The organism is Oceanobacillus damuensis (genome assembly GCF_001618145.1).
Classification (GTDB): domain Bacteria; phylum Bacillota; class Bacilli; order Bacillales; family Amphibacillaceae; genus Oceanobacillus; species Oceanobacillus damuensis.
The window spans coordinates 1-40,554 of the sequence record NZ_LQNF01000034.1 but is presented as its reverse complement, the minus strand read 5'-3'; the positions used below and the strand labels follow the sequence as shown (position 1 = coordinate 40,554).

Here is a 40,554-nt window from a genome sequence, read left to right as displayed (position 1 = left end):
TAATCCTTGTTGTATTAGTAGTTTCTACGATATGGACAAAAACATAACTATTCATAAATGCACACGGGCAAAAGAAAAAGTGGTGTTTGTGGGTTCTGAGCAAGCAATCCAGATGGCTATTAAAAATGACACTGTTGCACAGCGAAATAGTAAGCTGGCAGAACGTATACAAGGTTATCTCAAAAGGAAGGAGAAAAAGTCGATGTGATAATAGTATGAAACAGTCATCAGAGCTTCACAATGTCAATTTAAGTTCCGTATCGCAGGAGGAAAAGAAAGCCAATGATCAAGGCTATGGATTATATAAGCTAAGAGATAAGAACAAAGCAAGGTTCTGCCAGGCTATCCAGGAAAATTTAAGTGCTATCATCAAGGCAAGACATTTGACCAACAGTGAAATCGGGGTGTTATTATCTTTAATGCCTTTGGTGCAATTGCATTCAAACGCAATTATTGATCATAATAACAATCATTTTTTGAGCATATCAGAAATAGCCCGTTATTTAGGTAGGGAAAGGTCTGCAACAAGTAAAATTATTACCCAATTGTTAAACAAAGGAATGCTTTTTGAATTTGCAGACGTACAGGAAATCAAACAATATAGACGAAATGTTACCCAACGTCCGTTATTCATGAATCCAGAATTAATCTATGCGGGCGATCGTAACCGAATAAATGCAACGTTAGCAAGACTGGTAATGGAATTTGATAAGCTGGAGCGGCAAAAGGTTTATTTGGAGTGGAAGTTATGGTTGAAAAACGGTCATGAATTCGGGAAATTATATCGGCGAAGAACCTATCTTGATTATAAGAATGGAAATAAGAAGGGGTAAGTATGTACAGGGGGTGTGTCAAAAAAACCACACATGTGTGGCATTTTAACCACACCTTAAAGGTACTATAGACGTTTATATAACAACGGATTAAGCCGATTTTAGTGAGTGTTCCCTTCTCACTCTCTTAATATACGATTGTCTTCAATAATGTGAGCGAGGTACTAGATTAGAGTTTCCTATTCACCAAGGCTAACATTTATTCCATTGAATAGTGATGATAAACAAGTGTGGAGACTATTGGGCTGGTCTAAAAATAACCACATGGTGAGGTGAGTTAATAGTGAAAAATTATATCGCTTGTAATATATGCAAAAAACAGGTTGATGACGGTGGGGTTAAGAACAGTCAATTTTTTTGCCATGATTGTTTAGATTGGATTACTCAGCTGGAGGAAGAAATTAATAAAGCATTCTACAATAGCCTGAAAATAGAGAGCCACTCCTAATGGAATGGACAACACACATGTTATCTGGCACAGTTGCCGGATATATGATAACAGGTGGAGATTTGCGGGGAGCCTTCATAGGAGGGCTGGCAGGTGTAATTCCCGATATGGACGAACATAAGTCAAAGTTTGGCAGACTACTCTATCCAATCTCCTATCCACTAAATAAATTGGTTGGACATCGAAGTCTGACACATTCCCTGCTATTTGTATTTATGGTAGGGATGATTTTTTGGCCTTTTTCGGACTTCTGGTTCTGTGCTTCATTGATGGCAGGAATTATCGCACACATTGTAGGTGACATGCTGACTGGAAAGGTGAAGCTATTTTATCCAGCCCAAAAGGTAGTCGGTTTTAGCGTCAGCCCCCTAATGTTTACATTAATTGATAGAACGGCTGCTGTCTTATTGATTGGATACATTTGCCGGGAATTATTGAAAACATTCGTTTGATGCCAATTTTGAGCAAAAGTATCGATATTGTTAGAAATCTACATTAAAGGAAAACCATGAAAGGAGATATGAAATGGAAAATGTAGCGGTAGACCTAGGTTATGGATATGTAAAAGCAATTGCCTCATCAGGTAAAAGAGTTGTTTTTCCTTCCCTTGTTGGAAAAGGATATGCACGGAGTCTTACCAGTGTATTGGGTGATATTCCAAGGGATATGAAGAATATTCATCTAACCATTCAAGAGGATGATTATTTCGTGGGAGAACTGGCAACCGAGTCACGATCTGTTTCCCGCATATTTGAAAGAGAACGGTTCAGTCATGTATATACCAAGATATTATTAAACACCGCCATTCAGTTGGTGTCAGATTCAGAGATTATTCATCTGTCAACCGGATTGCCACTGGACTTCTATCAGTCTCAGGCAAAGGAATTTCGGCAGTCCGTTCAGGGGATGCAGCCCGTAGTCCATTGGCTTACAGGTCCTTTTGAAAAAAAGGAGAGGCGGATAAATATCCGTCAGGCGTTGGTATTTCCTCAAGGGGCATCGGCAATCTTTTCTGCTTTGATCAATCATGAAGGGAGATATACGTATCCCCATTTGATGAAGGAAAGCAGTTTGATAGCGCTTATTGACATTGGGTTCCGGACAACGGATTTTGTAGTTGTGGAAATACAGGAGAATGGCTCTTTCATCCCAATGGCCAAACTATCAGGAACTGTCGATGAGGGGGTTATCAATCTCCATCGGGATATTAGACAAGCATATAAAGTGCAAACTGGTGGGGCAGATTTAAATGAATTTTTCATCAGTCGGATACTAACAAACGAGAATTTAAGATATAAGGGGAAAAGCCTGGATTTTAGCGGTGTTATTTATAAGAGCAAACAGTCCATTGCAGCCAATATTGCAGACCGTCTGAAAGCTGTCTGGGCTGAAGAGAGTGACTTGTTTGATGGATTATTTCTAGCCGGTGGAGGTGGTGAGCTATTTGAGCCATTCATCCAGCCACACTTTGATAATCGGATGGAAAGAATTAACGAATGCCAATTTGCCAATGCTATCGGTTATTTGCGGTTAAGGAAAGCCATATTCGATCAGCAACAGAAGAAAAAGCTGGGATAATTTATGGGAGAGACCTGGAAGAGACGATATAGTTTTCGTTTAACGGAAGATGATATAGAAATCAATGATTTTATGGAACAAATACCTGCACGTAAAAGAAGTGAAACCATTCGGAAGATGCTTACAATCGCATATCGCCATATGCAAGCGGAAATGGCAGAACAGAGGGACCTTCAAAAAGTAATGGCTGAATTGACAGAAATGAAAGAAATGCAACAACAGGTAATGGAAATGTTGGAAAGGGGAGTTTCTCCAACAAGCAATAAATTCCCACAAGAACAGGAGGGTGCTGTAAGTAAGGATGCTGTATTCGATACAGCCCAATCATTTCTTTCTTCGTTTGGCATCGATATGAATGCCTAGAGAAAAAGGGGCGTAAGTGCATGGAAAGTTTAAATACATTATCCGATGAACTGCTGATGGAGGCTTATCAAAAGGCGCAGGAACTGAGACTAGATGAAGATTTTATAAATCTCTTAGAGAGAGAGCTGGAAAAGCGATCAGGCAATCTAGATAAGAAATAACGGTATTGACGAATATCCGGTAAGGAGGTGAAGCCAATGGATAAAATGTCAATCGAACAGACTTATGACAGTTATTTGGAGATGATTAGGATAAACCGTGAAAGGAAAGTGCTCCAACATAAACAGGATAATCACACAGGGAAGTTTCACAGTTTTTTTCGACATGGACTAACCTATCGGCAATTCAAGAAAGCATCATTGATTATTTTAACTGCATGGTTTGTTTTTGGGCTATTTCTTGCACTTCTGACTACCGGCTGGATGGCAGTTCTTTTCTTTCCGGTCTCTATTATCGTGTCAATCGTATTTGCGTTACCAAAAGCATTGTTGCTTATCGTGTTATTGGGTATTTTTAGCGGTTGTTGCAAATTCTACAACCGATATTTATCGAAGCTGAAAAGACTCAGACAGAAGCATTCTAAAATTCAACAGAAGTTGAGTCAGCAATCCATTGTTCCGAGAGAACTTCAACAAAAGGATACATTGGAAAGAATGGTGTCTGTTTACAATCGGTCAGAAGATACTCAAGCGGATGAAGTCATTCGGTGGTTCCAAAGGAGGGAGAAAAATAAACAAATTTATCCTGAAAAATTAAAACGAGCAAATTTTTGAAGATACTCTGCTGAATGTAGTGGGGGTATTTTTATTTTGAGGAAAAGGGTGATTTTTAAGTCATTCTCTGTCAGTAACTATCTAGTTAAAGGAAAGGAGTTTTAATGTGATTCGGTTTTTATTGGGAATTGTTTTAGGGATATTTTTATTCCTTATTGTTGGAAGTGTTGTGTTGGAAGAGTTTCCTAGTATTCAGCCACTTTGGGAGGAATTTAAACAACATATCGTAAACCTTTATGATATGTCACTCGTTCGATATGGAGCAATCACAACATTTCTTATCATCATTGCTATTTTTGTTGTCTTCGGATCAAGTAAGCGAATTTAACGATAGGAAGGAGCCTTGTGTTGTGACAAAACCTACGAAGAAAGGTAAAGGAAATGTGAGGAATGGGATTACATGGCTACAAAAGTTAAAGCATTTTATTACTAGTAATGAAAAACCAAAAAAAGAAAAAGTGATCAAACCAAAGACGCATGTTTTCCGAAAGTTAGGTGCAATTGTTTTTTGGTTGTTGTTTCTGTTCATGTTTTTAGTCGTTATGGTGTCCATCACATCAAAACCACCCTCCCCCAAAGCGAAAGTGGCTGAGAAAGAGATTACAGTGAATCCTGCAACCAAACCAGAGGCGGTACAATTCGCTCAAAATTTTATCAGGGATTACTATACATGGTCCAATGACAGTGAAGGATGGGAGGAAAGATCCGATCGTTTATATTTCTTCATAGCGAAAGGATTAGATGAACAGGCAGGACTGATAAAAGAGAGTGTTGCTTGGGATGCCGTATATAAAAATAGTGCCATTAAGCAGATAGAAGAAATAGATAGCAATTCAGCTCATATGACGTTTAAGGTTTGGGCGGAGATGTCGCGTGAAGTGGAAAATGAAGTAGAAGTCGAAAAAGAGGATGAGGAAGGAAAGAAGAAAAAAGTTAACGAATTGAAGTCGGAAACGGAAACAAAGGCATTGGTCAAATTTTTGGTGGTTCCCGTTACGTTTAATGGGAATACGTATGGCGTCTATGAATTGCCTTCTATTACGTATATCGACGAAGCGACAGATGTACAGATGCAACAAGTTTCCAATTACACCTCCGAAAAAGACGGTAATGAAATTAGGCAGATTAGTAACTTCTTGAATACATTTTTTGCTAGTTACGCAGAAGATGATAAAGAAAGGCTTAGTTACATTCTTACGGATAAGGAAAACCCAAACGGAATGAATGGTGCAATGAATTTTGTAGAGGTAAAGGAAGTAGATGTCTATGAAGGGGATTCAGAAGATGAGAATCATGTTATTTCGAAGGTTACTTTTGAGGATCCCGAGTTAAAGACACAAATAAATTCGCTTTATCATTTAACCGTCACAAAAGAGAAGGAACACTATGTGGTATCAGAGATAAACACTAAAAAAAATGATTAAAGGGAGGTTTTTAAGTGAGTATAGGTCCATTATGGGAGTGGTTTTCAGTCGAAGTGAAGTATGTACTGTTCTTTGCGATGGCAATTTTACTAATCGTCTGCATTGTTAAGAGAGCCTGGATTTTGCTAGCAGTTTCTATTATTGGGTTAGCGTTCATCGCTATATTCGTTATTAACCCGGAGACGATCTTGACTCTAGCTGAATGGATGAGTAATAAACTTAATATAGGTGGATAAAATTTAGGGCAGTCCTTACTTTTTGGAAGGTCTGTCCACTACTTTAATGAGGTGAAACCATGGATAAAGAAAAACGACGTATACCATTGTATTTTATCAATAATTTTTTAAAATTCGACCGGAAGATTTATCAGATTTTCGGCTTGAAATTAGGCAGACCCATACCTTTAAAAGGAGTTTTATATGCAATAAGCCTTGGATTAATCGAAGTTATCTGGTATTTCACACCTGTCTTTGGTGAGTTTATCAAATGGGTTCCGGTTGGTATATTGATGGTAATACCGATTACACTTGCTTGGCTGTTGACTGATATTGGAACGGAAGGTCGTTTACCAGTTGCTTTCTTTCGTTCGCTCGCATTGTACCATATGCGCAAGTTAAAAAGTGTAACATATGTACGTGGAAAAGAGATACAAAAAGAGACATCACTCCAATTTCATGGTCATTTTACGTATGGCATGAAAAAGGAAGCATTAAAGGAAAAAAGATACGGATATAAAGGATTTGTAACGTTTAAATAACTATTTAATAGGAAGGGAGAACTGACACGTTGCCTAGAATACTGGAGTTCCCGATTAAGCATGTGGAAAATAATTTGATTTTTGCCCATGATCAAACGGTGTGGGCTTATTATCGCATTGATGGTTTCAGCTATGACTTTCTTGATTTTGAAGATAAAATGAAGCCATTTCAACGCCAACTATCATTTCTGTCTAACAACGGACATGATTTACATTTCATTATTGATCCAACACCAACGAATGTAAGTGATATCATGAACCAGACCATCAACGAAATGAACCAACTGGACTATGCGTTGAAAGAGAACGGAATTGATTTCATGCGCCAGGTGGAAGCTCAATTAAATAATCAACGCTCTAAAAATGAAGCGGGGGAATATATACACTATATTGGAGTACAACTGAATCCGACTAAGAATAAATATCAATCTTCCAACGTTGGTAATAATGCAATTCTTGCATTCAAACGATTCTTGGAAGGGTTAAATTCACCTATTTATCGTGCGGTAGGATTGGATCCCTATGATATTCCATTAGAGATTATAGAGGCTTATCAAGAACAGGCACATGGTCTGGTGAACAACATCATCGATGGATTCTCTTCCATGGTGAAACCTGCCACGTCTAAAGAGCTGATTTATCTAATTGAAAAGACATATTCTGTCTCACCTTCCTATAATGATGTGCCCTTTAGAGATAACTTTTCTTCAGGGGAATTGGTGAAAGGAAAAGAATATAATAGTGATCAAATTCACGCTGCGATTCGTCCGAAACAAAAAGCATTTATTGACCTGCAGAATGCTAATATTGAGGAAATTGGACCAAAAACCTTGCTGTTAAATAAGGTAATTGATAATGAGATAGAAGGACTATATACACAATATTTGATATCCAGTAACATGGAAGATATAAACGCTCATCCTGGATTTGAATGGCTCTATCATATTCAATGCCGTATGCCTTTTCCTGTTGGTATTTCCATTCGGGCCAACCACCAATCCAACCAGTTGGTACGCAAACGGTTATCAAATGCCCGTCTGGAATTCAAGGATCAGAGGCAAGAAGCACAAAAAGGGGAAGAAAACATTGATCTGAGTGTTGAAGAATCTGAGCAAGGGGCAATACAGATAGAAAACTATTTTAAACAGACAGCCCAGCCGGCATACAATTGTTCATTCGTCTTTAAGGTGAGTTCCAAAGATAAGTCAACTTTAAAAAACCGAGTGGATAAATTGATTAGTGAATTATCTAGATTCGGTATTACAGTTCTATCACCATATGGAGAACAATTAAAATTATTAATGGAAACTATTCCAGGTTCAAAAAGGTTTAATTTGGACTATCCAATGCATGTTTCTCCTAGCATACTTGCAGGCATGATGTTCGGAGCCACCACCAATATTGGAGATAACAGAGGATTCTATATCGGCTATACGAAACAATTTCAAAAGCCAGTATTTATTCAGCCTGATTTAGCAGCTAAGGCATACGAAAGCATGAATAATGTTTTTGACTCCATTTCTGTGCTTGTTGCAGGAATGACAGGAAAAGGTAAATCGTTTCTTATGAACTTGTTCGTATATCTTGCCGCATTGACAGGTTCACAAGGTCTAATCATCGACCCAAAAGGAGACCGTCGAGGGTGGAAAGAAGGATTGCCTCATATACCAAAAGAACATATCTCTGTATGGGATATTGGTTCACACGAAGAGGATGCTGGTTCACTTGATCCCTTCCGTACAAGTGCAAGTTTGGAAGAGGCAAAGGATGTTTGTATGGATATCCTATCTCACTTAACCAATATTGATATTCATGATGATGCGTATGCTGTATTAAGTGAAGCAATCGAAGAAGTTTCCAAACAAGAGGACCCATGTATTGGGGGTGTCATCAACTATTTAGAAGTGCAATGTACAAACAAATCAAACAGTATAACAAATCAACGTTTTAAATCTGCAGAACAATTAAAAGGCACTTTAGAGACCTTACGAAGAAACCAACTTGCGCGACTGCTGTTTGGTGAGGTTGGCCAAAATTATAAAGTGCTGGAATCAGATAAATCAATTCAAGTGCTGATGGTTCAATACTTGAACTTACCTGGCAGTACGGCGAAAAACATTCGTCCGCAGCATAAAATTTCAGAAGCCATTATGATATCTCTGACAGCGTTTACCAAGCAATATATGTTCAAGAGTGACCGTATGAGACATAAATTTATTTTACAAGATGAAGCTAGTGTAATCGAAAGAAGTTCTATTGGATCTGAACTTATGGACTTTATCGTACGAATGGGACGATACTATAATACAACATTGATTAAAGGCTCACAAAACGCTTCTGACTATGGACAAGATGTAGCAAACATGGGAATGAAATTCAGTTTTGGGTTACGTAAAACGGAAGAAGCATTAGAGATGCTAAATTATTTTAATCTTCCGGAAACACATGAGAATATAGAAATTTTAAAGAATCTCGGTCGTGGTGACGCGTTGTTCCAAGATATCTTTGGAAGATCGGCAGTCATTCATATTAATCCTGTGTTCCGAGAGTTATTGAATGCATTTGACTCCTCTACCTCTACAGAAGAAGAACGTCAAAGGGAGCTGGTGCGAACTTCGTAAATTAATGAAAGGAGTTACTATCGTGAAATTAAACAAAGCTTGGCTGTTAGGTTTTACCTTTATTGCATGTGTATTGATTGTCGGATGTAGTTCTACTGATGAAGGAAATGCCAATACAGGTGATAATTCGGCTAACGAAAAGCAAAGTGAAATGGAAAAGGTATTTGAAGAAACTGATAAAATTGCATTGGAATTCTATAAGGCCGGATTTGAATTGAATATCCCAAAGGTTTATGAAATGCTCTCACCAAATGGGAAAGACACTATTGGTGAATTTGTAATGGGAATGGAAGGTAATGAATTAGATGTACCTGCTGATCAACTAGTTGAAGATGAAAACTTTAAAAACTATAAAAAACAGAATCCTGATAAATTTAAGGAGTTTGAAAAACTTAATGATGAATACGAGTTACGGAGGTATGATAACGTCTATGATGAAGAAAAGAAAGAGATTATCTATAGAGTTGAGCCTTGGTATGAATATGAAACCTTTGATAATTCAAATGATTACAATTATATTAGTTTGAAACAAAATAATGATGGGGAATGGGTCGTGAAAACATTTCTAGAAACAATTATTCCTGATAGGATATCAGATAAAAATTCAGGGACTATTATCCATCCTTATAAAGAAAGTGAAGAACCAATAGAGGATGAATACGGATTTGATGATTAATAAATATAAGTAAATATGAAAGGAGGTACAAGGCCTAAGACAATCCCTAATATAAAGGGATTATTTTTTTATTGCCTAAAATTATGAAACTAAACTTTAAAGTTTTTGCTGCTTTATTTTTATCTGCGTTTTCAGTATGTATTATTTTGATACATCCAAGTCTTATTTATGCCGAGGAAGCCTCTCAACAGCAGCTAGGCGAGTTTAAAGATGAGGAAACATCATACTATTACCTAGATGCTGTTCCAGATGATTTTGGTGAAGACAAAAGTTTATGGGAAAACACTAAGAATAAATTTTGGTTTTTAGATATGAAAGATAATTTTGGTAAAAAAATGAATGAACTGTTTAATTTTTTGATTAATACTGCATTTGAATTAAATTTGCTTATGACCCGTATGATGATCTCTACTTTAGATATTGCTTATGACTTTGAGTTTGTAGATAGTATCATTAACAAATTGAGTGAAATTATGGCTCCGATTTCTGGTATTACAGCAAATGGTAAAATATCAGAATCAGGGCTTTTTGGGAACTTTGCTAAATTTGTAGCCATACTAGCGGTGATTTACGCAGTTTATATGCTTTTATGGAAACGCTCTATGTTTAGTTCACTTTCTACGATTCTTCAAACTATTTTTGCACTCACTATTGCAGTACTGCTGTTTACCAATTATTCCTCATTCCTAACAGGATTGAATCAGGTAACCACTGAAGCAAGCCAGCTAATTATTTCGGGAAACCAAAGTCAAGTTGAAACCAGTAATCCAACTGAAACCAGCCCAATTGCTACGAATTCTCCTACTGGTTTAAACGAGGAAAATCTTAAACAAAAAATGAGAGATAATTTATGGTCAATGTTTGTAGACCGACCGTATCTTTATATGATGTATGGAGTAACAAGTTTGGAAGAAATAAATAAAAATGGTAATGAACAGCAAGCAATTCAACGAGTAAAAAACATTCTGAAGAAAAAACCTAAGACAGAATCACGCTATGAAGAAATTATAATCGAAAAAGATGTAAATAAAAATCAATTTGTTACGTATAGCAATGTAAGTAAGAGGCTATCATTCACACCAATGTACCTGTCAATTAACGGTATTACTTCAATTCCAATTTATATTTTAGCCCTGACGCTCATTTTGTTTCAATTCTGGTTTATGATTATAGCTCTCTTTGCTCCATTTGCTTTACTTGTTGGGGCAGTTCCCGGACAGTTCAACATTATAAAACGTTATTTTATTGAACTTGGTTTACCAATGGTGTTAAAGATCTTAGTTTCCTTTGCAGCATTGGTAATTTTTGCTTTGTCCGAGTTGCTCTATCAAACAGACTTTGCGATAAACAACAATAATGGGAACGCCTTTTTTAGCTATATTACAGTGGCGATTATCCATTTTGTGTTGTTTATGCTTATATTCCTTTTGCGTAAACGTATTAGCAACATTTTCTCGGCAGGATCCAAAGGGATTCACGAGCTAAGAGATGGGATGGGCACAGTTACCAATCCACTAAAAAAAGGAGTGCAAGGTGTAAGCACAGCATCAGGTGCAGCTATTGGTGCAATGGCAACAGGGGGTGTAGGAGCCATGTCAGGTGCTAACATCGGAAGTTCTGTAGGGAAAGTGGCTACAGGAGAAGGAAGTATTGGCGAGGTAGCTAGGAATGGCATACAAGCTCAAAGGTCACTTCAATTAGCATCACTGAAAAAGCAAAATGGAAATTCAGCATTTCCCAATCAAGTTAATCAATTAACGGATGATGGAGCAAATAACCTTAGTAACTTTATGAATGAAGAAATGACAGAGAAATATACAAAAGAAAAAACGGATGATGTCATTGACGTTTTTGATAAAGAAGGTATTACAAATGTGTCCTTAAATGAATTGAAAACTGTCCATGCCAATCTTGTAAAGGATATGGAAAAAGAGGGGACGTTAAAAGACGATTATTCCATTGCAATGGCAAAAGGAGTAAAAGAATTACAACGTAACAATGAACTAAGCAATCAAGCTGAAAATCTTGGTAAAGTAGAAAGATTACGTTCGATCCCAACTGCAAATGAATGGGTCGAAGATACACCAAACATGTATGCTAACCAAACAGCTCATTATCAAAAACCAGCCGGTAAAACAAGCTTGGCTCCAATTCCAGAGGCCAATAATTGGATAGATGATACCCCTCATATGTATTCAACTGTACCTATTGAAGAAACAAGAGAACCTTCAGAAAGAGAAAGCGACAATAATAATCTATACAAAAGAACTACCGAGAAGAATATGCCAAAAATGTACGATAATGACTATGCTGATTTAATTTCAATGGAAGAAAATATGCCCTTACCACCTGATCAATTTGACAATCAACCGAATGATTACGGTAGTTTAAAGAAAAGAGGTGAGTAAAGTTTGAGTCTTCGAGTTAAAAAAATAATCGTTTACACATCAATGGGGGTTGGTGCAATCCTCATTGTTTTTAGTGTTTTTATCGGTTCAAAGGAAAGGTATAACAATCAAAATAAGTTAGAGGATTCGGTAGAGCAGAATGAAAATGATAAAACCATGGAAAATGTTACTCAATACCAAAAGGTGAAACAAATACGGAGCACCGATAAAAATGAAATTGCAATAAAAGACGAAACAGGTGGTAAGGTGAATAAACCCATGGATGGAGATTATGAAGGCTTTGAAGAGATTGTTCCGCAAAAGGTAGATGAATCTCAATTCCCTCCCACATATCAACATATGTATGGAAAAGAGAGCGTTGCAAAATCAAAAGAAATCGCCAAAGAATTTGTGAAGATATTTTACAACTTCAATGGGAAATATCCTTTGGAATATGTGGAAGCGAGCAAGAAATATATGACGGTGGATTTCTACAATCGGTGGCAGCAACAGCCTGAACAAGGAACAATAAGTAAGATGTATCGAAAAATTATACACACGGAAATATTTGAGCCTTTTGATACACCGGAAACGACAGATGAGATTATTTGGATAGCAAAAATTGAAGGAGAAATATTAGATTACCATAAGAAAAAATCAGAAAGGATAACTGAAATTTATACACTCTTACTGAGAAAGGAAGATAAAGAATGGAGGGTGGCAGATCTTTTAATCAATGCACCTTTTTAAAGGTCAGGAGCAGAAAGGGAGGAGTATAAGGTGTTTTGAAGAAACTCTTTATCGTAGGAATACCGCTAGTCTTGTTGTTAATTATCATTATGATAATGGTGATTTTATTTTTTTCTATAGGATATCTCTTCTTTGATTTTGGATTAGATGAATTTAACGAAGAAGAACCCGAGTGGGGAGTTGGCCGCTGTACCCAAACTGGTGAGGTTGATATGGAGTTATGGAAGGAAATAATCGAACTACATGGGGGATATTTACAAAAAAGTGGTGATAAATTTCTGGAGGTTGCCGAAAAAGCCGGAATAGATCCTGTCCTGATGCTCGCTATTTCCATACATGAAACTGCAAGGGGAACTTCAGATGCATTGGTTTTCAGAAACAATCCTGGCGGTTTAATGAATCCGGATGGAAGTGGGTTAATGCGTTTTGACACACTGGACAAAGGAATTGAATCCATGGGAAAGACCTTGCATAACCGAATTATAAAGGACGGATTAATTACCATTGAAGATTTGGGAAGCGTTTATGCCCCCTTAGATGCTGCGAATGATCCTAATGGATTAAATCAATATTGGGTACCAAACGTAAACGATTATATTAATCAACTGGGTGGTCTTACGATGAATTGTGAAAACACAAATGAAATAGAGATAAGAGGAGAAACAGCATGGTTGGTACCCTATACTAAAACGATAACTTCAACATTTGGACAGCGTTGGGGAAAACTGCATGCGGGAATTGATATAGCTTCTCCAGGAATTTATGGTCAATCAATCGTCGCATTTCGGGAGGGTACAGTGATAGTAAGTGAATTGAGTGGAACGGTTGACGGTGGCTTGGAGAATGGTAGTGGCTATGGATATTTGGTGGTAATTGATCATGGCGATGGGATGAAAACAAGGTATGCACATCTAGCAAAAAAAGGGATTCCAACAGGAAGTAAGGTGAAAGCGGGTGAGCGTATAGGCCTTGTTGGCTCTACTGGACATTCCTCAGGTCCACATCTTCATTTTGAAATTTTACTGGATGATAAACCCGTTGATCCTTTAGGCTATCTGGAAGAATTCGATTTACTTTTACCGTCTGAATAATTGTCCGACGCAATGATAAGTAGCTAGTTCCTATGGTGAAAGGAATTTGCAATCTGAACGTCGGACGTTTTGTCTAAAAAATAATTAACTTCGAAAAAGAAAAATAGTTGTCCGACGTTGAAAATGATAAACAAGGATATACCAAGGAGTTACCAAGGCAAATCACGTCAGACAGAAAGGGGAAAAGAAAATTGTTGCAAACCCATTATTGGGAAATTCTAAAAAGTTTAGAAAGATTAAAGGAAGATACTATGCAGCGGATGCTTGAAATGGATTCACAAACAGCGGATGAAGGAATGAAATTCGAGAATTCACTTGCCAAAACCACTCCGTTATCCATAAATGGATATCCCGTGTTTCAGTTTTCTTATGACGGCATGTTGCCTCTTTACAAGGAAAACGACAGGGAATATCTACGGATCATTCGTGACTATTATTACCGAGTTACACTTGGGTCTTATGATTTTAGCTTGATCGAAACGCCCTTTAAGCATGCAGCGTTAGTAATACTTCATTACTTTACAGACAACAGAATCCGTGATCTCGACAATCGGAATCGCAAAGTGATTATAGATGCTATTCGGCATACAGCTTTGATTGCGGATGATAGTTGGAAAGAGCTTTCTATTGTAGAGGAAGGGCATCGAGATAAAGAAAATCATATCCAGGTGTATTTGCTTGAAAGGGACCATCTGATTAATTTTCTATCACATCTTAAAGGAAACCATTTTAATATGAAGCAAATGCAGAAGGCTGAACTAAGGGAGGTGATGCTGGAGCAACTGAAGAAAGAAAAAGGTAAAGAAAATGAACAGGAAAAAGGAGAGGAGGAGATGAATAAGATTTCAGATCTTTGGCGGTGACAATAAACATCATTGGACAGTGAATCAAATAAGCAACAGATATCCAATATTACATCATTTCAAAAAAACTAATATTGGATAGTCCAACATTAATGAATATTGGATATTTAAAAAAAGAGTGAAAATCATTGATATAGGCATTTTTACTCTACGAAATTGCACATCAGATGATAACTCAAAATGCGGGTAGTTTTGTTGAGGCAGTTCATAGTCACGCGGAGAAATGACGAAACGAAACAGCCCCACATGCACAGCAAAAAGGCAGGTGAAATCATGTCAACATCGAGCAATAAATCAGTCGTAAAAGAGCTCCAGTCACGGGATATTGACATCCTGAGAGGTCTCTATGAATATCGGGCATTAAGTACCGAGCAGATCATGCGTTATTTCCGTATCAGTAAATGGTACACCTATAAAAAGCTAACCGCCCTAAGGAATAGCGGTTACATTATCACCACCCCGATTAAAGGGTACAATCCCCATCAAAGTAGGCAGGGAAATTACCACCGCATCAGCGAGACGGGTATAGCCTGCTTGAGAAAGCAGGGCTATCCTGCAGAGCGTAGAGCTTATGACTTACGCGTTCGTATTCGTCATTTGCCATTTCTGCTTATGACGAATGACATATTGATGGCACTTTCGCAATTCAACTGGACCGTGGAAGACAGCAGGGCAGCAAAAAAGCGACATAACCTAAATCGTGGCGTGAATATACAGGGAATCTTAAAAAATGCATGTGATCAAGATTATGTGCTCTACTCCTTTTTGGAAAATACCAGTGTGAAGAATTTGGAAAAGATAGCTTCCGAGATTACTATGCACAAGTTTACGGACTATCTATTCATTTGCAGGGGAGGTGGTAGTTTCCAGGCAATCATCAACAGGTTCATTGACAGTGATGCCATGTTGAAATGCCAAAGTCTGAAGGTGTTTCCTAGGGGGCTTGGCAAAGATTATTTACGAGCCTTTGAAGGAAGTGCACAACAGTTCAATGCTTATCTGCAACAAGTGCATAACAGCACACTGTCCTTTAGAACGTCTTTTAAGAGACGAAAAAACTTTAAGGGCTTAGATCAGGTTGTCCACCATAATGGAGAAGAAAAGTACCTTGTAAACTTATTGGATACGGACCTGGTAAAAATCTATAACATGAAAAGATATCGGAAGGAAGATTACGAGATGGATGGACGTAAGGTGTTGGTGATTACCGAACCCCACTTGAAATCGATCCACCACAAGCTGTTGGAATCTGTCCACCATATCGACTATATGGAAATCACACAGGATGAAATTAAAGCAGCACTTCACAAGGATTGGAAAGGGAGGAGCAAATCATGACAGTTAAAAACGAAAGAGACGGTCTCACATATCCGGTCTTGGCAGAGCTCAAGGATATAACAAGGCTTACCAATGCAGAAGGGTCCCTGAATCTTGAGCTGGAAACCTTCAGCCCCAAAGTCCAACGGAAAATACTCAAAACGATGCGTGAATTGATGTCAGATGAAATGGTTTTTGTATTATCCGTAGAAAACATGACAAGAAGAATACGATAGGAAACACTTTTTCAATATAGCTAAAAGGAGACGTTCATCATGGAAAATGAAAATCGTATAATGATCGATTGGCAAAATCCAGATGGAATGGAGATTCAGTGTCATCCGTCCAAGACACAGCAAGATGTACTGAGGAAACTGAATGAGGCAATTGCCATCATGAATAAGGCGCCACAGCAAAAGAAAGTCTATCAAAAATCCGATTACTACACTAATTCCATCAATCAGGAGAAGGAATCGACCAAGGTTGTCTACAAAACTTCTAAAGAGGAAATAAATATAGGAGAATATATAGAATCCACGGAGTACCGTCTAAACGGTGCTATTTTTATGCACTTTTAGTGAGAGGGGAGGAAGATATGCTCACTTTTTTAACATTATCTGCATTTGTTATTGCTCTCGCAGGGGTTGTCTTCATGCTTAGGGGAGTCGTCATACCAGACCCAATTCTTACATTGGTGGCGAGTACTGCGATATTGGTAAGCTACTTCACTTTGAAGAAAGTAACGGACACCAGGAGCAACAAGTTGGATCGACTCATGGCTTTGACAATGACGTTATTTGGCATCATGGCAACCGCAAGCTTCATATATGACCATTGGCAGTGGGAGTCTCTTGTCACGGATAGCTTCATGCTGAAACTCTCCCTTATAATTTTCGGGATGATCGGCATCTATATGAATCTAGTGTACATGCGGGCAGAAACTGCTTACCGGAAGAAACGGGGAAATCAGCGCATTAAAGAAAAACCAGCCGAGGGGTATACGGAATATAAAAAGGAATTTAAAAAGTCCAGACTTAAGAAAAACGAAGACATTGTCACGGTACTGGGAAATTCGATGGAACATGAAGATGTTCCGATCATTTGGAAGGGAAAAGATTTTTATACGCACATGCTGGTTGTCGGAGCCACACGCTCCGGAAAAACAGCATCCATCCTGGAGCCGATGATCTATCAGTTACTGCTTCAAAAAAAGCAAGGGAAGAAACTTGGCCTATCGGTTATTGAACCCAAAGGGGCGTTCGCAAGGAAAGTGAAGGCATTCTGTGACGAGATGGATATTCCTTATATCTATATAGATCCGGAACGCATCGATGAAAGCAATTGCTTCAATCCAATGGAAGGGGAAATCAACGACGTGGCAGAGGCGACTGTCGTGGTACTGAAAGGATTATTTGGAAAACAGGATGCCTTCTTTGCCACGGTACAGGAACTGTCGGCCCGGAATGTGACCAAACTTTTAAAAGAACTTCATGGGAATGATATGGACATCATTGATGTCATGAACACGTTGCGTGACACATCCGTACTCAAGAAAAAAGTGGAAGACCTAAAAGCACGGGACGGGGTGACCGATCTCGTTCATTTCTTTGAAGCGGAACTGCTCGGAAGCATGGCAGATAAATACCGCCAGTTTGTCATTGGGCTTCGTGCGCAACTGGAGAACATTACAAGTAACGATATGCTCCGTCAAATCATGACGGGAAGGAGTGATATAGATATTGATGAGCATTTTGCAGAAGGCGGTGTGCTTATCGTCAATACTTCCCTTGGGAAATTGAAGTCTGCCGGGGATGCATTCGGACAATTTATTATCATGCACTTGCAGAACGGAACATTCCGACGTGAAGGTACCGAAAAATCACGTGTTCCACATTTTATGGTGGTGGACGAATACTCACGCTATATCAATCCGGATGTGGAAATTTTTTTATCTCTTGCTGCCGAATATAAGGTTGCAGGAATCTTGGCGACCCAATCCCTCGGGCAGCTGGAAATCGAATCGGGGAAGATTGGCGCAAAAGCAATGAAGAAAACAATCATGACCAACTGCAGAAACAAATTATGTTTTGGTGGGGTGTCTTCCGATGATGCACAGGAATTCGCGGATGAGTTTGGCAAGGACAAAATCATTGTGCGGCAATCCACCTACAAACATCGACTATGGATGCCGGTTCTTTTTCCGGAAAGCTACCGGGATACGGAATCAGAGGAATACCGCTTTGATCCAACCGATATCATGGATAGCTTGCCGAAGTATAATTACATTCACAAAATGATGTATGACGGGCAGATGCAAAAGCCATCGCTTGCAATGGGAGATATTGTTCCGGAAAATTGGCAAGAGCGACGGGAATGGGAAGATAAACGTGTAACAACTAAACTAAAAAAATCTGGTGCAACACTGATAAAGCAAACGAAATGTATTTTAAATAAGAAAATATATAACGCCCAGCAAGATAAACCAAGTGAACTAACAAAAGACGTTTTAAATACTACATCATCTCAACAAAAACATTCCAAAAGTAAACAAGCCATTGAACATGATTCATTCAGCCCGCGAGAGCCACACGACGAGAGCCAACCGAAAAGGATAGGGAAAACAAGCACAAATCAAATCAATCAAACAAAGGAAGAACATGTTAAAACAGAAGAAGTACCTGTAACAACCTCTGGAAAATCACATGATAATTTTTGGTGACAAAGCTCTTTAGAAAAGGGCTTTTTATAATGGCGTTTTTAATGAAAATCTTAAAAATAAAGGAGCGATTTTAATGGCAGAAGAAATGAACAGTGTCTTGATTGAAGGATTCGATCCCACAAAAATGTTGAATCAGGGGATGGAAAAAGCGAATGAAGATTGGAAACAAGTTTATGGTGCCTACCAGAACCAAAAGATTCTCCAGGCACCAATTACCGGAATCGAAAACTTTGGTGCAGGTGAAAATGAAAAAACGTGTGCCATTGTATCGGTCGGTTCAATTCGTGGATTGATCCCCATGGAATTTACGGGTGCAGATAATCTTCGGCAGCTAAGAGGAATGACAGGAAAAACAGTAGCTTTTAAAGTACTCAATTATGACCGGGAAACAGAAATATTTACCGGTTCCCGTCTCGAAGCCTTGGAGCAAATGGCGGAGATCACGTTGCGTAAAGTGGAAGAAGAAGATATTATTCCAGCTGTTATCCACCATGTGGGTCAACATGTATTGCGTGCTGATATCGGTGGAATAGAAGTGGTTATTCCAATTGAAGACGTTCGCTATGGTTGGATTGATAATCTACAGGATGAATATAATGTTGGCGATGTTTTGAAAGTAAAAATACTATCTATCGACAAAGAAAAGAAGAAGGTGAAAGTGAGTTCCAAAGCCACCCAGGAAAATCCATGGCCGAATTGCACAAAACGATACCAAAAAGGTGGCGAATATGTCGGTGTTGTTTCCGGTGTAAGGGAGTACGGTGTATTCATTAATCTGGAACCAGGCGTGGATTCCCTGGCTACTCACTTGAAGTTTCAAAACGTCAAAAAAGGCGACCGGGTATTAATCAGGGTGCAGAATATCAATGTGAAAGAAGAACAGGTGCGTACCCGTATTACCCGGATCTTGTAGGAGGTAGGTGTATGAACAGCCCATTCTCTCTTTCTCATGATTGGAAGCTGCACTGGAAACGAATACCTTCGAATATAAACCCACTGGGATATATTAACGGGGAATCACCAAAAGAAAGAAAGGTACTTCATGCATTGGCAGCAGTCGGTATTATCGGGGGAAAGCAACTCTCCCGATTATTTTCCTTGGACAAAAAGCGATTACGCAAAATGGTAAGGGAACAGAAAATTATACGTCATGAATTGAAAACTGGAAACAGAATAATCACCATTTATTCGTTAGGGACAGTGGGGGCAAAGATAGCTGATGCACATGGATATGAAGTAAATTATTGGGTCGAATACTCAGTGGAGGATGTATTAAAGCGACTTCTATTTTTCGAACTATATCGCCATTTCGAATCCTCACTGATACAGCCAGCACCTGAACCGTTTATTGCCGCAATCAGTTATCAAGAAAGGCCCCTATTTGTCTATGTAGGTCGTGGTGATATGAGTGATTTAATGATGTTCTTGAAATGGCAACATAAAAGCTTTTCAGAGCGGATTATTGTCATCTCGGAAACTATCAAATATCTTGATTCTCTAAAACCTTATCTCAATAATAAAAAGGTACGAATGACTACCGATGAAGAGTTACTTTGTGAAAAACGCAGTATTGAAGATATGTTTTACTATTTAAATGATACTGGAGATTTTGTAAAGGAGGCCTAGATAGATTCTCTTATCAATATAGAAAATGGCATATCAATTCTTGAGAAGGATTGATATGCTGTTTCCCTCTTTATTTTAATCATAAGTTATCGAACAATCGGATGTTTTTGTTTAAATAAGTAAAGGAAAGCAAAAGGCGTTAGTATAAACCAAAAGGGTTCCATTATGAGGTGCATTTACAAAAAATACAACTCAAATGAGATTAAAATTGACAGATAAAAAGGCAAACACTAAATTAGACGACTTTTGTTATTACTAATGACAACGATATCGTTAAATTTTTTAAATATTATTAATATATGGTAAGATAACTTTGTGAAATATTGTTCTTAAACTAAATGGCAGAAGAGTACAAGAAGAAAGGGAAATTGTTATTTATAATAATTAATGAATATTGTGAAAAAATGGTATAATTAAAAAGTCTAAAAACTAAGTGACATAATTTTTAGGGAATAGTTTTTAAAGGAGGCGTTCATTATGACAAACAATAGAATTTCTATTATTAATGACTATAAGGGGTTAACGACTAATTAAAAATTGTTTAGCGTTTCCCCGAATTTTGAAAGGGGAAAATTATGAGTACTGAAAATGTAAAAATCGTAGAATTAAATGCAGAAAACTGGTACGACTGTTGTGAATTAGAGGTATCAACAGAACAAAAAGAATACATGGAGCCTAATGCTATATCAATAGCTCAGTCAAAGTTTGAGCCTACATTAAAGCCATATGCTATTTATGCTGAAGATAAAATAGTTGGCTTTTTGATGTACAATTCTGTTCAAGAAGAACTTGATGGTTATTGGGTATATAGAATAATGGTGGATAAGGAATTCCAAGGCAAGGGTATAGGTAAAGCTGCAACTAAGTTAATGATTTCAGAAATGGCTAAATTACCTAATGCGAAAAAAATTGTTGTAGGTTATCATCCTGAAAATTTGGGAGCACATAATCTATACTCGAGTTTGGGATTTATTGATAAAGGTGATAGGTTCGGTAAGGAAATGGCAGTTATAAAAAATGTAACCGAGTGATAGGTCGATAGAATAATTTAATAAGAAAGGACCATTATTTGGTTCTTTTGCTTTAAGGAGCGTGATGTTTTATGAAAAATATCTTAACAAAAAACACCTCATACACTATCAATAGGAGGAGTTCGTTTTAATAGTTAAGGACCCTCCGAAATATAAGGAGGAAATTTTTTGTATCAACTTAAGAAATTAGGGTTCGAATCATTTTTTAGTAATCAAATAAGAAACATCGATTATTCAATTGGAAGAGTAGCAACAAGCACGAACGGAATTCTCAAGGTACTTTCACCTGAAGGAGAATTTTATTGTCATTTGTCAGGAAAGGTGTACCACCATTCTTCAACTTCAAGAGATTTTCCGTGTGTTGGAGATTGGGTTTTGTTTACCCCTTTAATTGAAGAATACAAGGGTGTAATTAACCAGGTCTTGAAAAGAAAAAGTTTAATATCCCGTCACGCTGCTGGAGCTGTTAATGAAGAACAGTTAATGGCAGCTAACGTTGATTTCGTTTTTTTAGTAAATGCATTAAACAACTTGAATATCAGATTGATGGAGCGATACTTAGTACAGGTTTATGAAAGTGGAGCATCCCCTATTATTATTTTGACAAAAAAAGATTTAAGTGAAGACGTTGAAGCTAAAATAAAATCTGTTAAAGACATTGCTTTTGGTTCACCTGTTATAGCCATTGATACACATAATGATGAGATTGAATTTATTAGAGCTTATTTTAAAGAGGGAATTACAATTTCTTTATTAGGTTCATCTGGAGTAGGAAAATCTACGATAATTAATAGGTTATTAGGGAAAGATGTGCAAAAAACTCAAAGTGTGAGAGTAACCGATTCTAAAGGTAGACATACAACTACTCATCGAGAGTTATTTCTGTTACCAGATGGAGGAATCATTATTGATACTCCAGGAATGCGTGAACTTCAACTTTGGTCAGGAGAAGAATCTACAAGTGAAGTTTTTCAAGATATTTTGGATTTAGGCAATGAATGTAAATTCCGTGATTGTAAGCACGATAAAGAGCCAGGATGTGCTATTAAAGGAGCTCTCGATAGCGGATTAATTTCTAATGCACGATATAAAAGCTTTATAAAAATACAAAATGAACTCAAATTTTTAGACTTAAAAAGTAAGTATGGTACACATATCGGAACTCGAATTCATATGAAAAATCTCCGCAAAAAAAAATAGAAACTTGAGTATTGAAATTGAGTTAAAAACCGTCGATATTTTTACAAATAGGGGCTATTGTTAAAGAATATAGCCCCTATGTTATTAAACTAAATGGTGCAAGAGTTGAAGATAAATAAGTTGATCACATCACATCTTTCTTATTGTGCTAACATAAGCAGGTTTGTGGAAGAGGTATTAGCTCATCTTTTGACGAAAATATAAAGAGATTAGTAAAAATGGCTTAACTTGTAAGTGTTAAGGAGGAAAAATATTGAAACAAACTTTACTGATAATTGATGCTCAACAAGACTTGATGGAAGGCAATAATGAAGAACAAGGGGTTTTTGAGAAACAAAAAATCGTTAATAACATTAATACCGTAATTGAAAAAGCAATAAACGAAAGTATCTCCATAGTTTTTATGAGAGATTTAGATGTTTCGAATGGAGAAGGAACTGGATTCCAGATACATAAGGATATTAAAGTGCCATCCACTGCTTTCATATTTGATAAATCTGCTACAAATTCATTTTATGGGACTCCTTTACAAAAACATTTAAGTAGAAACAATGTAGAGCATCTTGTAATAATGGGATGCAAAACGGAACATTGTATTGATACAGCTGTTAGAACGGCAACAATCAATCATTTTGATGTAACATTAGTCGGGGATGGTCATTCTACTTCTGATTCCAAAAAATTAACTGCACAACAAATAATTCTTCATCACAACGAAACCCTTCACGGTCATTATAATGTAGACAATTTTTCAATCGTTAGGAATTCTAATGAAGATTTGTTTATACCTGAACACAATAAATATCGATAATAACCATATTCAACTATATGGTGCTTTAACACAACAATGAGATCGTCAATATGGCGGTCTTTTTACTAAAGAGAGCAAAATACTTCAATAAGGGTAACAATTATCTTAGTAAGTAATTATGCGAGGGGGGCTACCTAGTGAAGAGAACAGAAAAGAAGAGAAGTGAAGGACTTACATTAGTAAGTGTAATTGCAGGTGGGTTAGTGGGGTGGGTAATTAATGTTGGATTGAGTTTTTTGACTGATACTGAAATGACTCACCTTTATGGAATATCAATATTTTTAGGTGTTATTGTCGGTTTATTATGGGATATAGCAGATAAGTTAAATAAAGATTAAGTATAAATATTATAGGTGGTTATAATTTTGAACATTAATTTTTTTGTAATTGTGAATAATTATACTTAAAGTAACGGGTGCATTAGTTGAATATGAGATCGAACGGCAGCTATTTTTCCTTTTTTGTACTAAAGGGGCAGTATTGTTGAACAACCGTTTTATCAGTGATATGTAGACTGATAAATTATTAATAAGATAACAAGGAGGTGACTCCATTGAAAAATGGTCGTGACACTGGTTTGAATTATTGGAAGTTAAATTATAGAGGAAAGTTTATTAGAACCCTATGGATGATACCCATTGGTATAATAGCCATAATATTGCTATACATAGCAGATGCACCTATTCAGATAACCATTATTCTGAGTGTGCTAATTTTTGTTTCTACGATTGTACAATTGATTTATACCTATGTGAAATTGAAAAATGAATCTAATTCGGAATAACCTTCCTGTTCTAACTGGTGCGTTAATTCAAGAAGAATTAATGCTATTTTATATAGAAGATATTTCACTAAAGGAACAGTTTAGTTGAAGAAGGTTTTGTAATATAAAGCAAAATTTATAACCTATTTTGGAGGAGTGTATGAATATTATAAAAGCTGTTGTGTTTGACTTAGATGGAACTTTGTTAAACCGGGATGCATCAGTAAAAGTTTTTATTGAAAAGCAATACCGGCGACTAAATAAATGGATAAATCATATTCCAAAGGATAAATACATAACAAGATTTGTTGAACTTGATAATAGGGGTTATGTTTGGAAGGATAAAGTGTACCAGCAATTAGTGGATGATTTTGACATTACAGGTTTGACGTGGGATGAATTACTCCAAGACTATATCAGTCAATTTAAAGATAGTTGTGTTCCTTTCCCTAACCTCATTAGTACGTTAGAACAATTAAAGAATAATAATATTGTTCTTGGAATGATTACTAATGGGAAAGGGCAGTTCCAAATGGATAATATTAGGGCTTTAGGTATAGAAAAATACTTTAAAACAATTCTTATATCTGAATGGGAAGGAACGAAAAAGCCTGAACCACAGATATTCCTAAAAGCCTTAAATAAACTTGATGTTTTACCATCTGAAAGTATATTTGTTGGTGATCATCCAGAAAAAGATATTAAGGCTGCTCAAAATGTTGGTATGAAAGGTGTATGGAAAAGAGATTATCAATGGGGTAACGTGAAAGCAGATTTTATAGTAGAAGATTTGAAGGAAGTACCTTTAATTGTAGATAAATTAAGCCATCTTAATATAAAATCTTATTAAGCTAACGGGTGCATTGTTTAATAAGGGCATTCTTCCTGAGGTAAGACGCAACTATAAAGGGGGATAAAAAATTGAAATGTAATCAATGTCAAAATGAAATGATAGTAGATTGTGATGTTAATGTTGAAGGTGGAATGTATGGAATTAAAATAAGTAAAAAAAGAAAAGGACTTTTCAAAAGAGTATCTGCAAAACCTAAAGCAGCTGTTTGTTCAAACTGTGGTTATGTATCTTTCTATATTGACGAATATAAAGAGTTTGGTGAGTAGTGTAGTTACTTATTGTACTATCTGGTGCATTTCTCTAAGAAGGAGCTTTCATCCATATTATCAAAATAAAGGTGTAGAGGAGAAAGAAATACTTGAGGAGTGAGTTCGATTGCGTAGTAAAAGCAACAAATCTAATAACGAAAAGTTAATAGCTTACCGCAATTCTTTTATTACTGTTTTTTTTGCTTATGGATTTTTTGTGGTTTTTAATGATATGTTTCTAAAACTAGAATTTGATTATAAGTATATTTTTTCGGTGACATTTGTTTTAATGATAGCTGTTTTTTACATATCAATATTCATTAGTAAAATTAGAAAGAAGTAATAACTTTTGTTGTATAGCTTATTCAACTATTTGGTGCTTTAGTTGAATAAGAAAATTAACGTGGATCTCCTTAAGAGAGGTCTTTGTTGTGCAAAAAAAGTTACGGTACTTTCTCTAAAATGACAAGGTTACTGACTGCCGAATTGACATCATTTTTGACATAGCAATTGACACTGGTTTTGCTATTGTCATATGAAAAAGAATGCAAGAGTTGAATAAACAATTCATGAATAGTGGTTAAAGAAGAAGCATATGTTCTTGACACCAATTAAGAGATTTGCTATTCTGAAAACGTAATATTTTGTTTTCTAGTCATCTTTTGGTGAAAGTCGTTATACCTTCAAATTTAATGAAGGAGACTCGGCGCAAAGGTCTTTTTTTATTAAGAAAAGACTATTGTTCAAACCTTTACAAAAATTTGTTATAGAGGAAGCGAACGGGTGTGATTATCACCAAAAATGACCTGTTTAATATGTCAATTATATTCCAGTTAATTAAAAGCCAATGAATTCCATGGAGGAGTTTATTGGCTTTTTTGTATTCAAAATTTTGGCTCTAAAATATATGTTGGGGTAGAGGTTAAATTCAGACAATAAAAAACACGCAACCTCCTGATTTTGTTACACTTTGTTTAGACCAATAAACAAAAACAAAAAGGAGATGCGTGCAATTGAATTTTAACATAACTCTGCCAGGATTTGAAGATGTCGTCATCACAGAAGCAGAAGACCAGGGCGGTACCTACGCCCTTTCCATCGAGATGGAGCGGAAAGCCCACTCCTGTCCGGCATGCGGAGAGCTTACCAGCAAGGTTCACGATTATCGTATTCAGAAGATCCGGCATCAGCACATCTTTGGTAGACGAGCAGAGCTTTTCTATCGAAAGAGGCGATATCGCTGTACCGGCTGCGGCAAGCGGTTTTATGAGTCCAATACACTGGTGAACCGTTATCAGAGGCAATCCATTGAATTCAATCAGGCGATAGCTTTGGAACTGATTCATGGAAAGAGCTTCCGTGATGTTGCCTCCCGGTTCGATACTTCTCCAACGACAGTGATTCGTCGCTTTGATCGCATCACTTCCTCGATGGTGAAAGAAACGCAACAGCTGCCGAAGGTCATTGCGATCGATGAATATAAGGGGGATGCCGGGAATGAAAAGTATCAGACCATTATTGCGGATCCGGTGGAGCGCAGGCCGCTGGAGATTCTTCCGGACCGAAAAAAGGATACTCTGGTAGACTATCTGAGAGAACACGGAGACAAGGTGGAAATCGTGGTCATGGATATGAGCCATTCGTTCAAGGCAGCCGTGGATGAAGCACTTGGACGCCCTATCATTGTGGCAGACCGCTTCCATTTCACTCGATATATCTATTGGGCGCTGGAGCGTGTTCGAATTCGGGTGCAGAGGGACTTCCATGACTATGATCGAAAGAAGTGCAAGCGCATGCGACACGTCTTCTATAAACGGCAGGAGAAACTGTCAGAGAAGCAACGATGGTATCTGAATCGTTACTTGGATTTGTCGAATGATCTCAAACGGGCATATGAGCTAAAAGAGGCGTACTGTAAATGGTTTGAACTGGCAAAAGTTAATGGACCGGATGACCTCACTGACACGAAAGAGCATCTCCATCAGTTTTATGACCTCGTCCACGCTTCCGGGTTGAGAGAGTTCGAAAGGGCAACGGAAACCTTCCGCAACTGGCAGAAGGAAATCATGAATAGCTTTGCCTTTGGCCTACATAACGGCTATATTGAGGGGATTAACAACCAGACGAAAGTAATCAAACGTAATGCGTTCGGATTCAAACGCTTTGACCGTTTTCGTGCAAAGGTATTATTACATCATCAGTATAAACAAATTGGTTTAAGGGTCGCCTAACAAAACAGGAGTGAGCTAGACGCTCACCCCAACATTTGACTTAGAACCAAAATTTTAAGGGGTGATGAAATGACATAACAAAACAGTATTGTCACAAAAGGTATACGTGTATAAAATTCCGATTGCTTCTTTGGCTCATCCTAAAGAGAAATCGGTTTTTTTGTGTCAAAAACTTTAAAAGGAGAGGATTTTAAATGGAAAAAAGTATCCAATTCTCAAATGAGGAAAAGTCGCTGATCTGGAACAGGTTTATCGAACCAGCCAACGGAACGAAAGAAGAAGCACAGCATTTTGTGGAAGTGTGTGAAACGTTCGGTTTAAACCCATTATTAGGAGACATCGTATTCCAACGTTATGAAACGAAGCGTGGTGCGAAAACCCAGTTTATCACCACAAGGGACGGACTGTTGCGGGTTGCAACTAGTCAACCAGGTTATGTGGGACCACCAAACGCGAATGTCGTCAAAGAAGGCGATGAGTTTGAATTCCTTCCAAGTGAAGGAGATGTCAAACACAAATTTGGCACCAAGCGTGGCAAAATCATTGGTGCTTATGCGATTATGAAGCATAAAAAACACAATGCGGTAGCCGTATTTGTTGACTTTGCTGAGTATTATAACGCCAACAGTGGCAAGTTAAATTCCAAATATGGCAATGCCAATGTATGGGATACTCTCCCCAGTGCCATGATTGTTAAAATTGCCGAAACATTCGTGTTGCGCCGCCAATTTCCATTAGGTGGATTATATACGCAGGAAGAAATTGGACTGGATGAATCCATTAAAAATGTGGAAGCAGGACCAATAAATGACCCTGTTCAACAACAGCAAGATGCAAACGAAGGCCAATCCACCAAGCAACCTGTTATAGAAGAACAAGCAACAGATGAAACGCTATCTCCGTTTCAAGAGATGGTTGTTAAAGGATTCGAAATTAAAACCAGCTCTAAAAATGTTCCGTATGGTTTACTGACGGTTCAGGATAAAAAGGATGCAAAAACAGTCAAGATTCTGGTAAAGCAGGAGAATCTCATTGATTCACTGAAACAGATTCCAGAAGGGAAAACATTGAATCTGGCATTCTATGAAGAAAATAACTTCTATTTTCTAAAAGAGTTTCAGTTACCGGAATCCCAAACAGATAAGCAGGATTCTAACCAAAAGGAAAGACAGCAAGAAAATTTAAAAGAAGAACCACAGCCAAACTTGATAGACCAAGTTCATGAAGTCGAAATTCAAAAAGTGGAATTTGGACAAAAGGCCTCCGGGAAGTTTGCCAAGATTGCCGGAACGATTAAAGGAGAACCGGTCCTTATTATCGCTCGTGGAGAGGAAGCAATGAAGAAGGCAGAAGGTTTCAGTCAGGGAGCGAACGTTACCCTTGCCTTGAATAAAGAAAACGGATTTCTGTTTCTTGTCGATGTAGTGAAAACCAATAAACAGGCAGGGTGATGAAGATGTTGCCTAGTATTTTGGATGTTGCACAATTATATGATTTGCAATTCAATCCGAGATCGTTTGGAAAAAGGGAAACGTTGTGTAAATGTCCATTCTGTAAAGCGGATTCACATCCCGGGAAACGAAAGAAATATTATCTGTCACTGAACACAGAAGATAACGTCTATAAATGCTGGTATTGTAAAGAGTCTGGTGGAGTGATAGACTTCGAGGTTAAATTAAGTGGAAAAGCTTTCAGTGAAGTTAAACAAAAGTACTTTAAAAAGCGAAAGAAAGCAGTTCACCTGGCTTACGAACTGGACCCATACCAGCTGGAAATTATCGGCTGGAAGGAATACAAAAGGAAATCATTTAAAGGTTTTCGGGAGAAAAGAGAAGAAGTCCTTCGGGATTGGAAACATTTTGTTCGGAAGGAATTAACCCTTAATTATGCGCTTTTTATGTGTATCGCCCATCTGGAAGGCCAACCAAACAGACAGAGGGAATTACTTGTATGGTTCATTAAAATATGCTGGGACTCACCTGTACCTAACATGTATGAAAGAATTCAAGATGAATTTCTAAAACCTAAGAGTGATAGTAGTGAATGGGCTATGGAAGGAACAGAAATAGGGCGCATTGCTTGGAAGGCATGTATCAAAACAATGGACTTTGAACTGGAGAATTTGCTCATTCATGTGATTTATGCAGATTATTTTAACAGAGAAAATAAAAAGGCACATTCCCGAAAGGAACGTGCGACACAAAGATTTTTGCTTGATTCAGTATAGCAAGTTGAAAATATAAAATCAATAGCAAAGGAGAGCATTAAATATGAATAACGTACAATTGATCGGGAGAATGACAAAGGACGTCGAGATGAAGTACACACAGAATGGAGTCGCGGTGGCTAGTTTCACTCTTGCGGTGAATCGCCCATTTACAAATAAGGAGAATGTGCGTGAGGCAGATTTCATTCGGGTTCAGGTATGGAGAAAGCCGGCAGAAAACACTGCCTAATACTGCAGAAAGGGGTCGCAAGTTGGTGTGTCAGGACGAATTCAAACCCGATCATTCCAAGGGCAGGATGGCAAACAAGTGTTCATTACCGAAGTGGTCGCTGATAATGTGGAATTCCTTGATACGAAGACAACCGGTCAAGGAAACAAGCAACAAGGCAACCATCAGCAATCCTCCACCAGAAAGCAGCAACAGCAGAATCCATATGGCGGTCAAACTCAACCGATGGATATTGATGATAATGATTTGCCATTTTAGATTAGGATCTAATCATGAGGGTTTAAAAGGGAGATTGGATGAGTCAGTCCATCTTCCTTTTCTATTTCAATCTAAAAGAAGGTGGGACAATGATCTTTTCATTTTCAAGATTAAATCTGTATGAACAGTGTCCATACAGATTCTACAATAAATATGTGCTTGGAAAAGAAGAGCCGATAACACAACCGTTGGCACTAGGGAAAGCGGTGCATAAGGCAATCGAAGATAAAATTAAAGGCATAGCCCATGATGAAGCTCTTTTGAATGGGTATTTGGAAGCTGGTTTTCATGAAGGTATAAGTCAAAAAGAAATTTCAGATTTGGTGAAACGGGCACCAATCCAGCCAAATATGGGAGAAACTGAAATCTATTTTAAATTACCTTTATCAGACGAAAAAGATTCCCCAGTTATACAAGGATTTATTGATTTGTACCAGCCAGACGGTTCCATCATCGATTGGAAGACCAATCGATTACCTTACGACGTTCTGGAGAGTAAACAGATCGCTCTTTATTCATGGGCAATTAGTCAATTAAAAGGAACTGATAGTATAAAGGGCAGCTACTATTTTTTGCGATTTGGGAAAGAAAGCAGTCACCTATTTACCCATGAAGATATGGAGAAGGCTAGAAAGTGGGCTATAAAGGTTGCGAAAGAAATTTATGAAAAACTGGAATTGCTGGATATACTTCCTGACGAAATAGAAAAGTTATTTCCAGTTCAACCATCTAGATTATGTAGTCATTGTCCTTTTGCTTGGGAGTGTATTAAAAACAACTGTTTGCAAACACCGCATGGAATTTAACCTGTGCGGTGTTTTTTATGTAAATTCAGCAAGAAAGGTCAGCTGTTTGCGACGTCTTACAAAGCATTTACGTAATCAGATGTTTAGTGTAAACTAAATTTACAGAATTTTTATTATATCTACATTGTGAAGAATTTCACTTAAACTAACGAGGCAGTTTAGTTGAAAAAGAAAAAAGTTGCAGTTACATCGTAATATAATGTATTTAGCTAATTTTCGGGGTGTTTACAATGGTTAAATACTTTGAATATTACTGGTCGCCGGTAAGAGATGAATGGTTTGACTGGTGTAATCAATCAACATTAATGAATTATAAAAAGAAGTCTTCTTTTTATAGGGTAGACTCGTTTCTTTTATTTACAAGTGATAATTCGGATTATCGTGTGGAAGAACTAAAGTACTGAAAAAGCTAATTATACCTTTGTGATATTGTAAGTTAGTCATTAGGCATAATTAGCTTTTTATTGGTTTAGAATCCATTGTTTGGTGAATTTCATTATATTTACAGTATCGTCATATTGCATTTTTGTATTGTACAGTTTATTTACAAAGGGATTGAAGATGATATATTAAAGTTTGTTTCATTTCATCCTCTGTAAAGTGTTCTGGATTTAATAAATGATGCATTGCCATTCCGTCGACTATCGCATGGAGCCGGTTAACTTCCAATTCGAGGCAAAGTCCGTCTTTTGCATATTGTAATAATTGCAAGACATGAATGACATTTTTCAATCCTTGGTGCATGTTATCGTACACTTTATTGCTCAGCTCACTTAGCGTAGAGTCGACAAGAACTTTTGCCGAAAAAGCAAGCCACACCTCCATTTCTATCTTTCGTTCTTCATCGATGGGGAGCACTTCAAATACACCTTCTGTCACGAACTCTAACGGATCCCGATCTTCTGAAAATTCCCTTGATTTCAAACGTTGGATTACCCGGTCTGAAACTAACTCCATGGAAAATCGAAGTAATTCCGATTGGGATGAAAAATAGTGTCTTAAGGAACCAACTGAAAGTCCAGCAGTCTGGGCAATCTTTCTCACAGATGCCTTTTCAATTCCCTCATCTACAATGACTTTCCATGTAGCTTCTGCGATACGGATCTTACGTTTATGATGATCAATTATTTTTGGCATACATTTATTTTAACACACTTGTATTACATAAACAATTTATGATATTATTTAATACAAATGTATTAAATAAGGTGAAGGAAAGGAAGTGTTTGTTTTGATTGGTTGGTTAATCATAGCTTGTGAAATCGGATTTTGGATGTTTGTTTTAGCTGGACTGTCTGCTAGATATGTATTGAAAAAGAGGAAACTAAGTGTGTTTTTACTCCTTTGTACACCAATCGTCGATTTTATATTGCTTATTGCGACTGTATACGATTTAACAAACGGCGCCATTGCCTCTACCATGCATGGTATTGCTGCGATTTATATAGGGGTAAGTATAGCTTTTGGGCATCAGATGATTAAATGGGCAGATGCACACTTTAATTACCGATTTGGAGATGGTGAAAAACCTGTCAAAAATAAAAGTAGGAAGGAAACGCAAGGAAAAAACGAGAAGGTTGGTACCGCCATTTGCTGTCCTGGTTAATTGGTGGTGGGATATTAATGGGTATTGTTCTTTATATTAATAACCATTCACAGACTGAAGTTTTACTGCATACAATTCAGTTTTGGTCGATGATTTTAATTATCGATTTTATTATAAGTTTTAGTAATGCGGTTTTCTCTAAACGTACGGTGTAGAAAAAGACAAACGAAATAAAATTTCATGATCAGAATTCTAGATTAGAAAAAAGTAGTAATGAAAGTAAGATAATAAACAAATCAAGATGTATTCATCATTTCTATTGAGATTTGAAACCCAGTTAGAATTAGTGTGGCATATTCAATGTTGGGAAATGTAAAGCAATTGTTAGACGTATAAAAGAAGGTTGTTTACAAAGGGGAATAAAAATGGATATAAGTATATGGATTTTGTCTTTCTTAATCATATTTATGCTTCACAACTTGGAAGAAATTATAACGGTTGAAAAATGGATTCAAAAAACGTATCCTCGTGTTCGTGATAAGATACCTTTGTTTGTACAAAAGGAACTTAATAATTATAAAGAGATTACATCCTCTGAGTTTGCTGTCATAGTTTTTGTGTTTTCTTTTTTTGTCTCTGCATTAATATTGATTTCCGTAATGACACAACATTATTATTTCTTATTGGGGGTAAATCTACTTTTTGCCTTGAACATTTTTACTCACCCATTACAGGCTTTATACTTACGATGCTATACTCCAGGAGTCTTGACATCACTGTTATTAATTATCCCCTATTATAGTTTATTTTTCTTCCACTTCTACAACACTGACATGCTAACCTTGGACTCTGTTGTTGGTGCAATGATTGTTATGGTCTTTCTTATACCAGTATTTCTCCTTAGTCATAAAATTGGAGAGAAGTGGCGCCAATTTTTATAATCGTACTTTTTAAGTTATTTGGTGAAAATTTTGTATTCTAAAGTTTTACAAGAAAAAGAGGAGGAAAATATGTCTAAAAATAAAAGTTTATGTCTGCTTGCAATGGTAGTTATGACTATTGTTTCCTTATCTAAGTTCTGGGGAATCAATATTGCTGGATTATCTGTCATTGTCGGTATTGCGTTTTTCTTTATCAATAGGGCTTTAGAAAAAATATTTCCTCTGATAGTTTAAATATGGAAGTAATTGGAGCAAATCTAAAAGAGAAGTCAATTTGGATTTGGGTTGTTTTACCATTGATTATGAATGTTGTATGTTTTGTTTTATCAACACTGTTCTTGCCTGAATTTATTGAAAACATTTATGACAGAATAGAATCTATGATTTCGCTCAAAACGTTATTATTACTTGTTCTTCAACTTGCCATTTTAGCATTAGGCGAAGAAATTGCTTGGCGGGGATTTTTCCAAAAGCAATTAAGTAAATTGTTACCAATTATTCCAACTTGTACCTGGAATAATAAGTGAAATAAAAAACGCATTTTCGCCAAGTTACCAAAGTAATGACTCAAAATAACCGTCGTTGAAAACAAATATATTGGTCACTAAAAATGAATAAGGTTTGTGAAAATTGTTCTTAAACTATAGGGTGCAATAGCTGAACAACGGGCTGTCGAATACGGCAGCCCTATAACGTTAAAGGGGCAGGTTATTGCAGTAAGAAAAAATTATTGAAATATTGAAACTTAACAAAAGCCTAATCCGTTTTAAAGATATAAATCACTTCCTGTATTTGGAGGGGGAATAGTGAAAAACACATTGAAATTTTGTATAACGTGGATTGTGGGTGCCATTATGGCAGTATTCACAATGAGTTTATGGAGAAACGAAGAGGTAGATTGGCAACTTTTGGTTAGTGTAATTGTAGTAGCTCTCATAGGGGTACTCATTGTATCAGGAATAATGATATATATGAAAAAAAGCAAAGGATAAAGCCAATGAATAGTATTTACTTCAAATTTAAGTATTTGGTGCGATTCTTAAAGAAGGAGAAGCACCTTTTTTGTTGATTTTATACATAAGGGCAATTGTAGAATAAAGCGGTGGAGATAATACTTTGATATAAATATGGAAAATTGAAACTATTATTGAGTTGAAATCGTAATACAGATATCAACGGGGGTGGCTTTATGGGTGATTTAACTACGATAGCTACGATTGTTACTGGAATATTTATAATTTATTTAGGTTATCTATTTGGGAAGAAAAAAATGCTATCCTTAATCATAGGTTATAGTGACAATACATTTTACGGTGATAAAGATAAATATGCCAAAAGAACAGGATTGACCGCAATAATATTAGGTATTATAGTCGTCGCAATGCCATTGGTAGTTTTAATACTTGGTGAAGGTGCTGTTCAGATATTTAAATACATTATCGGTATATATGTCGTGATAATGATTATTGTTGGAAATTATTGGCGATTTCGATTTTAGACTGATATTAAAAGAATAGCATTCGCAATTGGCTATTAATCCATTAAATAGAATGGTGGATATTGTACTAACTGGTGCAAGAGTTAAACAGGGCGATCATCAAAGCAATCGTCTTTTTCTTCGAAGACCGTTTTTTGAATATTATGGTATTATGAAGAAGAAGTATTAGTGTAAAAAGTTATAAGGGGATAACGACTAAATAAAAAATGTATAGGTTTCTCTACATCTGAAAGGGGAAAAATTATTTGAATCAAGTATTATTAATTATTGATGCTCAACAAGAATTAATTGATGGCAATCGAGAAGAAAATACAATTTTTAATAAAGAGCAACTTATCGGGAATATAAATAAAGTGATTGAAAAATCAAGAAAAGCAGATGTTCCAGTTGTGTTTGTAAGGGATCTCGATGTAGCTGAAGGAAAAGGTAATGGATTTCAAATTCATAGTGAAATTAATGTACCCACGGAAGCAAAGATTTTCGATAAATCTGCAACGAATTCCTTTTATGGAACGGGTCTTCTAGAATATTTAAAATCTCAACAAATGGAACATATTGTGATTATGGGCTGTGAAACACAGCACTGTATAGATAGTGCTGTAAGAACAGCAACTATTAATGGATTTGATGTAACATTAGTTGGTGATGGGCATTCAACATTGGGTAATGATGTTTTAAGCACCGAACAAATCATAAAGCATCATAACACCACACTTCACGGCCATTATAATGTTGATCACTTTTCAACTGTCAGAAATTCAGATGAAGACTTGTTTCGTCCAACTCACGACTCATATAGGTAATTTGGATTTAAAAGCGGTACAAAATTGTACCGCTTTTACTATTTTCTATGCATCGGGTTGGATTTATTTACACAAATGAGAGATGAAGCAGTCCTATGCAGTATTAACAGTTCAATTCATTAACTTTTATAATTTTCATAAAATTAACTTTACAAGTACATTAATTACCATTAAACTAAAATAATAACTCATTCTATATTTTTAGAATGAGTTAACTATTTAGAAGAAAGGTGAATAAAAATTGGATAATAATCAAGTTCCTCTAAAAATTTCTATTGAACAATCAAAATTATTGGGAAATGCCTTACGAATTAAGATCATCAGTTTACTTTTAAATAAACCAAGAACAGCAAAACAAGTTTCTGACCAATTAGGAAATTCTCCTGGAAATGTTCATTATCATATAAAAAAATTATATGAAGGCGGTTTAATTGAACTTGTTGAAACAAAAGAAGTAGGAGGAATTATCGAAAAATATTACAAAGCTAAGTCAAAGTGGTTTAACAGTGGGGTAATTATTGATCCAGCTTTAAATGAAGATTTTAATTCAACTTTTTCCGATAGCTTGAGTCTAAGGTTATTTTTGAAAGAAGAAGAACGAGAAGAATTTATTGAAGATGTAAAAAATTTACTTGAAAAGTGGGTGAATAACTCGGATACGAGAGAGTTATCTAAGGCACAAGAATATGCTATTGGGTTTAAATTAGTTGCAAGTGAGACGGAAAAGGGAGATTAAAAAAGGTGAAATGAGGTTTTTTATGATGGATATATTTAAGAATAAAAACTTTACGTGGATGTTCTTAGGGCGAATTCTTACCAATGTTGGAGATAGTTTATATGCTGTTGCAGCGATGTGGTTAGTTTATGATTTAGGAGGTTCTACCTTTTATACAGGATTGGCTGGATTTTTATCAATAATCCCCCGCCTAATTCAATTTTTCTCTGGTCCATTGGTTGACCGATTACCGATACGCCCAATTTTAATTTATACACAAATCCTTCAAGCAATATTACTTCTTACTGTTCCCTTGGCTTCTTATTTTGGCTCTTTAACAGTTTCCCTTGTTTTAATAATTACCCCAATTTTAACTACTTTAAATATGTTTGTATATCCTGCACAAATGGCCGCTTTACCAACATTTTTAAGAGAGGAGGAATTGACTAAAGGAAATTCCTTATTCACTATGGCATATCAAGGCATTGAGATTGCGTGTAATGCAATTTCGGGTATTTTAATCGTTTTAATAGGAGCAATATCTATCTATGTTTTAGATGCGATTGCATTCTTAATGGGTGCTTTTATTTTTTCTTTAATACGTATGCCTATGATAAACAAAGAGAACGTTCAAAATAATATCCCAAGTTTAGAATCCAAGTATTTATCGGAGTTAATGGATGGTTTGAAAATAATTATCTTTACCCCACTATCAAGACTATTATATGGAATCATAATAATAAATTTAGCAATGGGGGCTACATTTGTTGTACTACCTGCTTTTGGATCCGATAAAGGTGGACCAGAAATGTATGGACTGCTATTGATGGCCCAAGCAATAGGAAGTCTGCTAGGTGCATTATTAACTCCGTATTTAAAACTAGATAACTTTCCTATAGGGAAATTATATGCAGCTGCGTTTATGCTTAGTGGTTTAGCCTGGGCTTTATCTGTCTTTTCACCTTGGAGTTGGTTAACGATTGTTATTTACGGGCTTGCCTGGGTGCCTGGTGGCATAACGAATATTGTAATAAATACTATCATACAAAAAGGAATTCCTAAGAAATTATTGGGTAGAGTGTTTTCTGCTACAATTAGCATAAGTGGAATTGCTACCCCTCTTGGGGGGCTAATAGGTGGTAGTCTAGGAGTATTATTAGCGAGTGGATACATAATTATATTCAGTGGGTTAGTGGTCCTTTTAGTTGGTGTTGTTTGGACTTTTGACTCAGTTACAAGAAATTTACCTTCTGCCAAAGATATTGACTATTCAACTTTCGGTTCACCAAAAATAGTAAGATATAGTAAACCACTTTAGGAATAAAACATTATGGGAGGGATATCTAATTAAATCAGATAATGTTGTAAATAGATTGTATTTTTAGAGTTTACATCAGTCCTATAATCATAGGTATTATTAGTATTATCTTATCGTTTCTGGATCGACGAAACTATTATTTACAGCGAAATAGTGCCTTTTGTGGCGTTCCTATTCTTCTTATCAAGAGGGACATTTCATTAAAACAAGTTATTATAAGTCCGCAATAATGTGATTTATAGCAGTGCATTTTTAAACTACTCAAGGAATTGTAGTTAATAATATGCTGTGAAGAGTTTCACTTAAACTATTGGGTGCAAGAGTTAAACAAGGCGATTAGCAAATCGATTGTCTTTTTCTTCAATAATTTTTTGAATATTATGGTATTATTGAAGATGGAGTTATGGAGCTAATGGGCAGGATAGAGGAGTGAAAATTAAAATATATTTAGAGGTGAAAAATAGATTTTAATGATAAAAACTATATGTTTGAAGCTATTTTAGAAGGTAGATTAGCTCAAGGGAGAACAGGTGAGAACCCACCAGTTGGAGTGATTATAGTAAAAGATGGGGAAATAGTTGGAAGAGGTCATACAAGTATGCAAGGAGGAAGTCATGCAGAAATAAATGCATTACGACAAGCTGGGAAAAAAGCTGAGGGTGCGACTTTGTATAGTACATTAGAACCCTGTGCTCATGATGGTCTAACACCACCTTGCTGTGAAGCTGTTTCAAAGGCAGGAATTAAAAGAGTAGTAATAGGAATTAAAGACCCTAATGAAAAAGTGAATGGAGAGGGGATAAATCATTTGATACAACATGAAGTTGTTGTAGAAGCTGGACTTTTTGAAAACAAAATTCAAGAAGATTTAAATAACTATTTGAAAAGGATAACAGAAAGTTAATGACACGTTGAACCAATACTACTTAATGACTTTGTGAAATATTGTACTTAAACAAACGGGTGCTTTAACGAAAGAAGGAATAGGAGTTGTCATTTCGACAACTCTTATCGGATATTGTGCTAAAGTAGCAATAAAGTTTAACAAGGCGGTGCCATTGAATGGGAATATTTTTTCACGACAGGGAAGAGAAAAGTACAAAAATAATGATTATAATTAGAACAGCAATTGCAATATTGATGGCGATATTATTGATTTCTGTCATAATCAATGGTTTTAATTTCATCTTTTTTAGGTTGATTTTCATATTAGCAGGGGTCGGTTCTGTATTTGACGGTATTGAAAAATATCTTCATAGGAAAAAAAGTAGGCGATTTCTTATTGAGTTTGGATTTGCAATTTTATGGTTTATATTCGCATTCAGTTTGTAGTAGATTAAGTCAATAATTTGTACACTGACCCTCTTAAACTATATGGTGCATTAGCGAAAAAAGAAATATTGAGGTAAATGGCAAGTTTCTAATAGAAGAATTACGAATGGGGGAGATTGTATGAAAATAAGAACAAAAATATTTATAGCGATAGGTGTCCTATCCTTTGTAACAGTAGCCTTTTTAATTAGCACTCAATCATACTTCAATAACAAAGAAATTAGTCTTGCAAGTGATAGATGTTATGAAATAGGTGGGATGCCAAAAGTAGAAAGTGATTTCTTGAATTTAAATTACTCGTTTTCCTGCCAAGAAAATAACTAAAGTTCAATACTAATAGAGTGAATACGATATTTCACTAAACTGGTGCTTTAGTTTAAGAAGAAAATGACACGGATCTCTTATTAAAGGGTTCCGTTTTGAGTTGCATTTTCAAAAAACACTACTCAAATGACAGTAAAAATGACTGATAAAATGACAAATAAAAGTCGTCTGGATTGGCGGCTTTTATTATTAAAATGACAAGGAGATTGTTAAGTTTTTTAATAATTACTAATATATGGTAAAACACAAATACTAGCGTATAATTAAGAGGTAACTAGAACGTATTTAAGAAAAAAATCACTTTGGAGGGGTATAGGTTGAAGAAAAAAATTATATTCGTATTAACTTTATTAATCAGTATTCTATTCATTAGTGCTTGCAGTAATTCAGCAGAAGATGAAAAGGCGAGCGAAACTCCTGACGCAGAAGAAACCACGAGTCCGTCTTTAGAAAATGAAGATAAAGCGGGAAACGATAATAACGACAATTCAATGGTAAACTTCGATTTGCCTGAAGACCAGATGGGCTTATCTATGGGTGACACGGCTCATTATATGTATGGGTATCAAGACGATTCCCGAGAATTTGAAATCACACTAAATTCTGTTGAGATTGCGGATACTCTGGGTGGTGAACCTAGTCAGGAAGGCACCTATGTCCTCGTTGACGTAACACTTAAAAACCTAAGCGACGTACCAGTTAAAGCTGAAGAAGGATTAGGTATTGGTTTAGGAAATGAAAATGCCGGCAGTTTCCCTTGGTTCTACTTAGAAGGTGTTGCGGAAGAGTGGCCAGGTGAAATACAACCGAATGAATCACAAACAGGCGTATTATTATATGATTTACCTGCTGGTAATTCTTATGAATTAATTGGTGGCGAGCACCATAGTAATGCAAATACCATTTCATTTGAATTTACAGCGGATGAGGCTGAATAAATTAGGGTGAGATTTTATGGGAATTATAGATAAGACGGATAAACCTGATTATGTCCTCGAGTATTATATAATCTGTGTTTTATCTATACTAACATTTAGGAAAATAAACAGAGTTGAAAAATTGAAAGTGAAACTTAGAAAAAAGAAAGAAGAGAACTCTAATAGAAATATTTAACTGCAATTAGATAATCATTTTGTTAACTGGTGCAATAGTTTAAGAGGAGCAACGCAAAATATCTTGTGTTGCTCCTTTTGT

48 protein-coding genes and 2 pseudogenes are annotated in these 40,554 nt (G+C 36.4%); 49 read left to right on the top strand and 1 reads right to left on the bottom strand.

Annotation, left to right across the window (positions count from 1 at the left end):
• The 37 genes and pseudogenes from A4245_RS20235 to A4245_RS20225 all read left to right on the top strand — a co-directional run.
• Positions 1-208, top strand: a 208-nt coding sequence (locus tag A4245_RS20235; protein WP_234402437.1) for a hypothetical protein, incomplete at its 5' end; no start/stop codon positions are given.
• Between the two features lie 7 nt (positions 209-215).
• Positions 216-833, top strand: coding sequence for a helix-turn-helix domain-containing protein (locus A4245_RS16460; RefSeq protein ID WP_067729910.1), 618 nt, complete (start codon positions 216-218; stop codon positions 831-833).
• A 283-nt stretch (positions 834-1,116) separates the two neighbouring features.
• Positions 1,117-1,281, top strand: a complete 165-nt coding sequence (locus tag A4245_RS20230; RefSeq protein WP_199860703.1) for a sigma factor G inhibitor Gin — start codon at positions 1,117-1,119, stop codon at positions 1,279-1,281.
• Positions 1,281-1,733: a metal-dependent hydrolase gene (locus A4245_RS16455; RefSeq protein ID WP_067729908.1), complete on the top strand. Its 453-nt coding sequence runs from the start codon at positions 1,281-1,283 to the stop codon at positions 1,731-1,733. Before A4245_RS20230 ends, A4245_RS16455 begins: the two co-directional genes overlap by 1 nt.
• Positions 1,734-1,806: 73 nt before the next feature.
• Entirely contained in the window at positions 1,807-2,859 is a 1,053-nt protein-coding gene (locus A4245_RS16450; RefSeq protein WP_067729906.1) for a ParM/StbA family protein, read from the top strand.
• Positions 2,860-2,862: 3 nt separating this feature from the next.
• Positions 2,863-3,222, top strand: coding sequence for a hypothetical protein (locus A4245_RS16445; RefSeq protein WP_067729904.1), 360 nt, complete (start codon positions 2,863-2,865; stop codon positions 3,220-3,222).
• Positions 3,223-3,242: 20 nt separating this feature from the next.
• Positions 3,243-3,383, top strand: coding sequence for a sporulation histidine kinase inhibitor Sda (locus A4245_RS19810; protein ID WP_084268842.1), 141 nt, complete (start codon positions 3,243-3,245; stop codon positions 3,381-3,383).
• Between the two features lie 36 nt (positions 3,384-3,419).
• On the top strand, positions 3,420-3,995 hold the full coding sequence (locus A4245_RS16440; RefSeq protein ID WP_067729902.1) for a hypothetical protein: 576 nt from the start codon (positions 3,420-3,422) through the stop codon (positions 3,993-3,995).
• Between the two features lie 106 nt (positions 3,996-4,101).
• A complete protein-coding gene (locus tag A4245_RS20435; RefSeq protein WP_067729900.1) occupies positions 4,102-4,323 on the top strand; it encodes a hypothetical protein in 222 nt (73 codons plus the stop codon).
• Positions 4,324-4,345: 22 nt separating this feature from the next.
• Positions 4,346-5,419: a conjugal transfer protein gene (locus tag A4245_RS16430; RefSeq protein ID WP_067729898.1), complete on the top strand. Its 1,074-nt coding sequence runs from the start codon at positions 4,346-4,348 to the stop codon at positions 5,417-5,419.
• A 14-nt stretch (positions 5,420-5,433) separates the two neighbouring features.
• The gene (locus A4245_RS16425) at positions 5,434-5,655 is read left to right on the top strand and encodes a hypothetical protein (protein ID WP_067729896.1); all 222 of its coding nucleotides are present in this window, start codon (positions 5,434-5,436) and stop codon (positions 5,653-5,655) included.
• A gap of 59 nt (positions 5,656-5,714) precedes the next feature.
• Complete coding sequence (locus A4245_RS16420) at positions 5,715-6,176, top strand: TcpE family conjugal transfer membrane protein (RefSeq protein WP_067729894.1); 462 nt, start codon at positions 5,715-5,717, stop codon at positions 6,174-6,176.
• Positions 6,177-6,205: 29 nt separating this feature from the next.
• Positions 6,206-8,797: an ATP-binding protein gene (locus A4245_RS16415; protein WP_067729892.1), complete on the top strand. Its 2,592-nt coding sequence runs from the start codon at positions 6,206-6,208 to the stop codon at positions 8,795-8,797.
• Between the two features lie 22 nt (positions 8,798-8,819).
• Positions 8,820-9,473: a hypothetical protein gene (locus tag A4245_RS16410; RefSeq protein WP_067729890.1), complete on the top strand. Its 654-nt coding sequence runs from the start codon at positions 8,820-8,822 to the stop codon at positions 9,471-9,473.
• 71 nt (positions 9,474-9,544) lie between these two features.
• The gene (locus A4245_RS16405) at positions 9,545-11,881 is read left to right on the top strand and encodes a glycine zipper family protein (protein ID WP_067729888.1); all 2,337 of its coding nucleotides are present in this window, start codon (positions 9,545-9,547) and stop codon (positions 11,879-11,881) included.
• 3 nt (positions 11,882-11,884) lie between these two features.
• Entirely contained in the window at positions 11,885-12,610 is a 726-nt protein-coding gene (locus A4245_RS16400; RefSeq protein ID WP_067729886.1) for a hypothetical protein, read from the top strand.
• A 35-nt stretch (positions 12,611-12,645) separates the two neighbouring features.
• Complete coding sequence (locus A4245_RS16395; protein ID WP_067729884.1) at positions 12,646-13,701, top strand: peptidoglycan DD-metalloendopeptidase family protein; 1,056 nt, start codon at positions 12,646-12,648, stop codon at positions 13,699-13,701.
• A gap of 191 nt (positions 13,702-13,892) precedes the next feature.
• Complete coding sequence (locus A4245_RS16390; RefSeq protein ID WP_067729882.1) at positions 13,893-14,564, top strand: RusA family crossover junction endodeoxyribonuclease; 672 nt, start codon at positions 13,893-13,895, stop codon at positions 14,562-14,564.
• A 273-nt stretch (positions 14,565-14,837) separates the two neighbouring features.
• Entirely contained in the window at positions 14,838-15,902 is a 1,065-nt protein-coding gene (locus tag A4245_RS16385) for a replication-relaxation family protein (protein WP_199860702.1), read from the top strand.
• Positions 15,899-16,117, top strand: a complete 219-nt coding sequence (locus A4245_RS16380) for a hypothetical protein (RefSeq protein WP_067729878.1) — start codon at positions 15,899-15,901, stop codon at positions 16,115-16,117. Before A4245_RS16385 ends, A4245_RS16380 begins: the two co-directional genes overlap by 4 nt.
• Before the next feature lie 39 nt (positions 16,118-16,156).
• A complete protein-coding gene (locus tag A4245_RS16375) occupies positions 16,157-16,459 on the top strand; it encodes a hypothetical protein (RefSeq protein ID WP_067729876.1) in 303 nt (100 codons plus the stop codon).
• Between the two features lie 17 nt (positions 16,460-16,476).
• The gene (locus A4245_RS16370) at positions 16,477-18,600 is read left to right on the top strand and encodes a type IV secretory system conjugative DNA transfer family protein (RefSeq protein WP_234402436.1); all 2,124 of its coding nucleotides are present in this window, start codon (positions 16,477-16,479) and stop codon (positions 18,598-18,600) included.
• A 73-nt stretch (positions 18,601-18,673) separates the two neighbouring features.
• Positions 18,674-19,513, top strand: coding sequence for a S1 RNA-binding domain-containing protein (locus tag A4245_RS16365; protein ID WP_067729874.1), 840 nt, complete (start codon positions 18,674-18,676; stop codon positions 19,511-19,513).
• Positions 19,514-19,524: 11 nt separating this feature from the next.
• Positions 19,525-20,226, top strand: a complete 702-nt coding sequence (locus tag A4245_RS16360; protein ID WP_067729872.1) for a hypothetical protein — start codon at positions 19,525-19,527, stop codon at positions 20,224-20,226.
• Positions 20,227-20,801: 575 nt separating this feature from the next.
• On the top strand, positions 20,802-21,257 hold the full coding sequence (locus tag A4245_RS16355) for a GNAT family N-acetyltransferase (protein WP_067729870.1): 456 nt from the start codon (positions 20,802-20,804) through the stop codon (positions 21,255-21,257).
• 168 nt (positions 21,258-21,425) lie between these two features.
• Positions 21,426-22,457: a ribosome small subunit-dependent GTPase A gene (gene rsgA, locus A4245_RS16350; RefSeq protein ID WP_067729868.1), complete on the top strand. Its 1,032-nt coding sequence runs from the start codon at positions 21,426-21,428 to the stop codon at positions 22,455-22,457.
• Positions 22,458-22,710: 253 nt separating this feature from the next.
• Positions 22,711-23,268 (top strand): isochorismatase family protein, encoded by a 558-nt coding sequence (locus A4245_RS16345; protein ID WP_067729866.1) that lies wholly within the window; start codon positions 22,711-22,713, stop codon positions 23,266-23,268.
• A 137-nt stretch (positions 23,269-23,405) separates the two neighbouring features.
• Entirely contained in the window at positions 23,406-23,606 is a 201-nt protein-coding gene (locus A4245_RS16340) for a hypothetical protein (RefSeq protein WP_067729864.1), read from the top strand.
• A 215-nt stretch (positions 23,607-23,821) separates the two neighbouring features.
• Positions 23,822-24,052, top strand: coding sequence for a hypothetical protein (locus tag A4245_RS16335; RefSeq protein ID WP_067729862.1), 231 nt, complete (start codon positions 23,822-23,824; stop codon positions 24,050-24,052).
• 145 nt (positions 24,053-24,197) lie between these two features.
• Entirely contained in the window at positions 24,198-24,881 is a 684-nt protein-coding gene (locus A4245_RS16330) for an HAD family hydrolase (protein WP_067729915.1), read from the top strand.
• A 71-nt stretch (positions 24,882-24,952) separates the two neighbouring features.
• On the top strand, positions 24,953-25,150 hold the full coding sequence (locus A4245_RS16325) for a hypothetical protein (RefSeq protein WP_067729860.1): 198 nt from the start codon (positions 24,953-24,955) through the stop codon (positions 25,148-25,150).
• A 989-nt stretch (positions 25,151-26,139) separates the two neighbouring features.
• The gene (locus A4245_RS16315) at positions 26,140-27,363 is read left to right on the top strand and encodes an ISL3 family transposase (RefSeq protein ID WP_084268840.1); all 1,224 of its coding nucleotides are present in this window, start codon (positions 26,140-26,142) and stop codon (positions 27,361-27,363) included.
• 194 nt (positions 27,364-27,557) lie between these two features.
• Complete coding sequence (locus A4245_RS16310) at positions 27,558-28,814, top strand: RecT family recombinase (RefSeq protein WP_067729854.1); 1,257 nt, start codon at positions 27,558-27,560, stop codon at positions 28,812-28,814.
• 5 nt (positions 28,815-28,819) lie between these two features.
• The gene (locus A4245_RS16305; RefSeq protein WP_067729852.1) at positions 28,820-29,590 is read left to right on the top strand and encodes a hypothetical protein; all 771 of its coding nucleotides are present in this window, start codon (positions 28,820-28,822) and stop codon (positions 29,588-29,590) included.
• A gap of 43 nt (positions 29,591-29,633) precedes the next feature.
• Positions 29,634-30,077: pseudogene (gene ssb, locus A4245_RS16300) on the top strand (single-stranded DNA-binding protein).
• An 89-nt stretch (positions 30,078-30,166) separates the two neighbouring features.
• On the top strand, positions 30,167-30,883 hold the full coding sequence (locus tag A4245_RS16295; protein ID WP_199860701.1) for a RecB family exonuclease: 717 nt from the start codon (positions 30,167-30,169) through the stop codon (positions 30,881-30,883).
• Between the two features lie 230 nt (positions 30,884-31,113).
• Positions 31,114-31,287 carry a hypothetical protein gene (locus A4245_RS20225; RefSeq protein ID WP_157087747.1) on the top strand — a complete coding sequence of 58 codons (174 nt, stop codon included), beginning with the start codon at positions 31,114-31,116 and terminating at the stop codon, positions 31,285-31,287.
• 136 nt (positions 31,288-31,423) lie between these two features.
• On the opposite strand, the gene A4245_RS16290 is transcribed toward A4245_RS20225, so the two are convergent.
• On the bottom strand, positions 31,424-32,020 hold the full coding sequence (locus A4245_RS16290) for a TetR/AcrR family transcriptional regulator (protein WP_067729848.1): 597 nt from the start codon (positions 32,018-32,020) through the stop codon (positions 31,424-31,426).
• Between the two features lie 94 nt (positions 32,021-32,114).
• On the opposite strand from A4245_RS16290, the pseudogene A4245_RS16285 reads away from it, so the two are divergent.
• The 12 genes and pseudogenes from A4245_RS16285 (at position 32,115) to A4245_RS16230 (ending at position 40,298) form a co-directional block, all read left to right on the top strand.
• Positions 32,115-32,644, top strand: a pseudogene (locus tag A4245_RS16285) (hypothetical protein).
• 210 nt (positions 32,645-32,854) lie between these two features.
• Positions 32,855-33,370, top strand: a complete 516-nt coding sequence (locus A4245_RS16280) for an HXXEE domain-containing protein (RefSeq protein ID WP_067729846.1) — start codon at positions 32,855-32,857, stop codon at positions 33,368-33,370.
• Positions 33,371-33,439: 69 nt separating this feature from the next.
• Positions 33,440-33,604 (top strand): hypothetical protein, encoded by a 165-nt coding sequence (locus A4245_RS20220; RefSeq protein WP_157087746.1) that lies wholly within the window; start codon positions 33,440-33,442, stop codon positions 33,602-33,604.
• A gap of 2 nt (positions 33,605-33,606) precedes the next feature.
• Positions 33,607-33,897, top strand: coding sequence for a hypothetical protein (locus tag A4245_RS16275; protein ID WP_067729844.1), 291 nt, complete (start codon positions 33,607-33,609; stop codon positions 33,895-33,897).
• Positions 33,898-34,176: 279 nt separating this feature from the next.
• Complete coding sequence (locus A4245_RS16270; protein WP_067729842.1) at positions 34,177-34,362, top strand: hypothetical protein; 186 nt, start codon at positions 34,177-34,179, stop codon at positions 34,360-34,362.
• 197 nt (positions 34,363-34,559) lie between these two features.
• A complete protein-coding gene (locus A4245_RS16265; RefSeq protein ID WP_067729840.1) occupies positions 34,560-34,868 on the top strand; it encodes a DUF3784 domain-containing protein in 309 nt (102 codons plus the stop codon).
• A gap of 245 nt (positions 34,869-35,113) precedes the next feature.
• Positions 35,114-35,671: a cysteine hydrolase family protein gene (locus A4245_RS16260; protein WP_067729838.1), complete on the top strand. Its 558-nt coding sequence runs from the start codon at positions 35,114-35,116 to the stop codon at positions 35,669-35,671.
• Positions 35,672-35,912: 241 nt separating this feature from the next.
• On the top strand, positions 35,913-36,407 hold the full coding sequence (locus A4245_RS16255) for an ArsR/SmtB family transcription factor (protein ID WP_067729835.1): 495 nt from the start codon (positions 35,913-35,915) through the stop codon (positions 36,405-36,407).
• 22 nt (positions 36,408-36,429) lie between these two features.
• Complete coding sequence (locus A4245_RS16250; protein WP_234402435.1) at positions 36,430-37,704, top strand: MFS transporter; 1,275 nt, start codon at positions 36,430-36,432, stop codon at positions 37,702-37,704.
• 484 nt (positions 37,705-38,188) lie between these two features.
• On the top strand, positions 38,189-38,608 hold the full coding sequence (ribD, locus tag A4245_RS16245; RefSeq protein WP_067729833.1) for a bifunctional diaminohydroxyphosphoribosylaminopyrimidine deaminase/5-amino-6-(5-phosphoribosylamino)uracil reductase RibD: 420 nt from the start codon (positions 38,189-38,191) through the stop codon (positions 38,606-38,608).
• Between the two features lie 548 nt (positions 38,609-39,156).
• Complete coding sequence (locus A4245_RS16235; RefSeq protein WP_067729829.1) at positions 39,157-39,360, top strand: hypothetical protein; 204 nt, start codon at positions 39,157-39,159, stop codon at positions 39,358-39,360.
• A gap of 317 nt (positions 39,361-39,677) precedes the next feature.
• Positions 39,678-40,298, top strand: coding sequence for a DUF4352 domain-containing protein (locus tag A4245_RS16230; RefSeq protein WP_067729827.1), 621 nt, complete (start codon positions 39,678-39,680; stop codon positions 40,296-40,298).
• The last annotated feature ends 256 nt before the right edge of the window (positions 40,299-40,554 follow it).

Excerpts from the sequence above, each read along its gene's own strand:
- A4245_RS16455 (WP_067729908.1), top strand. The coding sequence starts at position 1,281 with ATGGAATGGACAACACACATGTTATCTGGCACAGTTGCCGGATATATG.
- A4245_RS16460 (WP_067729910.1), top strand. The coding sequence starts at position 216 with ATGAAACAGTCATCAGAGCTTCACAATGTCAATTTAAGTTCCGTATCG.
- A4245_RS16420 (WP_067729894.1), top strand. The coding sequence starts at position 5,715 with ATGGATAAAGAAAAACGACGTATACCATTGTATTTTATCAATAATTTT.
- A4245_RS16370 (WP_234402436.1), top strand. The coding sequence starts at position 16,477 with ATGCTCACTTTTTTAACATTATCTGCATTTGTTATTGCTCTCGCAGGG.
- A4245_RS16265 (WP_067729840.1), top strand. The coding sequence starts at position 34,560 with ATGGGTGATTTAACTACGATAGCTACGATTGTTACTGGAATATTTATA.
- A4245_RS16355 (WP_067729870.1), top strand. The coding sequence starts at position 20,802 with ATGAGTACTGAAAATGTAAAAATCGTAGAATTAAATGCAGAAAACTGG.
- A4245_RS16280 (WP_067729846.1), top strand. The coding sequence starts at position 32,855 with ATGGATATAAGTATATGGATTTTGTCTTTCTTAATCATATTTATGCTT.
- A4245_RS16290 (WP_067729848.1), bottom strand. The coding sequence starts at position 32,020 with ATGCCAAAAATAATTGATCATCATAAACGTAAGATCCGTATCGCAGAA.
- A4245_RS16310 (WP_067729854.1), top strand. The coding sequence starts at position 27,558 with ATGGAAAAAAGTATCCAATTCTCAAATGAGGAAAAGTCGCTGATCTGG.
- A4245_RS16385 (WP_199860702.1), top strand. The coding sequence starts at position 14,838 with ATGTCAACATCGAGCAATAAATCAGTCGTAAAAGAGCTCCAGTCACGG.
- A4245_RS16365 (WP_067729874.1), top strand. The coding sequence starts at position 18,674 with ATGGCAGAAGAAATGAACAGTGTCTTGATTGAAGGATTCGATCCCACA.
- A4245_RS16440 (WP_067729902.1), top strand. The coding sequence starts at position 3,420 with ATGGATAAAATGTCAATCGAACAGACTTATGACAGTTATTTGGAGATG.
- A4245_RS16380 (WP_067729878.1), top strand. The coding sequence starts at position 15,899 with ATGACAGTTAAAAACGAAAGAGACGGTCTCACATATCCGGTCTTGGCA.
- A4245_RS20225 (WP_157087747.1), top strand. The coding sequence starts at position 31,114 with ATGGTTAAATACTTTGAATATTACTGGTCGCCGGTAAGAGATGAATGG.
- A4245_RS16360 (WP_067729872.1), top strand. The coding sequence starts at position 19,525 with ATGAACAGCCCATTCTCTCTTTCTCATGATTGGAAGCTGCACTGGAAA.
- A4245_RS16305 (WP_067729852.1), top strand. The coding sequence starts at position 28,820 with ATGTTGCCTAGTATTTTGGATGTTGCACAATTATATGATTTGCAATTC.
- A4245_RS16375 (WP_067729876.1), top strand. The coding sequence starts at position 16,157 with ATGGAAAATGAAAATCGTATAATGATCGATTGGCAAAATCCAGATGGA.
- A4245_RS16235 (WP_067729829.1), top strand. The coding sequence starts at position 39,157 with ATGAAAATAAGAACAAAAATATTTATAGCGATAGGTGTCCTATCCTTT.
- A4245_RS16275 (WP_067729844.1), top strand. The coding sequence starts at position 33,607 with ATGGAAGTAATTGGAGCAAATCTAAAAGAGAAGTCAATTTGGATTTGG.
- A4245_RS20220 (WP_157087746.1), top strand. The coding sequence starts at position 33,440 with ATGTCTAAAAATAAAAGTTTATGTCTGCTTGCAATGGTAGTTATGACT.
- A4245_RS16250 (WP_234402435.1), top strand. The coding sequence starts at position 36,430 with ATGATGGATATATTTAAGAATAAAAACTTTACGTGGATGTTCTTAGGG.
- A4245_RS16445 (WP_067729904.1), top strand. The coding sequence starts at position 2,863 with ATGGGAGAGACCTGGAAGAGACGATATAGTTTTCGTTTAACGGAAGAT.
- ribD (WP_067729833.1), top strand. The coding sequence starts at position 38,189 with ATGTTTGAAGCTATTTTAGAAGGTAGATTAGCTCAAGGGAGAACAGGT.
- A4245_RS16295 (WP_199860701.1), top strand. The coding sequence starts at position 30,167 with ATGATCTTTTCATTTTCAAGATTAAATCTGTATGAACAGTGTCCATAC.
- A4245_RS19810 (WP_084268842.1), top strand. The coding sequence starts at position 3,243 with ATGGAAAGTTTAAATACATTATCCGATGAACTGCTGATGGAGGCTTAT.
- A4245_RS16450 (WP_067729906.1), top strand. The coding sequence starts at position 1,807 with ATGGAAAATGTAGCGGTAGACCTAGGTTATGGATATGTAAAAGCAATT.